Annotated in this window: 68 protein-coding genes, 1 tRNA gene and 1 pseudogene (1 of these 70 only partly in view); 54 read left to right on the top strand and 16 right to left on the bottom strand. The window is 47.7% G+C overall.

The genetic code is table 11. The features are described from left to right. Together EKM92_RS09425 and EKM92_RS09420 are read right to left on the bottom strand one after the other, a co-directional pair. On the bottom strand, window positions 1-738 hold the 5' portion of the coding sequence (locus EKM92_RS09425; RefSeq protein ID WP_125710168.1) for an amino acid kinase family protein. It extends 573 nt beyond the left edge of the window; only the first 738 of its 1,311 coding nucleotides appear in the window; it begins with the start codon at window positions 736-738; the stop codon falls past the left edge of the window. Further along, window positions 722-1,846 (bottom strand): homoserine dehydrogenase, encoded by a 1,125-nt coding sequence (locus tag EKM92_RS09420; protein ID WP_164509960.1) that lies wholly within the window; start codon window positions 1,844-1,846, stop codon window positions 722-724. Before EKM92_RS09420 ends, EKM92_RS09425 begins: the two co-directional genes overlap by 17 nt. A gap of 142 nt (window positions 1,847-1,988) precedes the next feature. Between EKM92_RS09420 and thrC the strand changes: the two genes are divergently transcribed. Next, window positions 1,989-3,437 (top strand): threonine synthase, encoded by a 1,449-nt coding sequence (thrC, locus tag EKM92_RS09415; protein ID WP_125710164.1) that lies wholly within the window; start codon window positions 1,989-1,991, stop codon window positions 3,435-3,437. 4 nt (window positions 3,438-3,441) lie between these two features. Continuing rightward, complete coding sequence (thrB, locus tag EKM92_RS09410; protein ID WP_125710162.1) at window positions 3,442-4,338, top strand: homoserine kinase; 897 nt, start codon at window positions 3,442-3,444, stop codon at window positions 4,336-4,338. Window positions 4,339-4,374: 36 nt separating this feature from the next. Here thrB and EKM92_RS09405 read toward each other — a convergent pair whose 3' ends face one another. The 3 genes from EKM92_RS09405 to EKM92_RS09395 all read right to left on the bottom strand — a co-directional run bounded on the left by EKM92_RS09405 (window position 4,375) and on the right by EKM92_RS09395 (window position 8,110). Beyond that, window positions 4,375-4,944, bottom strand: a complete 570-nt coding sequence (locus EKM92_RS09405; RefSeq protein ID WP_125710160.1) for a hypothetical protein — start codon at window positions 4,942-4,944, stop codon at window positions 4,375-4,377. A 15-nt stretch (window positions 4,945-4,959) separates the two neighbouring features. Beyond that, complete coding sequence (locus EKM92_RS09400) at window positions 4,960-5,718, bottom strand: FtsX-like permease family protein (RefSeq protein ID WP_125710158.1); 759 nt, start codon at window positions 5,716-5,718, stop codon at window positions 4,960-4,962. 133 nt (window positions 5,719-5,851) lie between these two features. Next, window positions 5,852-8,110, bottom strand: coding sequence for an LTA synthase family protein (locus EKM92_RS09395; protein WP_125710156.1), 2,259 nt, complete (start codon window positions 8,108-8,110; stop codon window positions 5,852-5,854). Window positions 8,111-8,234: 124 nt separating this feature from the next. On the opposite strand from EKM92_RS09395, the gene EKM92_RS09390 reads away from it, so the two are divergent. From EKM92_RS09390 to EKM92_RS09380, 3 genes are all read left to right on the top strand, one after another. After that, the gene (locus EKM92_RS09390) at window positions 8,235-8,837 is read left to right on the top strand and encodes a VanZ family protein (protein ID WP_125710154.1); all 603 of its coding nucleotides are present in this window, start codon (window positions 8,235-8,237) and stop codon (window positions 8,835-8,837) included. A gap of 1,042 nt (window positions 8,838-9,879) precedes the next feature. Further along, window positions 9,880-10,731, top strand: a complete 852-nt coding sequence (locus EKM92_RS09385; RefSeq protein WP_125710152.1) for a GRP family sugar transporter — start codon at window positions 9,880-9,882, stop codon at window positions 10,729-10,731. Window positions 10,732-10,858: 127 nt separating this feature from the next. Beyond that, window positions 10,859-12,199 (top strand): glucose-6-phosphate isomerase, encoded by a 1,341-nt coding sequence (locus EKM92_RS09380; RefSeq protein ID WP_125710150.1) that lies wholly within the window; start codon window positions 10,859-10,861, stop codon window positions 12,197-12,199. A 62-nt stretch (window positions 12,200-12,261) separates the two neighbouring features. Here the strand turns inward: EKM92_RS09380 and EKM92_RS09375 are convergent, their stop codons facing one another. From EKM92_RS09375 to EKM92_RS09350, 6 genes are all read right to left on the bottom strand, one after another. Beyond that, window positions 12,262-13,542, bottom strand: a complete 1,281-nt coding sequence (locus tag EKM92_RS09375; RefSeq protein WP_164509959.1) for a tyrosine-type recombinase/integrase — start codon at window positions 13,540-13,542, stop codon at window positions 12,262-12,264. A gap of 93 nt (window positions 13,543-13,635) precedes the next feature. Beyond that, window positions 13,636-14,511 (bottom strand): DUF3037 domain-containing protein, encoded by an 876-nt coding sequence (locus EKM92_RS09370; RefSeq protein ID WP_125710146.1) that lies wholly within the window; start codon window positions 14,509-14,511, stop codon window positions 13,636-13,638. Further along, window positions 14,478-15,536, bottom strand: a complete 1,059-nt coding sequence (locus tag EKM92_RS09365) for a protein kinase family protein (protein WP_125710144.1) — start codon at window positions 15,534-15,536, stop codon at window positions 14,478-14,480. Before EKM92_RS09365 ends, EKM92_RS09370 begins: the two co-directional genes overlap by 34 nt. Window positions 15,537-15,579: 43 nt before the next feature. Further along, window positions 15,580-16,245 (bottom strand): hypothetical protein, encoded by a 666-nt coding sequence (locus tag EKM92_RS09360; protein ID WP_125710143.1) that lies wholly within the window; start codon window positions 16,243-16,245, stop codon window positions 15,580-15,582. A gap of 23 nt (window positions 16,246-16,268) precedes the next feature. Continuing rightward, the gene (locus tag EKM92_RS09355; protein WP_125710141.1) at window positions 16,269-16,682 is read right to left on the bottom strand and encodes an ImmA/IrrE family metallo-endopeptidase; all 414 of its coding nucleotides are present in this window, start codon (window positions 16,680-16,682) and stop codon (window positions 16,269-16,271) included. Next, entirely contained in the window at window positions 16,672-17,061 is a 390-nt protein-coding gene (locus EKM92_RS09350) for a helix-turn-helix domain-containing protein (RefSeq protein WP_225420768.1), read from the bottom strand. Before EKM92_RS09350 ends, EKM92_RS09355 begins: the two co-directional genes overlap by 11 nt. A gap of 160 nt (window positions 17,062-17,221) precedes the next feature. Between EKM92_RS09350 and EKM92_RS09345 the strand changes: the two genes are divergently transcribed. Both EKM92_RS09345 and EKM92_RS09340 read left to right on the top strand, forming a co-directional pair. Further along, the gene (locus tag EKM92_RS09345; protein WP_125710139.1) at window positions 17,222-17,464 is read left to right on the top strand and encodes a helix-turn-helix domain-containing protein; all 243 of its coding nucleotides are present in this window, start codon (window positions 17,222-17,224) and stop codon (window positions 17,462-17,464) included. Continuing rightward, complete coding sequence (locus EKM92_RS09340; protein WP_125710137.1) at window positions 17,461-17,826, top strand: hypothetical protein; 366 nt, start codon at window positions 17,461-17,463, stop codon at window positions 17,824-17,826. The genes EKM92_RS09345 and EKM92_RS09340 overlap by 4 nt, the downstream gene beginning before the upstream one ends. Here EKM92_RS09340 and EKM92_RS09335 read toward each other — a convergent pair. After that, complete coding sequence (locus tag EKM92_RS09335; protein ID WP_125710135.1) at window positions 17,795-18,091, bottom strand: hypothetical protein; 297 nt, start codon at window positions 18,089-18,091, stop codon at window positions 17,795-17,797. The two genes, EKM92_RS09340 and EKM92_RS09335, sit on opposite strands and share 32 nt — an antisense overlap. A gap of 61 nt (window positions 18,092-18,152) precedes the next feature. Here EKM92_RS09335 and EKM92_RS09330 point away from each other — a divergent pair, with 61 nt between their 5' ends. From EKM92_RS09330 to EKM92_RS09110, 45 genes are all read left to right on the top strand, one after another. Further along, window positions 18,153-18,395, top strand: a complete 243-nt coding sequence (locus EKM92_RS09330) for a hypothetical protein (RefSeq protein ID WP_125710134.1) — start codon at window positions 18,153-18,155, stop codon at window positions 18,393-18,395. 48 nt (window positions 18,396-18,443) lie between these two features. Beyond that, entirely contained in the window at window positions 18,444-19,028 is a 585-nt protein-coding gene (locus EKM92_RS09325; protein WP_125710133.1) for a helix-turn-helix domain-containing protein, read from the top strand. Further along, a complete protein-coding gene (locus EKM92_RS09320) occupies window positions 19,007-19,294 on the top strand; it encodes a hypothetical protein (RefSeq protein WP_125710132.1) in 288 nt (95 codons plus the stop codon). The genes EKM92_RS09325 and EKM92_RS09320 overlap by 22 nt, the downstream gene beginning before the upstream one ends. Before the next feature lie 12 nt (window positions 19,295-19,306). Next, window positions 19,307-19,567: a hypothetical protein gene (locus EKM92_RS09315; protein WP_125710131.1), complete on the top strand. Its 261-nt coding sequence runs from the start codon at window positions 19,307-19,309 to the stop codon at window positions 19,565-19,567. Further along, on the top strand, window positions 19,564-19,902 hold the full coding sequence (locus EKM92_RS09310; RefSeq protein WP_125710130.1) for a hypothetical protein: 339 nt from the start codon (window positions 19,564-19,566) through the stop codon (window positions 19,900-19,902). Before EKM92_RS09315 ends, EKM92_RS09310 begins: the two co-directional genes overlap by 4 nt. After that, a complete protein-coding gene (locus EKM92_RS09305) occupies window positions 19,902-20,879 on the top strand; it encodes a DUF1351 domain-containing protein (RefSeq protein WP_125710129.1) in 978 nt (325 codons plus the stop codon). Before EKM92_RS09310 ends, EKM92_RS09305 begins: the two co-directional genes overlap by 1 nt. Before the next feature lie 2 nt (window positions 20,880-20,881). Next, window positions 20,882-21,817 (top strand): hypothetical protein, encoded by a 936-nt coding sequence (locus EKM92_RS09300; protein ID WP_125710128.1) that lies wholly within the window; start codon window positions 20,882-20,884, stop codon window positions 21,815-21,817. A 42-nt stretch (window positions 21,818-21,859) separates the two neighbouring features. Beyond that, a complete protein-coding gene (locus tag EKM92_RS09295) occupies window positions 21,860-22,729 on the top strand; it encodes a conserved phage C-terminal domain-containing protein (protein ID WP_125710127.1) in 870 nt (289 codons plus the stop codon). Beyond that, window positions 22,716-22,952 (top strand): LexA family protein, encoded by a 237-nt coding sequence (locus tag EKM92_RS09290; protein ID WP_125710126.1) that lies wholly within the window; start codon window positions 22,716-22,718, stop codon window positions 22,950-22,952. The genes EKM92_RS09295 and EKM92_RS09290 overlap by 14 nt, the downstream gene beginning before the upstream one ends. 9 nt (window positions 22,953-22,961) lie before the next feature. Further along, window positions 22,962-23,369 (top strand): DUF1064 domain-containing protein, encoded by a 408-nt coding sequence (locus tag EKM92_RS09285; protein ID WP_125710124.1) that lies wholly within the window; start codon window positions 22,962-22,964, stop codon window positions 23,367-23,369. A 17-nt stretch (window positions 23,370-23,386) separates the two neighbouring features. Then, a complete protein-coding gene (locus tag EKM92_RS09280) occupies window positions 23,387-23,650 on the top strand; it encodes a hypothetical protein (protein ID WP_125710122.1) in 264 nt (87 codons plus the stop codon). After that, the gene (locus tag EKM92_RS09275) at window positions 23,647-23,964 is read left to right on the top strand and encodes a hypothetical protein (protein ID WP_125710120.1); all 318 of its coding nucleotides are present in this window, start codon (window positions 23,647-23,649) and stop codon (window positions 23,962-23,964) included. The genes EKM92_RS09280 and EKM92_RS09275 overlap by 4 nt, the downstream gene beginning before the upstream one ends. A 334-nt stretch (window positions 23,965-24,298) precedes the next feature. Next, window positions 24,299-24,553, top strand: coding sequence for a hypothetical protein (locus EKM92_RS09270; RefSeq protein WP_125710118.1), 255 nt, complete (start codon window positions 24,299-24,301; stop codon window positions 24,551-24,553). Beyond that, window positions 24,550-24,813: a hypothetical protein gene (locus EKM92_RS09265; RefSeq protein ID WP_125710116.1), complete on the top strand. Its 264-nt coding sequence runs from the start codon at window positions 24,550-24,552 to the stop codon at window positions 24,811-24,813. The genes EKM92_RS09270 and EKM92_RS09265 overlap by 4 nt, the downstream gene beginning before the upstream one ends. Further along, entirely contained in the window at window positions 24,806-25,348 is a 543-nt protein-coding gene (locus EKM92_RS09260; protein ID WP_125710114.1) for a hypothetical protein, read from the top strand. Before EKM92_RS09265 ends, EKM92_RS09260 begins: the two co-directional genes overlap by 8 nt. Next, entirely contained in the window at window positions 25,345-25,722 is a 378-nt protein-coding gene (locus EKM92_RS09255) for a hypothetical protein (RefSeq protein WP_125710112.1), read from the top strand. Before EKM92_RS09260 ends, EKM92_RS09255 begins: the two co-directional genes overlap by 4 nt. Window positions 25,723-25,737: 15 nt before the next feature. After that, window positions 25,738-26,094, top strand: coding sequence for a hypothetical protein (locus tag EKM92_RS09250; RefSeq protein ID WP_125710110.1), 357 nt, complete (start codon window positions 25,738-25,740; stop codon window positions 26,092-26,094). Window positions 26,095-26,105: 11 nt separating this feature from the next. After that, the gene (locus EKM92_RS09245) at window positions 26,106-26,444 is read left to right on the top strand and encodes a hypothetical protein (RefSeq protein ID WP_125710108.1); all 339 of its coding nucleotides are present in this window, start codon (window positions 26,106-26,108) and stop codon (window positions 26,442-26,444) included. Further along, a complete protein-coding gene (locus EKM92_RS09240) occupies window positions 26,437-26,658 on the top strand; it encodes a hypothetical protein (protein WP_225420767.1) in 222 nt (73 codons plus the stop codon). The genes EKM92_RS09245 and EKM92_RS09240 overlap by 8 nt, the downstream gene beginning before the upstream one ends. A gap of 662 nt (window positions 26,659-27,320) precedes the next feature. Further along, window positions 27,321-27,379, top strand: a tRNA-OTHER gene (locus EKM92_RS09230). A gap of 627 nt (window positions 27,380-28,006) precedes the next feature. Further along, window positions 28,007-28,297, top strand: a complete 291-nt coding sequence (locus tag EKM92_RS09225) for a hypothetical protein (protein ID WP_125710102.1) — start codon at window positions 28,007-28,009, stop codon at window positions 28,295-28,297. Window positions 28,298-28,338: 41 nt separating this feature from the next. After that, window positions 28,339-29,145 carry a phage terminase small subunit gene (gene terS / locus EKM92_RS09220; RefSeq protein WP_125710099.1) on the top strand — a complete coding sequence of 269 codons (807 nt, stop codon included), beginning with the start codon at window positions 28,339-28,341 and terminating at the stop codon, window positions 29,143-29,145. Beyond that, window positions 29,126-30,427, top strand: coding sequence for a PBSX family phage terminase large subunit (locus EKM92_RS09215; RefSeq protein ID WP_125710097.1), 1,302 nt, complete (start codon window positions 29,126-29,128; stop codon window positions 30,425-30,427). The genes terS and EKM92_RS09215 overlap by 20 nt, the downstream gene beginning before the upstream one ends. A gap of 57 nt (window positions 30,428-30,484) precedes the next feature. Further along, entirely contained in the window at window positions 30,485-32,011 is a 1,527-nt protein-coding gene (locus tag EKM92_RS09210) for a phage portal protein (RefSeq protein ID WP_164509958.1), read from the top strand. After that, entirely contained in the window at window positions 31,995-33,125 is a 1,131-nt protein-coding gene (locus EKM92_RS09205; RefSeq protein WP_164509957.1) for a phage minor capsid protein, read from the top strand. The genes EKM92_RS09210 and EKM92_RS09205 overlap by 17 nt, the downstream gene beginning before the upstream one ends. 66 nt (window positions 33,126-33,191) lie before the next feature. Further along, the gene (locus EKM92_RS09200) at window positions 33,192-33,818 is read left to right on the top strand and encodes a hypothetical protein (RefSeq protein WP_125710092.1); all 627 of its coding nucleotides are present in this window, start codon (window positions 33,192-33,194) and stop codon (window positions 33,816-33,818) included. 14 nt (window positions 33,819-33,832) lie between these two features. Next, the gene (locus EKM92_RS09195; RefSeq protein ID WP_125710091.1) at window positions 33,833-34,843 is read left to right on the top strand and encodes a phage major capsid protein; all 1,011 of its coding nucleotides are present in this window, start codon (window positions 33,833-33,835) and stop codon (window positions 34,841-34,843) included. Window positions 34,844-34,918: 75 nt separating this feature from the next. Continuing rightward, a complete protein-coding gene (locus tag EKM92_RS09190; RefSeq protein ID WP_125710089.1) occupies window positions 34,919-35,176 on the top strand; it encodes a hypothetical protein in 258 nt (85 codons plus the stop codon). 10 nt (window positions 35,177-35,186) lie between these two features. Then, window positions 35,187-35,603: a head-tail connector protein gene (locus EKM92_RS09185; RefSeq protein ID WP_125710087.1), complete on the top strand. Its 417-nt coding sequence runs from the start codon at window positions 35,187-35,189 to the stop codon at window positions 35,601-35,603. Then, window positions 35,596-35,958, top strand: a complete 363-nt coding sequence (locus tag EKM92_RS09180) for a putative minor capsid protein (RefSeq protein WP_164509956.1) — start codon at window positions 35,596-35,598, stop codon at window positions 35,956-35,958. The genes EKM92_RS09185 and EKM92_RS09180 overlap by 8 nt, the downstream gene beginning before the upstream one ends. After that, complete coding sequence (locus EKM92_RS09175; RefSeq protein ID WP_125710083.1) at window positions 35,955-36,329, top strand: minor capsid protein; 375 nt, start codon at window positions 35,955-35,957, stop codon at window positions 36,327-36,329. The genes EKM92_RS09180 and EKM92_RS09175 overlap by 4 nt, the downstream gene beginning before the upstream one ends. Next, complete coding sequence (locus EKM92_RS09170) at window positions 36,322-36,738, top strand: hypothetical protein (protein ID WP_125710081.1); 417 nt, start codon at window positions 36,322-36,324, stop codon at window positions 36,736-36,738. The genes EKM92_RS09175 and EKM92_RS09170 overlap by 8 nt, the downstream gene beginning before the upstream one ends. Before the next feature lie 18 nt (window positions 36,739-36,756). After that, window positions 36,757-37,368 (top strand): phage tail tube protein, encoded by a 612-nt coding sequence (locus tag EKM92_RS09165; RefSeq protein WP_125710079.1) that lies wholly within the window; start codon window positions 36,757-36,759, stop codon window positions 37,366-37,368. A 134-nt stretch (window positions 37,369-37,502) separates the two neighbouring features. Beyond that, the gene (locus EKM92_RS09160; RefSeq protein WP_125710077.1) at window positions 37,503-38,039 is read left to right on the top strand and encodes a hypothetical protein; all 537 of its coding nucleotides are present in this window, start codon (window positions 37,503-37,505) and stop codon (window positions 38,037-38,039) included. Further along, a complete protein-coding gene (locus EKM92_RS09155; protein WP_125710075.1) occupies window positions 38,014-38,655 on the top strand; it encodes a Gp15 family bacteriophage protein in 642 nt (213 codons plus the stop codon). Before EKM92_RS09160 ends, EKM92_RS09155 begins: the two co-directional genes overlap by 26 nt. Window positions 38,656-38,659: 4 nt before the next feature. Next, a complete protein-coding gene (locus EKM92_RS09150; protein WP_125710073.1) occupies window positions 38,660-43,396 on the top strand; it encodes a phage tail tape measure protein in 4,737 nt (1,578 codons plus the stop codon). Continuing rightward, on the top strand, window positions 43,393-44,868 hold the full coding sequence (locus tag EKM92_RS09145) for a distal tail protein Dit (protein ID WP_225420766.1): 1,476 nt from the start codon (window positions 43,393-43,395) through the stop codon (window positions 44,866-44,868). The genes EKM92_RS09150 and EKM92_RS09145 overlap by 4 nt, the downstream gene beginning before the upstream one ends. After that, complete coding sequence (locus EKM92_RS09140) at window positions 44,868-46,721, top strand: phage tail spike protein (RefSeq protein WP_125710071.1); 1,854 nt, start codon at window positions 44,868-44,870, stop codon at window positions 46,719-46,721. The genes EKM92_RS09145 and EKM92_RS09140 overlap by 1 nt, the downstream gene beginning before the upstream one ends. Window positions 46,722-46,732: 11 nt before the next feature. Then, window positions 46,733-47,791, top strand: coding sequence for a hypothetical protein (locus EKM92_RS09135; RefSeq protein ID WP_125710069.1), 1,059 nt, complete (start codon window positions 46,733-46,735; stop codon window positions 47,789-47,791). Between the two features lie 3 nt (window positions 47,792-47,794). Then, window positions 47,795-48,955, top strand: a complete 1,161-nt coding sequence (locus tag EKM92_RS09130; RefSeq protein WP_125710067.1) for a hypothetical protein — start codon at window positions 47,795-47,797, stop codon at window positions 48,953-48,955. A 9-nt stretch (window positions 48,956-48,964) separates the two neighbouring features. After that, window positions 48,965-49,294 carry a phage infection protein gene (locus tag EKM92_RS09125; RefSeq protein ID WP_125710065.1) on the top strand — a complete coding sequence of 110 codons (330 nt, stop codon included), beginning with the start codon at window positions 48,965-48,967 and terminating at the stop codon, window positions 49,292-49,294. A 7-nt stretch (window positions 49,295-49,301) separates the two neighbouring features. Next, window positions 49,302-49,415: an XkdX family protein gene (locus EKM92_RS13880; protein WP_420812579.1), complete on the top strand. Its 114-nt coding sequence runs from the start codon at window positions 49,302-49,304 to the stop codon at window positions 49,413-49,415. After that, complete coding sequence (locus tag EKM92_RS09120; protein ID WP_125710063.1) at window positions 49,405-49,656, top strand: hemolysin XhlA family protein; 252 nt, start codon at window positions 49,405-49,407, stop codon at window positions 49,654-49,656. The genes EKM92_RS13880 and EKM92_RS09120 overlap by 11 nt, the downstream gene beginning before the upstream one ends. A 12-nt stretch (window positions 49,657-49,668) precedes the next feature. Next, window positions 49,669-50,055 (top strand): hypothetical protein, encoded by a 387-nt coding sequence (locus EKM92_RS09115; protein ID WP_125710061.1) that lies wholly within the window; start codon window positions 49,669-49,671, stop codon window positions 50,053-50,055. A 166-nt stretch (window positions 50,056-50,221) separates the two neighbouring features. After that, window positions 50,222-51,199 (top strand): peptidoglycan recognition protein family protein, encoded by a 978-nt coding sequence (locus tag EKM92_RS09110; RefSeq protein WP_125710216.1) that lies wholly within the window; start codon window positions 50,222-50,224, stop codon window positions 51,197-51,199. A gap of 45 nt (window positions 51,200-51,244) precedes the next feature. On the opposite strand, the gene EKM92_RS09105 is transcribed toward EKM92_RS09110, so the two are convergent. Next, complete coding sequence (locus EKM92_RS09105) at window positions 51,245-51,763, bottom strand: hypothetical protein (RefSeq protein WP_125710060.1); 519 nt, start codon at window positions 51,761-51,763, stop codon at window positions 51,245-51,247. Between the two features lie 179 nt (window positions 51,764-51,942). Between EKM92_RS09105 and EKM92_RS09100 the strand changes: the two are divergent. After that, window positions 51,943-52,020, top strand: a pseudogene (locus EKM92_RS09100) (glucose-6-phosphate isomerase); the annotation flags it as partial. Between the two features lie 132 nt (window positions 52,021-52,152). Then, window positions 52,153-53,067 (top strand): Gfo/Idh/MocA family protein, encoded by a 915-nt coding sequence (locus EKM92_RS09095; RefSeq protein ID WP_125710058.1) that lies wholly within the window; start codon window positions 52,153-52,155, stop codon window positions 53,065-53,067. A 35-nt stretch (window positions 53,068-53,102) separates the two neighbouring features. On the opposite strand, the gene EKM92_RS13825 is transcribed toward EKM92_RS09095, so the two are convergent. From EKM92_RS13825 to EKM92_RS09085, 3 genes are read right to left on the bottom strand one after another with little or no spacing between them, the layout of a single operon-like run. Continuing rightward, window positions 53,103-53,225 (bottom strand): hypothetical protein, encoded by a 123-nt coding sequence (locus tag EKM92_RS13825; RefSeq protein ID WP_263853893.1) that lies wholly within the window; start codon window positions 53,223-53,225, stop codon window positions 53,103-53,105. 33 nt (window positions 53,226-53,258) lie between these two features. Then, window positions 53,259-53,510: a hypothetical protein gene (locus EKM92_RS09090; RefSeq protein ID WP_125710056.1), complete on the bottom strand. Its 252-nt coding sequence runs from the start codon at window positions 53,508-53,510 to the stop codon at window positions 53,259-53,261. A 41-nt stretch (window positions 53,511-53,551) separates the two neighbouring features. Further along, on the bottom strand, window positions 53,552-54,757 hold the full coding sequence (locus EKM92_RS09085) for a metal-dependent hydrolase family protein (protein ID WP_125710054.1): 1,206 nt from the start codon (window positions 54,755-54,757) through the stop codon (window positions 53,552-53,554). Between the last annotated feature and the right edge of the window lie 689 nt (window positions 54,758-55,446).

Raw genomic sequence — 55,446 nt, 5'->3', positions numbered from 1 at the left:
TTTTGCGCGAACCGGTTGCACGGCATCTGCTTGAAACACTGCTGCTCCCATGAAGGTCAATTCACGCAATTCCGCGTAAGTCAGTTCATCGATAGCTTTTGGTTGATGAACAACCCGCGGATCTGCCATAAGGATCCCTGACACATCTGTCCAGTTCTCATATAAGTCGACATTCAATAAGTTCGCCAACCAAGCACCAGAAATATCAGAGCCACCACGCGGCATCAAATGAACACACCCGGTTTCATCACCGCCATAAAAACCTGGCAACACAAAATGTTCCGGGGCTTGGGCTAAGGCATGTGCAGAAGCGGTGGCATCAAATTGATCGCGATCAAACAACATCACCTTAGTGGCATCAAGCACTGGCCAGTTGAGATATTCGCCCATTAAATGCGCAGTCAGAAATTCTCCGCGACTGACTAAATAATCATGGTCGTGATGTGCATTCCACTCTTGTTGAATCTCAGCGACGGCTTGTTGTAAGTCAAATTGTAAATTTAAGGCGACTTTGATCGGTTCAAGCCGGGCGATGACTTGATCAAACAGCGCTTGATCATCAGAAGCGGCGATGCGCAACAATAAATCAGTGAGCTTCACTGGATGTTCAGGATCTTTCCCTGCGGCAGAAACCACAAGATACCGCCGATTGGGATCAGCATTAAGGATCGCTTTGACTTTTGCAAATTGTTCAGCGTTAGCCATTGAAGACCCACCAAATTTAGAAACTGTCGTCATTCACATTCACCTCCGAAGCCACGCGATAAGCGGCAGCTTGTGGATCTTGGGCTAAGCGCACGCTGATTTCTCCCGCCGTTGCGTGTTCAAGCGTTTGCCAACCATTGGCATCACGGAATAACCAAGTGCCGCGCATCAAGTCAGCGTCGTTGAATAAATCGCGATTAAAATGGCGACTTAAATGCGGGACATGTTGGTCGATATCTAATAAGTCTTGAATGATCGCATGTGCAGTAGGCAACTGTCCGGCACCTTGTCCGAAGAATTGTAATTCGCCAATGGTATTGCCGACTAAGCGGATCAAGTTGAAATTATCTGGGCAGTTGGCTTCTAAACTGTGCTTGGACACTAACGTTGGGGCGATCACTGCTGTAAAGCGGTGGTGATCGCGGCGACTGGAGCCGATCAAGCGAATCGCTAAGCCATGATCATCTGCCCATTGAATGTCCGCTGCAGATACGCGACGAATGCCGATGGTCGGTAATGCAAAATCTGGAGTTGCGTTGTAGGCGATGGCAGTGGAGATCCGTAATTTGTTGGCGACATCGATCCCATCGACATCAGCGGTGGGGTCTTTTTCCGCATAGCCTAATGCTTGTGCTTGGGCCAAAGCATCGGCGAAGTCCGCGCCAGTTTTGCTCATTTGATCGAGAATATAGTTGCTAGTGCCGTTAAAGATTCCGGAAATATGGGACACATCATCGACGCGGGCGGCATTTTCTAAGTTTTTCAACCAAGGAATACCACCGCCAGTCGTCGCTTCATAGTAGAAGTGGACGTGGTTAGCTTCTGCGGCTTCGTTAAATTCTCGCAAGTAGCGCGCCACCACGGCTTTATTGGCAGTAACGACGTGAAGGCCAGCGTTTAAGGCTTGCATGATATAAGTATGCGCCGGTTCGATCCCACCCATGGTTTCAACGACTGCATCTAAATCGGGATCTGCCAATATTGCATCAATATCGCTAGTGGCGCGGAGATCAACGGACACATCGGCAGGCCGAGTGAGCAAACGGGTGACGGTCAGCGTCTTGGTTTGGTTGATTTGTGAGTTGATGATTTTGTCGACGCCTGAGCCGATCGTGCCGTAGCCTAAAATTGCAATTTTCATGGCGATCCTCGATTTCTTGTGTTTTAAATCAATAAACACTTGTATTTGAATACTGAACAGATTATCATAACCAGTATGCCATTGCAAATGAAAACTTGGTTGACCTGAAAATTTTGCGTTCAACCGGAAAACGAGGCCCGACATGTATACCAGCACCCGCAACGCCAAACTTCAACTGAATAGCAAACAAGCACTGACACAAGGTTTTGCCACAGACGGCGGGCTTTTCGTCTTACCACAATTGCCAACCGTTGATTTGACTAAAATGCTGGCCACCAATTATCAAGGCCAAGCAGAAATCGTGTTAAAAGCGTTATTACCAGATTTTGATGAAGCGGTCATCGATCAAGTGGTGACAGAGGCTTACGGTCAACAATGGGATAATGCTCGGATCACCCCAATTCACAAATTAAATGATCAATATATTTTGGAACTTTTTCACGGGCCGACTAGCGCGTTTAAAGATATTGGCTTGCAAGTGTTGCCGCGTTTGTTGGCCAATGCCATCGATGCCCAAACTAAAGTTTTGATTTTAGCAGCCACTAGCGGCGACACTGGTAAAGCAGCATTAGAAGGCTTCAAAGACGTGCCACAAACTGGGATCGCGACGTTTTATCCTGAAGGTGGCGTCAGTCCCATTCAAGAAAAGCAAATGCGCACTACTGGTGGTGAGAATACGCATGTCGCTGCGATCAAAGGGAACTTTGATGACGCGCAAACTGCAGTGAAGCAAATGTTGAACAATGCCGAATTGGCAGCCCAACTTGGTTCTGTAAAGTTATCGGTTGCCAACTCCATCAACATTGGCCGCCTGGCACCACAAGTGGTGTATTACTTCAACGCTTATCAACAATTGGTGCAAGCTGAAGTCATCAAAGCAGGGGATGTGATCAACTTTACGGTCCCAACAGGCAACTTCGGGGATGTGTTGGCAGGGTATTATGCCAAACTCATGGGGTTGCCAGTCAACAAGTTGATCGTCGCCACTAATGCGAATTCTGAAGTCGCTGATTTCTTGAAAACTGGGATTTACGATCGCAACCGCGAATTTATTAAAACCGTTTCGCCTTCAATGGATATTCAAATTTCTAGCAACTTGGAACGATTGCTGTTTTATAAAAGCGGTGGCGATAGCCAGTTAGTCGCGTCATTGATGCAAGAGCTCGCAGAAACCGGCCGTTATCAAGTGACTGCAGACTTGCTTGAAGCCATTCAACAAGACTTTGTCGCTGGATCTGCCAGTGATGATGAGGTCAAAGAGGCGATCGCTTCAGTGGATGCCCAAACAGATTACGTGATGGATCCCCACACCGCCAATGGTTATGTGGTCCAAGAGCAACTCGCAGTGCCAGGCGTGACAGTGTTGTTAAGCACCGCGAGTCCTTTCAAATTCCCGCAAGTGGTTGCCGAAGCGGTGTTGAATGAACGTTTTGACTCAGGTTTTGACGCCATGGCTGCATTGCGTGATCGCAAACATTTGACGATCCCAGCACCATTAGCACAATTGCAACAATTACCTGAACGGTTTGATACGGTTTTAGCACCAGACGCGATGCCAGCATGGGTCGCCAAGCTTGCAAAGGAGATGTGACGCGATGTTTAAAGTAACGGTTCCAGCCACCAGTGCGAATCTCGGTGTCGGCTATGATGTGATGGGCTTAGCAGTTGATTTATATTTAAATGTCGACTTTGAACCGCAACCTCAAGGGCTGACGATCCTCGGTGGTGATCCTAAGTTTCAAAATTCAGATAACTTGATTTATCGCGCCTTTCAAAAAGGCTGTGAAGCGATTGGCAAACCAGTCCCAGGGGTGCAATTGACTGTTGATTGTGATATTCCTGACGCCCGCGGCTTAGGCAGTTCGGCAGCATGCATTGTTGCCGGCTTAGCAGGGGCAAATTATTGGTTTGACTCACCGTTAAATGATACCCAACTATTAGCGTTAGCCACTGAAATGGAAGGCCATCCTGATAATGTTGCACCAGCAATTTTTGGTGAGTTGACCGCGACGATCATGAACAACAAATTGCCAGTCGTTGCGCATTACCAAGTTGCCGACAAGTGGCAATTAGCAGTGGTGATCCCAGATACCCCGTTATCAACGGCAAAGGCCCGATCTGTGTTACCCAAGTCGATGACATACGCGCAAGCCAGCTATCAAATGGGGCATTGCACGCTTGCAGCCACAGCATTAGAACGTGGCGATCGTGAGTTACTGCAAGCAGCAATGCATGATCAAATGCAAGAACCATACCGTGCAAGCTTGATCCATGGCTTCACAGAAATCAAAAGCTTAGGCCAACAACTCGGCTTAAATGTGTTGATTTCAGGGGCAGGTTCAACGATGTTGGCGATCGGGCAAGATGAAAACAAACTGCAACGCTTTTTACAAGTGGCGAAGCGGCAACATCCAACCTGGCGTTGTCAACAAGTCAATATTCAGCAACATGGTGCGATGATCTCAGAAGTTTCAGCCGTTGCCGAAGCATAAAAAGAAGCCTTTCGACCAGTCGTCGAAAGGCTTTTCTTATGCGGTAGCGGCGTCGTCTAAGTTAGGCGCCACTTGCCAGCTAGTACGGGGATTTGCTTGGATCAACCCGTTATCGGTGGTCAGAATAATTAAACTGGCACCAGAAGCCGCGACTGCTTCTTGCGCGCAGTTTAAAAATAGTCGCGTTTCTTGCGGCCCCATATTTTCAGGAAAGTCTTGCATCAAAATGAATTGCCGCCCAGCCATTAAGCCGCGGAACAATTGAATGTACAAACTTTGCGCAGGGGACAACTGGGTGGCATCGCCATCTAAAAACAAGGTATCTTTGCGCAACGCTTCAGGCACTAGTGCAAAGGGACGGTGTTGCCCATTGATCAAAATATTGCTACGAACCGTTAAATAAGGCACGATGCCGGCGTCTTTTTTGGAAATGATCGCCATTTTTTTGCTGGCGCCATTGCTGATGAAGGCTTGGGCGTATGTCTCAAAGCAGTCGTTTAAGGCGTCGACATCAGCAAAGTGAATGTAATACATCCCAGCAGGCGTAAACAAGTTGGTCAATGCCGCTTCAAAGTGTTTGGATTTTTGTGATTGAAAAATGGCCATGTGACCACCTCCTGATCAATGGTGACGTAAGCGTCGGCGCGCGCGCCAAATGCTAATGGCATAAACAAGCGTTTGGGGGATCACCAAAGCGCAGATCCCGCTTAAAAATGTGGTCGATAAACCAGTGAGCACACTCGTTTCCGGACGTGGCCCGATGCCACGATGGGGAATGACTAAGCTATCTTGTGAAAAGTCGGTGATCCGATGGGCGAATAATTTTTTGGTGAGCTTGGCAAAGCTAGTAGCGGACACTTGTCCTGAGAGTTGTTGGTCTAACAAGGTGGCATTGAGTTTCACCAGGACTTGATCAAGCACTTGGGTGAAGCACATTAAGACGATCCAAGCAAAGCCGAAGCCGACGACGAAAACAACTAAACCTTCCAACAAATATTGACTGATGATGTCAGGGGCACTTTTCCCGACTAATAAGTAGGCATTGGTTTCTTGCTGACGTTGCTTAGCCAGGTAGATCGCAAATCCGAAAGTGATCACCGCTAATGCGATAATGCTCGCCCACCACCAATTACCGTATTGGACATTGACACCAGCATATGCGGTTTGGACGGATTTGATCAAATCGTCTGCCGATTTGATCGCTGAGGTATCAAATTGTTGCAAGCGGTTCTTGAACCCAGTTTGCGTGGCGAGATTGAGTTGCGTGGCGGTCAACAAGACCATACTGATGATGGTAAATAACCCGCTGACCAACAATCCGGCGAGATACGGCCGGCGATGGTAACCGAGTGCTTTGATCGCTCTTTCTAAAAACCGCATGTCGTCACCTCACTGAATGATTTCAGTATAGTCGCCAGTTTTGAACAAAATATGAACTTCTGGAGAATTTGCCATGGTTTTGACAGATTTCCCGGGAAATAAAAACGAGCCAGCATTGCTGACTCGCAGGAAATTATTGTTGAAGGCCTTTGGCACTTGAACTTGACTCAGAACTGGAAGTGCTGGAACTGCTATTTTTGAGCACGGTCTTAGGGAACTTCGTTAAAATACTTGGGTCGCTAGCGACTTCTGGGGCATCAGTGTGGAAATCTCCAACGGTGGTTTGATCACCATTTTTGCTATACAGCGAAGTGGACTTATCACCAAGGCTTTTTTCCGTTTGCAAGACGTTGGTTAAGCTATTGGCAAAGTTTGTTTGTTGCGGATCAACTGGGGTAAAGCCTTTAGGCACATAGAAACGCAGCAAATTCTTCGACGCAACGGTATCGGATAAACTCAATTCTTCATTGACTTGATCTTGCTTGGCGGCAAGTTCTGCTTTCAAGCTGGCGTTAGGTTGGATCTGCTTGCCAGTGCGGTTGAGATAAACAGTGTTGCCGATTACCGTGTAGCGCGGGGTGACGAAGTTGTGATTGCGAAAGGCGACAGTTTGATCATGTTGGGCAGATAACAAGTCGGTCCCAAATTGCACATAATTTTGGGTGTTGACCCCGAGCAAATGAAGCAACGTCGGCAAGACATCAATTTCCCCACCATATGTGTGCTTGATACCACCTTTAAGGCCTGGCATGCTAAAGATCAACGGCACCCGTTGCATATAAGCATCATCAAAGCTGGTCCAATCGCTAGCAGACTTGCCTAACAGCGGTGCTAGCGTGGTGTTGCGATCATTAGAAATGCCATAGTGATCACCGTACATCATGACTAACGAGTTCTTGTACAAGCCACTGGATTTCAAGTAAGCGAAGAATTCTTTTAACGCAGCGTCTAAGTAATGCGCAGTGCGGAAGTAGCCGTTGATCGTTGCATCATCGGTACCAGCGTCTGGAAAATCACTATCTTGATCAGAAACATAGAAAGGATAGTGGTTGGTGGTGGTGATGATCTTCCCATAGAAAGGTTGTTGCATCCGTTCCATGTATTTAATGGTTTCACCAAACATCAGCTTATCTTTGATCCCATATTCAGTGGTTTGATCAGTAGCTTGCGCGTAGAAATTCCCATCAAAGAAATTCTGATAACCTAATGACTTGTACACATTATCGCGATTCCAGAAACTCCCAGCGCCACCATGAAACACTGCACTGGAATAGCCTTTGGTTTGATTCAAAATCGCAGGCGCTGCTTCAAAGGTGTTATCCGTGCCCAGCGAAGTAAACAAACTTCCAGATTCCAAGCCAAACATCCCAGTTTCTAGCATGTTTTCAGCGTCTGAAGTTTTCCCACCGCCAACTTGGTTGAAGAAGTTGTCAAAGCTCAGCGTGTCTTTGTCTTTCACTAAAGAATTGAGAAATGGTGTCACTTCTTGGCCATCGATTTTCATGTTGATCAAAAATTGTTGGAAAGACTCCAAGTGAATGATGATCACATTTTTCCCATTGGCGACACCGGCGTATTGGACATTCGGCGCCGCGTAGTGACTTTTGGTGTAATCAAGGACTTTATCCATGTCTGATGCATCAGCACTGGCGCGGACTTGCGAATTCTGTGCAGTTTTGACCCCGTCATAAAGTGTAAATGGCGCGAGGCCTAAGTATTTGACAATGTAGTTATGATCAAACGTCCGGGTCAACAAGTTCGGTCGATTTAACTCAGCAACTGCCATATTCACGGCAAATACTGCGACAGCGACTGCAGACACTGCTTGTGGCAAGTGATAATGCGGCGTGCGGCGATCAAGCGTCAGTCCAAAGTGCGGCCAGCGCAGTGGTTGATTTTGTAAATAGCGGAAGATATTCCACAAGGCGTAAATGAGTAACACGGCGACAACAATGATGATATCAAGGCCATACACAATGTCGCGCAGCGTCATCATGTTCATTGAGCTGGCACCAAGGCCTTGGGCGACTTTAGAGACGCCAAGCATGGTGGTGATAGTCAAGAAATCACTGAATTCACGGTAGTACAACACGTTGGCAAACAGTAATAAATTCAATGCCAAATACACCACGATACCGATCGCATAAGCGCGGCGTGGATGTTTCGGATACATCGCCAAAGACAGCAACAAAGCGCTGGTGCCAAGCGGATTGAGTAATAGTAACACTTGTTGAATAATGCCTGTGGCGCCTAAACTGAAGTCGACATGATAGGCAAAAATCGTCTTCACCCAGATCAAGCCGAGCAAAATTGCTAAAAAGCCTAACCTGGTGGTGCGCAAGCGTGCGAAAATTTTCAAGAGGAACCTCCTCCATAAACCTTGGTCTAACATATTGTACCTGTGCCTGAAGCCTTGGGCAAATTTTGACGGGAGTTTAATAGAAGTCTTAAGTTAATCATTGACGTATCCAACCGCGGCTGTGCTCTGTTACAATATGGTCAACGGAGGGGCGCGGATGCTGTTTTTAGGACCTGTTTATCGCGCGGTCGAAGACAGTCGTTTAGGTGACGTTAATCATTGGCCGTTATTGCGTTTAGTATTTTATTCATTAGATAAAACCATCCTTTATTTGCTGATTATTTTGGCAGTGCGCTATGGGTGGCATATTTTACGGCATCAGCCGATGAAGTTCGGCCATGAAGTGAAAGTTGCACTGTTTGCAGGTTACATTGTGTTGTTGCTGGCATTGACGGTATTTCGCGACGTCTATTATCCTTGGCAGCTGGTATTTCATTGGCATCGCAGTTTGTCAGTAATCAACACCCAGCCGTTAGTCCAAACTATTAAGCTGTGGTACGGCACCACACGCTTTGATTTCTGGTATCAATCCGTGGGCAATGTTTTGTGGTTTCTTCCCTTTGGATGGGGGATGGCCAGCTTAACCAAAAAATTCGGCTTCTTTCGCGTCGGCATCCGCGGGTTGGCGTTAAGCTTATGCATTGAATGTTTACAATTTCTGTTGATCTCTGGAGTCGCCGACATTGATGATGTGATCTTCAATGTCACCGGCGCCTTGTGCGGCTACTGGTTGTATCGCTTGTTTCACCCACATCGCTAGCAGGCTAAGACAATATTTCGTCTTAGCCTATTTTTTTGCCGCCGTTGGCTGCGGTTCAGTGATTTGAAATGGGGACTCCAGCTGGCTCGACTCGACGTGGTGAGGGTCCTCGGGAAAGCTAACTTGATCCGTCGCTACGCTTCGTTCCAAGTGGATCTTTCCCTGCGGCTTCTCGTAAGCGGTAAACCGCTAACGAGAATCTCACCACGTCGAGTCGGCCAGCTTCCATCCCCATTTCAAATCACTGCCACTAAACTATCACAGTGTTACTTGGTGGAGACGAAACATGTGATGATATCATGCTTAGCATTTACGAGCATCGTTGAATCTCACATATTTCATTTGTAAGGTAGCAATATCTACGAAGAAAAGCTGTGGGCGGAGATAAAAAGTGTGGAGGCGGGATAGACATCAGCCGTGGGGCTCTTAGCGATTTATCGCTTAGAGGCCAGCGAGAAGGAGATCCACTCGCGGTCTTTGCGAGTTAGCTCCGACGAGCGTCATAGCGTTCCATGTCTATCCCGCCGGAACGCTTTTTATCGGAGCCCATAGCTTTTCGCGCCTGAGGCAAGTAAGAATCGTTACTGATCATGTTTCAAATTTTTCAACTTGACAATGAGCTGTTATGCTAGATGCGTCATAGGATAATGACGCAACTTTCATGCTTTTAATAACGAATTGGCGAATACTTTAGTTTTTAAGTTTTCTGAAAGTCGAAAGCTTTCATCCAAGTTAGTGAAAACATTCAGTGACACCAGTGAGCAAACGTGCAAAAAACAGCTAATTTGTAACTTTTTTTCAGTACTTAACGGCATATTGAAAATGTCCTTAACGGTTGGCGAGTTTTAGGCGTTTATGCCGGTTATTGCCCGAATTGGTTTATCAACAATAGCGGTTTCAGTATCCGCTTGCATAGGCGAAACGGCGCTATTTCAAGGTTGAAATGAAAACGAAATCACGATAAAATAACTACTTGTGGTTTTTAAATGCAAACATTGAAATCCGTAATTTATAAATTTTCTAATTGGAAAGAGGAGAGGTAATGGCGATCATTATTGCACTGATCCCAGCAATCGCATGGGGGTCTATCGGCTTAGTAAGTGGCAAGCTCGGCGGTAACGCTTATCAACAAACGTTAGGGATGACTGTCGGGGCCTTGTTCTTCGGTATCGGCACTTGGTTATTTGCCCATCCGGTAATGGATACGAAAGTTTGGCTGTTAGGCATTTTGTCCGGGTTGTTCTGGGCGTTAGGACAAAGCCAACAGTTCCAAGCCATGAAATATATCGGCGTTTCCATGACAGTCCCGATGTCGACTGGGATGCAGTTAGTCGCATCAACTTTAGCAGGCGCTTTGTTGTTCGGCGAATGGAAAACTGGCAAAATGGTTGCTTTAGGCCTGTTAGCCTTAGTTTTACTGGTGGTTGGGGCAACGTTGTCCTCCCGTAAAGAAAAAACTGGTGAATCACAAGCCTCTAGTGACTATGTCAAAGGGATCCGCACCTTGTTGATCTCCACTGCCGGTTATGCCGGCTACACCATCGTTGTTAATGCCGGTCATCTCGGTGCGACTGCAGTCGTGATGCCACAAGCTGTTGGGATGTTAGTTGGCGCCTTGTTATTCTCCATCGGCCATGATGCTTTTGCCAAAGCAACCGCTAAAAACATTGTCACCGGGATATTCTGGGGCACTGGGAATGTGTTCATGTTGATGGCAATGAGCTCTGTTGGCTTAGCGATTGCCTATTCCATGTCACAAATGGGGATCGTGATCTCCACTTTCGGCTCCATTTTCTTACTTGGCGAACGCAAGACTCACAAGGAAATGACTTGGGTCACTTGGGGTGCCATTTTGATCATTGCTGGTGGCATTGTCCTCGGCATGATGAAATAATACCTATATAAGGAGCCGTCGATGTGAACATTTACAAAAATGTCGCGTCGGCGGCTTGCTTTTTGAAAGTCTAGTGTTTAAAGTTTAAAATGTAAATGAGTGAAAATTTTAGGAGGAACGCTGAATAATGGCTACTATTTCATTTGACGCATCAAAGCTGACCCCGTTCGTACATGATAACGAACTTGGCCAAATGCAGGCACTGGTTACTGCCGCAGACAAAGAATTGCGGGAAGGCACTGGCGCTGGCGCCGATTTCCGTGGCTTCTTAGACTTACCAGTTAACTATGACAAGGACGAATTCGCCCGCATCAAAGCTGCTGCCAAGAAGATCCAATCTGATTCTGAAGTGTTCGTTGCCATTGGTATCGGTGGTTCATACTTAGGTGCCCGCATGGCGTTTGACTTCTTGTCACACACCTTCCGCAACTATGAACCAGGCCGCAAGTTGCCAGAAGTTTACTTTGCTGGTAACTCTATTTCCGGTAACTACTTAGCTGATTTGATCGAACAAATCGGCGATCGCGACTTCTCTTTGAACGTGATCTCCAAGTCTGGTACTACCACTGAACCTTCCATCGCTTTCCGTGTCTTGAAGGCTAAGTTGATCGAAAAGTATGGTAAAGAAGCAGCTAAAGGCCGTATCTATGCCACTACTGATCGTGCCAAAGGTGCTTTGAAGTCCGAATCCGACGCTGAAGGCTACGAAGAATTCGTTGTGCCTGATGACTTAGGCGGTCGTTACTCCGTACTTTCTGCTGTTGGCTTGTTGCCAATCGCCGTTGCTGGTGGTGACATTGACAAGCTCATGGAAGGCGCTGCTGCCGGCCGTGAAGAATACAAGTCTGACGATTTAGCTGAAAACCAAGCTTATCAATATGCGGCTTACCGCAACATTTTGTACCGCAAGGGCTTCACCACTGAATTGCTTGAAAACTACGAACCAACCTTGCAATACCTTGGCGAATGGTGGAAGCAATTAATGGGCGAATCCGAAGGTAAAGACCAAAAGGGTATCTACCCATCAAGTGCTAACTTCACTACTGACTTGCACTCCTTGGGCCAATACATCCAAGAAGGTTTACGCAACTTGATGGAAACTGTGGTTTGGGTCGAAAACCCAGCCAAGGATGTCACCATCCCAGTTGAAAAAGGCTCCCTTGATGGCCTTGAATTCCTTGAAGGCAAGAAGATGTCTTACGTTAACCGTAAAGCCTACGAAGGTGTTGTCTTAGCCCATACCGATGGTGGTGTGCCAGTCATGACTGTCTCCATCGACAAGCAAGACGAATTCACTTTAGGCTACTTGATCTCCTTCTTCGAATACGCAGTTGCTGTATCTGGTTACTTGAACGGCATCAACCCATTCAACCAACCAGGTGTTGAAGCTTACAAGCGCAACATGTTTGGTTTGCTCGGCAAGCCTGGCTACGAAGATCTCACCAAGGAACTCAACGAACGCCTGTAATGCCAACGGTTTGAGCGTTTTTGGAAGAACACGCTTAGGCTAAAATAAACATCGTTTCTCTCTTAACTGTTAAGAAAACTGTTAAGATGAGTGACTCGGCGTCCCTTTTTAGGGGCGCTTTTTTGTTGTTTTTCGAGATATTCGTTGAGCTTGTGGGTCGCTGACTTTTTGACTTTCGGCGTGATTTCGGCATAGATTTGCGTGGTTGAAATATCCTTGTGTCCCAAAATGTCTTTGATGTCCTCTAGTGGGACGCCAGACTCACGCAAGGTGACGCCAAGTGTATGACGGAGATCGTGAACGGTGATTTTCGGTAGCGCTGGCTTGATTTGATCGGTTGCTCGCTTCATTGCACCATATACACCGCTTTCGCCGACGACTTGGCCAAAGTACCGCCTCGTGCCCATATGCTTCCACACGAACTCACCAGCGGGGATTTGCGGCGCTCCGTCCTCAATAGCAATCACGTCACCGTTTGGATACCACAAGGCACGATATTCGAGGAGGGCGGCCCGCAGCCGTTTAGTCATGTACAGAGCGCGGAATGATGCTGGATATTTTGGGTCATCGAGTATAACTTCTCCTGCGTGTTCGTGGACTTCAGCTCGGTAAAGGCGCGTTTTGTTGATATCCACAGTGTTATCCACAAAATTGATATCGTCCCAAGTGAGTGCCAAAGCTTCGCCTTTGCGCAGTCCGAGGTCCAAAATTGTTAAGAAGAAATAATACCAGACTTTGTTCCGGTCGGCTTTGACCGCCTCAAGGAAGGCGTCGCCCTGTGGCACACTCCAATAGTGTAGCCGCTGAGCTTGGCGTGCTGATCGCGGATATTCAACGCTTATCGTCGGATTTTCGAGGATATAGTGTAACTTCACAGCCTTGGCCAAAGCATTGCTGATGGTCGCGTTGATAATGGATACCGTGTTTCGTTGAAGCGGGGCGCCATCTTTGCCACCGTGATCAAGCATGTCTAGGATGAATTGTTGGTGGACCGTTGGCGTGTATTCTCGCAGCATGTAATTGCCGACGTTGGGGATGAGGTAGTGATCGATGTTATAGCGGTAGATGATCATGCTGCCTTCCTTGACGTTAACTTTGTACTTTGTGACCCATTCAGCGAGCCAGTCCTTAATCAGCATTTTATCCCGCCAACGGCCCGTACGCTTCTGTTTGACGAGGTCTGCGGTCTTTTCCTTAGCCCAGTCGTTGGCTTCCTCCCAGGTGTCGAAACCAGCTTTGTGGACGTTGGCCTGCTTGCCGGTGCCTTTGTTCCAGTGGTCATAGATTTGAACATCGTACCTGACTTTTCCAGATTTGAGCGTGTAGGGTTTAATTGTTGCCATGAAATTACCTCCGAATTGAACTTTTAACATTAAATTTACAAACTGACGTTCGGTATAAAGCCTAAATAAAAACCCCATAACGGGGTCACGGAATTACGCCGATATTGCTTGCTTAGCAAGAAGTACATCAAGTTTCTTCGCATCTGATTCTTGCGAGATCTGATTTGCGATGTTGATAAACTGGTTCTTTCCGTTATGAGCTTTTTCTGACGTTCGCCCGACATCAAAAGTTTTAACACGCGGGTCTTTGCTTGATAAGTCATCAAGCATTTGAGAAATTGTATTATCCGCGAAAATCTTTGAGTCATTGACGAAAATAATTTGACCAGCGCTTTCAAATCGAGAAGTGAGAAGCACCATCTTTGAGTACCAACTATCTGCACTACTCAGAGAAGGAACTGAGTTAATCAAGCCGAGCTTGCCAGAATGTTCAAAAGCAAAGTCCATTTGTAACCTTAGAGGGACGTTTTTGGATGGTTGGAGGCGAATGTCTTTCTTTACCCGGGTGCCAAGTACTGATTTCTTGACGAAAACGTTCTCAGAAAATTGACGGGGGGTTATAATTTGCGATTCGTCAGGAGTAGCGAGGTACTGTTCTCCGATGTAAGTTTTTATTAGTGTATCAAAAAGTCCCTTGGGATTTGAAGTAAGTGCGGTTTGCTCAGGATTTAGGACGACCCCTTCTGGAAGATCATATCTAAGGGTATTGGTTAGCAAGTCTAATTGACGCTTGTGCTCTTCTTGAGAAAAAATGTAGTTCAGATACTTTACGGCACTAGCAAAGACTTTATGCCCGGTATCGCTTGATACGAGACCACGAATCTTAGGAGTATTTTCTTCAAGCAGAAAGTGGGTAAACTCATGAGTAACTTTATTTGCGAATACCAAGCCAATATTAATTTGTTCTGCCCGAATCCTGTCCGGAAAATATGATATTACTGAATATTCGTATTGAGTTCTGCTGGCCATGATAATTCCTCCCTCCCTTGAATTGTAGGGAATTGCTTGGCGTCTGCCAGTTCATTGATAATTGGGCGAACCATGAATCTTTGCCGTAACAGGAATTCCTTGTACTCTTGTTGTTGAGTGCCTGGTGTGATGATCCACTCATCAGGGGTAGCTTGTAGCATCGCCACTAATTCCGGCTCTGAAATTGATTCAATGGCGTCCACAATATCCGTAAAGGGATTACCAGCTGTAAAATCGAGTAGTTTTACTAACGAATCAAAAATCAGTCCTAAATCGATTCGATTGTTTCCCTCGAGAACATTGTACTTGCAAACAATCTGATATGCCAACATTCTAACTTCGATTGGATCAGAAAAATTGATTAAATTTTGGTGGAGTATTTGAAGCTTTGCCGTGTAGTCAGTGGTGGATGCAGGATCAACCCAACATGGACTAGCAAAGCAGTGGCCAAAATCAATTGCAATCAAATATCGATTGTTCCCAGCTTTTTGTAGAAGGATATTACCAATGTTTGAAAAACGGTCGTAATTAAGGGTGAACAGGTCCAAGCCAATAATTTTAGGAACATCATTGATATTGACGATTTTTTTCATTAGCGCGTTCCATTGAGTAGCAGCATATGGAATTCCCGCTTTCAATTGCAATAGAAGTGTATTTGCCAAGCGGGTGACATTCGAGTCATTATCAGAAATCATCTTTGTGGCAAAATAGTACCCCTCGCTGATATGATATGTAAATTGAAGCTCAGACATCAGGCTCAAAGTCTGCTTGTCAATGTGTATGATTGCGGTATCTGGCGTCAAAATTTTTAGTCGCCTTGCAATCTGCGAAACGAGCGATTCTTGGAAAAATACCGCATTCTCATTGATCCAGAAGGCTGTGTTGCTTTTGGGATTTTTAAATCGGACCATTTGGCGTTTTAAAAAGTACTTTTGCTGATCAGACGCTACGATCATTATTGGATGACTTTGGCCTGCTCTTGGATTTAATTCAGGTACTAAACTTTCAATTTGTAGACACTCCATCAAAATCACCTCCCAGCCTCCGCGCGAGGCTTTTTGTTTGCGGTCAGTTGTTGATGCCGACTCGAATTTCAGTTAGTTCACCGTTTGAGTTTAAAGTACGGTCAACTTTATATACGCGATTCAGCGTAGCAGACGAGTAAACTGCAGTTTTTCCATCTGCGCTTTGGCTGTCTTGCTTAGCATCCGACCCCATCCATTGTGTGGTGAGTTCATTAATGTGCGACGCATCTAGCTTCAAATCCATGGGCGAATCGACAAAACTCATTTCAGCTACGTTAATAGTGTCATTTGTAATTCCAAAGGTGATGCGCATTGCACCGGCATGGCCTTGATAGAATCCCGCACTATTTTTCTTCAGGTCCGAGACGTAATCTTTCATTTTTGACTTATCAAAATGGCCATATACAAGATTCGTCTCAGGGGAATCGGATTCATCAGTTGAAGATTCAGAGCTCTCCGAGCTGCTTTCGGAATTGGATTCCGAATCCGAGCTCTCGCTGTCAGATGATTCAGAGCTAGAATCAGATTCATCATCAGCGGTATCGTCGTCGGTGTACCCGTTTAAATCACCAGCATCGACGTCATCGTCATCATTGCTGAACTCGGACTGGCCAGCCTGTTGTGCCTGATAGTCTTGGTAGAAGTAATATCCACCACCAGAAGCAAGAAGGACTACCGCGATCCCAATACCCCAAATATATTTTTTCATCTTACATTCTCCCCATATATCAATTACATTTCTGGGCAACCATAGGCGTGCACCAGATCGCCATAAGTATCAGGAAGACGTCCATAGTCCTCCTGGAAAAGCCAAATCATTAATTCCTTACCAAATGCGTCCGCCTGTGCCTCTGCTCTATCGTCGCCGTGGGGGACCATTTTGTAATACCCGCCAACATCTGCGTGAAGAAGCACATGGCCAAGCTCATGACCCATGACAAAATACTTTTTGAGGCTTTCACGAATGCTAAAGTCTAGCATCACGATTGGCTGTCCAAACAAGTTTCGAGTTCGGCCAAGCACCTCACCGCCTAGGTCAGTCCAGCGAACATCAACATTCAATTGTTCCGCAATCTTGAACGGGTCAGCAGAGCCATAGCGGTGGATGAGATAAGGAATGATATCGTCCCTATCGTTATTTGTCACTCTGCTTTCGCTCCTTCAGTTTGTCCCAAAAGATTTGGGTGAGAGCCAAGTTCAACTTAGCATTTTGATCGTTAGTAAGTTTTTGACCACCAAAGTTGAACGATGTTCCGTCTTTATCATCGAGGACGTCTTGAAGATCAATCACATCCTGCTTTGTTGCCCAGACGGGTGTGTTGTTATTTCCAAGAAGATAATCAGTAGTCACTCCATAGAACTCCGCAAATTTGCCAAGTTCTTCGGCGGAAACTCCACGAGTTCCGCTTTCAATTTTGTTGATGATTGTGTTGTTGATACCGATTCTTCGTCCGAGCTCTACTTGCGAAAGATTTTCGGATTCGCGTAAGTTTATGAGCCGTTTTCTCAGCACTTCGATTGCCATGAGTATTCCTCCGTTTTGCGCTATCCGCAAATATAATATAGCACCCGTTGCGACTATCGCTAACTTTATTTCGAATATCGCTAAATATCTGTTGACTTTGCGAATATCGCTATGTATTATATGTTCATAAGGTTGCTAATATCGCAAAGGAGGTGAGCTAATGAGTTACCAGATTAACCTTGAATTGATTCAAAATACTCGCGAGTCAAAAGGAGTTTCGCTCACACACATGGCCAAGGTTTTAGGATTGCCATCCGCTGAGAAGTATAGCCGTCGTGAAAAAGGAGAATATCGATTTCGTGCGACAGAGATTCCAGCCGTATCTCGAGAACTTGGTATCCCGTATGAAAAAATTTTCGTTTCTTCTTTGCGAAAATCGAAAAATAAGGAGGTAGCAAAATGACCCAACACACACCAATCGTCGAAGCATTTTCCCACATGGTGGATTTGCAGGTGGGCGAGCTTCACGCGGCGACAGCCAATAACCACAGCCGTGCACTCCGCCATGGAGCCGAAGCTGAGAACTGGTTCAAGGCAAGCAACTTGCTCATCGACGTTGCCAGTGAAGACGAAGTCCTGATCATGCAGAAGATTTACCGCGACTCCGAGATTTTACCGCTACGCGAGAAGGTTCGCGAAATGCGACATAGCAAAGACAAAGCGGCTGAGCCTGCACGCCCAGCCGCCACTGAAACATTCATTGCCGAAGATAGTTCTGGCAAGGTTCAAGATACTAGCCTTCCAGGCCAAGAATCTTCGTTTTAACAGACTTCCATTCCTTTTCGTTTAACCAGCCTTGGTAGTTCGAATCCTTGATTTCGAAGATATACATGCGGTCGTCCTTATCTAAGAATGGCTTCAAGGTTTCGACTATTTCTTGGGCAGATAAACTGGTTCGGACTAGGTACGTCGATTCTAAATAATGTGTCCACCAACTGGCTTTAAGGTTATTTTCTAGTGCGGCCTTAAGGCTTGCATATCGTTGACCCGGTTCGTGTAGATCGTAAGAAATAATATAGGGCTTTTCCATTATAATCACCTCCTTTGAGGCGATTATCTCACATGTCAATGAACGAAAGGAGGTGAACCACATGGATAACGTCGTAGAAACAATCAAGTCCGACTATGTCGAAACCAACAAATCACGCCTGTGGAATCTTTTCCGCATGAACTTCCGCGAGAAGAACGCCGCTGGACAGCAAAGCATGAAGCTGGGTTCTAACTTCACTGCTTATCCAGAGTTGATTCAACAAATCAAGGGTTTAGGAATTGATGTCTACGTTGATGACGCCGGAAGCACACATTTTGACTGGCATAACGCATTTGACGATTAGGCCGTACATGTTTGCTACCAGTTAATTATAGGAATAGAGGAATTGAATATGGAACGTAAACTTTCCAATGCCAATCCGATTCGCATCAAGCTTGGACACAAGTTGAGCCAAGTTATTGAACGTCAAGGATTGACACAGAAATATCTTGCACACATGACGGGACGTAGCAACGCCACCATCAACAACTACACAAACGATTATCCAGCTAGTCCCAACGATGCCGTGAATATCGCCAACATCGCTGATGACACACAATTTTCGGAGGACTTGGGGCACATGATGCTTGGCTTGCTCAAGTCATTCTCTGGGCCAAGAATGCCGAGATCGAACTTATCGGCATTGCTCGACGTTGATGAATTCGAAGAACGCCAAGAGAAGCAGGCCCGCGATTCGGGAAACATCAGACTTCTGATTGGCAATCCCGAGGGTTTGACCACTGCTGATCGTGCCGCGTTGAGAGAATATCTCAATCAAAAGCTCGATAGCACGCTGGTTGATATGACGCTTCTGGGTGCTGGTGCTGACAAACTTGGCATCACGCTCATGGAGCTTTTCGATGATCGGATGCCAGCCTATATCAAGAATCACTACATGGAAGCAGGTGAACCCAAATGGCAACGCAAGCGCGGGTGATTGATTTACGCAAGACCAAACAGATGCCGGCACCAACCGCTGTGGAAACTATCACAGCACGAAGCAGACAGCAATCAAAGCCGAAGCTTGAAGTTCGAATGCGTGCTGGCGAGGTTGCCGAGTACTATCGCGTATCACTTTCAACGGTTTCCCGGTGGAAGCACGGCAAAACTAAACGTGGTGAGCCACTCAAGTTTGAAGGACCAGGACAATCACAGACGGTCGAGCTTGGCTACTTACAAGACTGGTATCGACGTAACTCATAGGAGGTAGAACGAATGGTCGGAATTGTAATCGGAGTTGCTACGGCAGTACCGGCATCAGCCGCAGTTATCTTCATCTCATTCGCCAAGCTCAACGACGCAATGCAACAGCGTTCAGCGACTTGGCGCAAGTTCTTCGATGGATTCAACGACGAAGACGACAAAAAAGCCCCAGCGGGCGCAACCGCAGGGACTGAAAACTTCACATCAAATCAAATTTACCCATCCATTGTATCAAATCGGCTGGGAATCCGAAAGGTGGAAAAGCAATCATGATAGACGTATTTACGCAACATGATCTCAACAAGCGACACGAAGCCGAGGGCGAAGATTATATCGCTTATGACTGGGACGAAGGCGAAATTTACCGGGGTGAAGAAATCTACACCTTGGCTGATGGCACGATCGTTCTAGCCGACATCGATGAGATGAAGGCTTATCTCAAGTACCGCATCCGCAAGCTTGGCCTCAAAAATTGGGTTCAGAACGAGCTCGGTGAAGGCCACGTCGATGACTTCATCATCAGCCTAACGATTGATCACCTCTCGCTTGAAGAATTATTTGAAAGTTACTACGACGCTGATCGTTCAAATGCTGGGGAGGCTGTCTAATGGCAAATGATCTCATGTCACCCGAAGACCTGACTTATAAAGTCGACTTCGACCCAGCCAAAATCGAATTTTTGTACTTTGACGAAATGAAAGCCAATGTACTTGGCTACACGGAACGCTTTAGCAACATTGTTGTATCACCAGAAACCGTGGACGACGCCAAGCAAGTAAAAGCAAACCTCAACAAGCTAAAAAAAGAAGTCAATGACCGTCGAATCGCGATCCACAAGACCTACGAACAGCCATACAAAGAGTTCGAAGCCAAGGTTAAAGAGATCACGGGAATCATCGAGTCCGCTATCAAGCCGATTGATGAATCAGTCAAAGAACTGGCTGAGATTGAGCAAGCCAAGCGGGAAGCAAAAGTGATCGAGTATATCCAAGAACTTGCACCAAGTTATGGCCTTACCCTTGATGATTACGAAATTAAACCGGAATGGGCTAACAAAGGCATGTGGACAGATGCTGGCAAGCCTCGAGTTGCCCTGACACGCGCAATTGGTCAAATGGGGCTAGACATCAACAGCCACCGTGAACGAGTCGCCAACGACAAGTCAGCGGTCGAAGCCTGCGCGACAGCTAATGGCTTAGAGGCGTCCGGTTGGGTCGCCCAAATTGATCAGGGCGCGACGTTCGCTCAACTCCGTGGGCAGATTGATGACGAACTCATGCGGCGCAAAAAGGCCGCTGAGGATGCCAAAAAGAAGGCCGAGGCGCAAGCGGCTATCGATGCCATACACCAGCAACAAACGGCTCAAGGTGTCGTAAACACCGAAACTGGTGAGTTAACTGCTCCTGCTACACCGCAACCAACACCAGACGTTAAACAGCCGACGATCGAGCAGGCAAGCCCTAAGCCACAAGTTTACCGCCAAGCGTTTATCGTCGATGGGACTAAAGAACAGCTTTGGTGGCTTGCCAATCAAATGAACTCTGCCGGCATCAAATATCAAGGCATCAAAAAAGGAGAGTACTAATTATGCAAGAACTTCAAAACTACGCGCCTCAAGAACAGCAAACCGCTATCAGCTTGATTATGAGCATTGACCCACAGCGCATGGCCGGCGAGTTAAGCTCCATCGCTAACTTTCAAAAGTTAGTCAACTCCAATCTTACTGAGGGTCACGACTACGGTGTTATTCCCGGAACTGGTAACAAGCCAACACTACTCAAGCCGGGTGCTGAAAAAATCTTGATGCTGATGGGTCTCCAAAGTCAGTACGAAGTCGTTGATAAGGTTGAAAACTGGGACGGCGGGTTCTTTGCTTACACCGTTCGCGCAACATTGGTACACGACGGCCAAGTGATTACGCAAGGCATGGGTGCAGCCAACACCAAAGAAAATCGTTACCAGCTCAAGGAATGGAGCGATTCCGAAAAAAAGAAAGTCTGGGACGGTACAACCTACCAAGACCCATACACCCTGCAAAACACAGTGCTCAAAATGGCTAAGAAGCGTGCTCAAGTCGACGCTACCTTAACCGTTGCATCGTTATCCGACGTCTTTACCCAAGATACCGAGGACATGAAAGACTTTCTCCAGTCTGAACAACAGCATACAGCAACCACCGGTGACGTTAGCGATATCAAGATCACATTTGGTAAGCATAAAGGCGAAACAATCGGCCAAATTGGTAGCACCAAAGATGGTTATGAGTATCTTGAATGGCTCTCTAAAAATGCCCGTCAGGCCGATATGAAAGCCGCTGTTAACAATTATCTTAGCAAATCTACTAATGGCCAGCAGACGGCATCACAGACTCAACGAGGCCAACAACAAGCACCAGCTAGCCAACAGCAGGCACCACAACCGCGTTACCCGCAGCCGCCAGTTGATGATGCCCCAGGCGTTCAACAACAAACAGGAGCGCCGTGGCCAACAGATAACGACGCGCCCGATTTGCCATTCAGTTAGTTAGGTGATCACATGACAAATATTAGAGCAAGTGGATAGGGGGTGTCGATCACGAATTACTTTCGACAGCGAGAAGCGTTTCGACAATTGCTCACAGACGAATTGTATCTCTCAATGGGGCAAAATCTTCTGTATCGCGAGTTACTGGACTACGCGAACGATCACCGCACATTAGACAAACAATTCAGGTTGAAGAATTCATCTTTAGCAAGCCGGGCCTCACAAAGCGAGGCTGCCTTGAAGAAGAACAGAAACACGCTCGTACAACTCGGATTGATCGAGTTCGACAAAGGAATCAAAGATAAACGCTCACCAGGCTACCAAATCATCAAGTTATATCAGGAATATGGCGAAAGTAGCCGTGACCGTGAAAAAAAAGTAGCCGTGACCGTTACCCCAAGCGTAGCGCCAACCGTAGCTCATAGTACTTCACTACTACCTGACAAAGACTTAAAAGATATAAACCATAGTCCGGCTAAAGCCGAACCTGCCGTGGACTACGAAAAGTTGTTTGAGTATCTCAACAAAAGGAGCGGCAAGCATTTTCGCAACACGCCAACTAACCAGAAACTGGTCAAATCCCGACTTGACGAAGGATTCACTCCTCAGGATATCAAGGACGCGATAGATCACGTTTGTGCTGGTTGGCTTGGAACGGACATGGCGCGTTATATCCAGCCCTCTACGATCTTCCGGGCTTCCAAGTTTGAGGGCTACGTCAACAGTGTTCCAGGTGCCGGGTATAACTTCTCTGGGGGCAAACCCACACGGAAAGAAGACAATCCGGAGTGGATGCAACCGGGGTACAAGCCTGAATCTAAGCCTGTGACGCCGGAAGCCAAGGCAACCATCAACGCAGGGCTAGATCGACTAAAAGCGATGAGGGAGGAGAAAGCGAATGGCATTTCGTAGTTATGCACGCGAACGCGAAATTCTGCGCGCTATCGACGATTTCGCGGAGGAGCATAAATATCCGCCCACCATCCGTGAAATTGGCGAGATGGTCGGTTTATCGTCATCATCGACGGTCGCCAGTTATCTGCGCCGTTTGGAAGATGACAAGATGCTTACCAGCAAGGAGATGCAACCGCGCACCCTTGTGGTGACTGAGGCTGGTCGAGATTTTTACGAATGAGGTGACTTGATGAACGAACTGCCAAAACGTCAATTCAAGCGGCGTAACAAGTATGGCGCTCGAAAGTGTGCAGCTATTGATGGCACGCTTTGCGACAGCCGCGTTGAAGCACTTTATTACAACCGCCTGATAGAAGATGGCAGGTATCACGAAACCAAATATCACCAAGCATTCCAGATTCTCCCGAGCTTTACCCTAAATGGCAAGAAGTACTCACATCGCATCTACACGCCTGACTTCACGTTTTATGACCTTTCTGGAACTCTGGAAAAGGTCGTCGATGTCAAAGGGGGCAACGCCACGATGACCGAGGCGGCTAGATTACGGATCATCATGTTTATGCAGCGCTACAAAGTGCCTGTGATCGTTGCCAGATATGACGCGAGAACTGGTTTGTTTATCGAAGAACAGGCCTGAAAAACGGAGGAATACACATGCAACAAAATAGCAAAATTTATATCGAACTTGATCGTGATGAATTGATCACTGAAGCCATCAATCTCACTGCTGAAGCTACTAAGCCAGTTGTTAACCCTGGATTTTGGACTGAGGACAGTAAAGCCGAAGCCAGAGTTCACGTTGAAAACGATTGGCCAAAGGAACGACTCGCCGCCTTGATTGTCGATGGTGCTAGCGAATCGCTTGCCGCAAAGCTTGTGATGGATGTCGTTCGCGGAATCGTGGAGGCGTCGAAATGAGTAACGAACGTAAATACCTGCTTATGACCAGTAAGCACTCCGACAAGAAGCATCCACTATTTTGGGGCTCCTTGACCAAGGATGATGAAGCTCGCTCGTTTTCCGGATATACCAACTGGCCAGATAAAGCGGAGCATTACCCCAGCGAAGAGATTTACAAGCAATTTGCAGATCCAATCGAGCTGACGCCAATGCTTCCGCTGCCTACGATATTTGGTCGAGTTGCACGATTTACGCCAGCAGATTGGTGGCAGCATTCAAATGATGATGACATCTACGTGATTACAGAGGAGGAAATTCATGAAAATCTGTGAAGGAATTTTAATGGCAGCACTGCTAGTAGTGCTGTTCTTTACCACTTTGAACTTTGTATTTTTCAGCGGGTTACTGCTACCGCTGTTCGACATCCTGCTTTGCATTTTCCTAGTTCTGATGATCGTACTCATTGAAATCTGGGAGGGTAAGAAGCCAAGTGAATGAACCGCTTTACTATTTGTTCGTGGATCGCCCGGACATCAAACCGCGGTGGCAGGAGTTTCTGTGTTGGGATGGGGCGGCTAATGCGTTCGTCGAGTTCCCATCTGATATGCTTGCATTCCCGTTCACTGAAGCCGGAGCGATTCATCAGGATCCAGAAGGGAGATATACATGGATAAGATGTTTTTGATTCAAGTCAAAACTCCTGGCAATCCGGTCTACTTTGGCGGGTTCAAGCAAGTACATGGCCACCAATATCCATCACTGACAGAATACCAGTCACACGCAAAACCTTGGAAGACTGCGCGTGGCGCTCACCACGTTCGTAAAGTGCTTGCCAGAGATTTTGCGGACTATCTAAACGTGTTAGCGCCGGACATGCTGGAAATGTCAGTTATTGCCGTACAAGGGAGGAAAACAGCATGAGTGAAATTGCTGAAAACTTTAAGCTGCTACACGAAAAGCAAAAGGAAGCACGTTGGCACCGAAGCCGAATGAATTTGGCAGCGCTGGATCAGGCTGGCATCAAGTACATATACCAAGCTGATTCTGGCACTGTGATCGTTGGCAAGTATCAGTTTTGGACAACTACTGGAAAATGGATGAAGCATGGTACTCGGCTTCGCGGCATCGATGCTGACACATTCATCCGTGCCATTAGAAATGATGAGGCCGTCGATGAGTGAGGCCATGAAAGTTCGCTACATCGGGGATTACTACGAAAAAGGTACTTACGAAGTGCTGAAGCGTTATGAAAATGGCTATTTCAAGCTGAAGGGGAAACTTTTTGAAGGCCATGAGATTCTCGCGGGTCCAGATGAAGTGCGACCAGAGCGAATTTTGACTGACGTTCATCCAATCAGGGGTGGATTTACTGTTGGGTACAATACCCAGCCGAAGGGCGTCGGGGCAAAGCCGGAATTTTTGCTTTATGACATCGGTGCCTATCCGGTCATTCGTCACGGCTATTCATTTGGTGATCCAACGTTTGAACTAATTCGTGACCATGGGTTCATCAAAGACTGCTGGAACGTTTTAGAAAATTACGATGTTCCAGGGCAATGCAGTGAAACCCTTGGCTCAGGTTGGGCAGAGTTGGAAGACGGTACGATTAAGTATTTTCCATGTGAGAAGTACCACAGCTCCGCACTTGATAAGATGCCAAAATTAGCATACGAAGTTAAGCCCAAACACGGGCACGAGGAGATAAGTCTATTTTGAAACACCTCATCACAGCAATTTGCATTGGTGCTTCAGTTATTTTATTAGCTGCGTGTGGCACTACGGACGAAATCGCAAACGGAAAGGTGCCAGCAGTAAAAGCAGATGTCGTTTCGACAAAGCATCATGAAAAAATGTGGTTTACGATGATGCCCATGCCTATTTACAATGGCAAGTCTACAACCATCAGGCTGGTTCCGATGTGGCATGAAGATAAGACCGTTACGATCTACTACCGATTTGATGGCAAGAAATATTCCGTCAAGACTAGTGACTTCCAGGTGAAGCAGCACGCTGGCAACCAATACATCAAGATACGCAGAAAAGACATTGGAAAGCGTGATGTCCCGGTAGTCCTATACACACATGATTGAGGAGATGAGTTTATTTTGACGAAAATTGCGATGTCTGATCAAGAATCCGACTTGGTACATTACGAGCTAGGATCATCGCACGGCGCTATGTATGCTCGAGTGCACGAGCCTGCGTGGATTGCTAATGAGCCATTTTATCTGAATGGCCATGGTTATGAAGTAGGCTCAACATTCACCAAGCTCGGTGGTCATCGAAAAGCTACGGCGTTTGAGCTACAAGAAGGCCACTACATCGAGTATGCTGGCCGGATTGATAACCTGTTGCTATTCAAATCGGATGGCGTGGAGTTGGATGGTTGGTATTACGCGTTCTATCAGGTTGGCGACCGGCTGCTGATTGTCTCAGATAGCGGCGCCCATGATGTTTGGTAGGAGGTTATTCCATGACTAAGGCCACAAAACAAGGCGTATTTGACAGTCTGCTTGCCACGTACGAAGGAACTGATAAAGCGCTGGTTGATGAATTCGGTGGTGCACCTGAAGATATTCAAGAATGGCGGGATGAGTACGCTGCGGCACTGCAAGTTCCACTCCCAGTTATTCCAAGGGCAGTCGGCGAGCGAATCAGGTTTGAAAAGCGTTGGGGTGAAAATTTATATCACCTGTTCGTCACAATCGATTTGAACAATATCCATAGTGCAGTAGAAGATTGGATCGCCCAACACAGTGACACGTTCGCCATTGCGTGGTCGCTGAATGAGTGGGAGGAAATCGATGGCTGATCATAGTCGATTTACGAGTGTGTATGTGAAACGTCCTGGCAATTTGTGGGAGAAACACATTAAGTATGATTTTGGAATCGTGATCCGATATGTTGGACACACACCTGGATTTGATCAGGCACGCTTTGACGTTTGGATTCCTGACACGAACACCATTCGTAGTGCGTTTATTACTGATATTCGTAAATATCCGATTAGACGAAAAAAGGCATAAAAAAAGCGCACCACCACGGGCACGCTATGATCGAATCTGACAAATCTGATTATAGCATAAGGGGTGGCGGGTCGATGGAGCTTTTTCCAGTGAATGAAGAAAAGAGCCGCGCGGCGGCAGAGGACGTGTTTAAAGAATATCGACTGCAGCGTGGCTTGATGTCAGCTCCGGTCAATCCAAGGATCACCAGCTCGTGGGGGGATGGCCAACCAACCGGCTCACAATCCCCACGTCCATACGCTCAGCAGTTGATGGAACGTAAACAGCACGCAGAAGCTTATTGTAAGTGGTGTGATCGGTGTATCGATTCGTTACCGAAACGATCACACCAGCAATTATTGAGGGCACGCTATTGCGATGGCCCGGAATCAATTCACCCAGACACAACCGCTATCGGTGCGCTTGATTGGCCAAGTGCTACATACTTTCGGCGAAAGAATGAGGCGCTGTTGGCCGCGGCGTTTTATTTAGGAGTGGAAACTGCGTGAGAGTAATTTGATAGTAAATTGAGAGTGAATTGATAGTAAATTGAGAGGACTTTGAGAGTTCGGGAGTCTTATGCTTATATCGTGCCAGCAATTAGAACGGCAGGTACAGAAGTTGGGGGCAAGCAATTGCCAAAGGCGGTCGAAGTAACCGTCTCCTCGCTATGATAGGCGAGGGCAACCATAGCTCAGTTGGTAGAGCAATTAGGTCGTGGGTTCGAGTCCCACTGGTTGCGTATCGTCATGATGGATGTGCTTGAGATGAGATGGTATCAAAATCAAGAGTAGTACATTCGGCTGGACCTCATAGCTCAGAGAATGATGACGTCGGAATGGGTTGCGCAGCCTATTCCGGCTATCTCCATCATCTGGATAGAGCGTTGCACTGATAATGTAAAGGTCGCCGGTTCGAATCCGGTTGAGGGCACATTAAGGCTGATGGCGATTATTATGGGGCGTTGGCAGAACGTCAAATGCACACTGCTAGCGTGGTTGTGGACATAGCCCACAAGTAGGTTCAACTCCTTCACGCCCCATTGCTGGGCAGGCATGACCTAGCAAACATTTTGCCATGTGTGTAATTCATCCGGTTAGTGACCTGCCAAAGGGTCACTGATCTTAGCCTCGGCGTGTGGGCACAGAATCAAAAAAATAAAATGTGAAGGAAGTGTTAGCACTCCTTTGGAAACTCATAGCACGCAACAATCGAATAGTCTCAAGTTAGGCGTCTGGTGGTGACCGGGCGTCTATTTGATTGCAATCGAAACGGGGTGGACCCGATGAAAATGAATCGATACAACGGCGGCCTCATGACTGCCAACGAATGGCAGATGATTTGTCATGTGTGTAAGGAGGAGAAACGTTTGGCCAAACCATTAACAGATGAACAGAAGAAACAACAAGCAGAGCGTGAACGATTAGAAGTTATCTATAAGCGGAACAAACGGCTTGGATATCACGCTACCGTGTACGTGGATCCTGACAATAACGCTCGCCGCCGTGCATCTAGCTACATTAGTGAGATCATGCCGACGACAAAATGCGCAGCTCGTGATGGAAACCCAATTGCCAATATCTTCAAGGGTGCACGACAAGTTGAACAGGTCGAAGAATACTCACGTGCTGACTTGGCCAAGAAATATGAAGCTGACTAGAATTACAAAACAACACGAAGCCGGGGAGGTGGTGCAGATGCATGGGACGGGCTAGAAATCCTTATCGAAACACGGCTCGAAAAATATGGGTCAATTCCAATGGCACTGCACTTTTGAAAGACATTGCCGCCCAGTTGAATGTGTCTGCCAGTACTATCCGAAAATGGAAGTCCGAGGATCACTGGGAGCTTGAAACGAAACGGAGCGCTCCGAAAAAAATAAAGGAGCGCTCCGAAAAACTGCGTGGCAATCAGAACGCGGTTGGCAATGATGGCGGCCCTCCTGAAGGCAACAAGAACGCAGTCACACATGGGCTGTTTGCCAACTGGCTACCCGATGAGACGAACCAGATTATTGACAGCATGGCTGACCGATCGCCTGCCGATCTTATCTGGGATCAGATTCAGATTCAGTACGCTGCTATTATCCGAGCACAGAAAATTATGTATGTGTCTAACATCGATGATCATAGCAAGATGCGTTCTGGTTACCAAGATGGAGCCATGAGCCAGGGCGAGACCTATGCCACTGAATTCTCCTGGGATAAGCAAGCGGGGTTTATGTCTGCACAATCTCGAGCAATGGGCACCCTTTTGAATCTCATCAAGCAATTCGTTACGATGTGTCCACCTGAAGATGAGCGCAAGAACAAGGCTGAGTCAATCAAGCAATCGCTCAAGAAGGCCAAGGCTGATGCACGTCAAGCTGATGCTAATGCTGAAATGACAGAAATAGAGCGCGACAAGATGAAGGGCGTCGGGTACAAGAACCCATTGCTTGAAGCTATTGCAAAGGGCGCTAAGGCTTTGCTACCAGAGGAGGCTGACGATGCAAACAAACCTGACTGAAGTTAATTACTCACCAAAGCAGTCGAGTTTCATCTTTTCAAAGTTTGATCACACGTTTGATGTGAATGAAGGCAGTATCCGTGCCGGCAAGACCGCTGCGGATGATGCACGACTGGCACTGTTTTACACGCTGTCAACTGATGAGAACCATCTGGTCAGCGCATATAATCAGGAACTCGCATACAACCTCTTCATTGAAGGCGACGGCATGGGCTTGGCTTACATCTTTGACGGTTGTTCTGAATTGCGACGGGATCGCTCAGGCGACCATCTCGCAATTGACCTGCCAAGTGGGCACAAGAAGGTCTACTTCAAAGGTGGAGCAAAGAGTAACAGTGCCAATGCCATTCGGGGGATGTCCCTGGGATCAGTTGCCTACTCGGAAATCAATCTGTTGAATCTGGAATTCGTCAACGAATCGTTTCGGCGGACTGCAGCGGCTCAATTTCGCTACCATCTTGCTGATTTAAACCCGCCAGCGCCACAAGATCCAATCATCAAAGTCTTTGCCGAGCGTGATGCTCATTGGCTTCATTGGCGAATGAACGACAATCCGGTGATGACACCACGGCGACTTGCTGAGATGGAGGCTGAGCTCAAGAAGAACCCATACCTGTACAAGCGTGACTGGCTCGGCTTGCGCGTGATGCCTGAGGGTGTTATTTACGCTATGTTTGATCCAGATACGATGACAGAAGCAACTTTGATGGGCGATCCTGTCGAAATGTACTTCGAAGCCGATGCTGGTCAAGAAGACGCGACGACTATGAGTTGCAACATCGTGACTCGTCGACGCGTTAACGGACAGTACAAGTTCGTTCTCAATCGTGTTGCTAACTTCTACCACAGCGGACGTGAGACTGGCGATAAGCGAGCCATGTCGACTTATGCGGCTGAGCTCGTTGAGTTTATCCATTGGTGCTGTGATCGTTGGCAAATGCACTACAGCACTGTTGAAGTGGATCCTGCTTCGTTGGCATTACGAATGGAGCTGATCAAGCTTGGTGTTGACGCAAACACCGCAAACAACAACGGTCATGAAGTCGTTGGTGGTCGTAAAGGCATCGAAGTTGGTATCCAACGTCAGCAGAATCTGATGGCGAACGGTCAATTCAGGCTGGTTGAAACACCAGATGATTGCGACTACAGCAATTATCACTACATCAAGGAACTTGGCATGTATGTCCGTGATCCAAACAGCGGACAACCAGTCGACGCGAACAACCACGCGATGGACGAAAGTCGATACGCAGCCAATTACTTCTATGCGAATTACATGTAAGGCGGTGATCCAATGTTCCACAATCTATGGTTACGAATAAAGGGGGTGTTAGCAAGAATGGGAATCATTCAATCGATTAAGCAAGTGGCAGACGTCGCGTCATTGCCGGTAGATGATGCTGAGATGAATCGAATCGCCACGTGGATGAGCCTTTATCAGGGCAATCCTAGCTGGATCAATGAGGAATGGGACGACTTCAAGGATCATCACCACGTGAGTCAAATCATGTCGATGCACATGCCGAAAGTGTCCGCTAAGAAGATGGCCACACTGGTGTTCAACCAAGCCGCCACTATCACAGCGTATGAATCGGGCAAAGAACCACAGCCTGGTAAAACATCGCCAGATGATGATCAAAATGGTCCCAATCAGATGCTCCAACAAATCTTTGAACACAATCATTTCACAGTGAACTTCGAGCGCTGGCTTGAATATGCGTTTGCCACTGGTGGGATTGTCGCCGTTGAGTACGTCAACAATGGCGAGGTTAAGATTCGGTTCGCAACTGCTGATGCAGTTATTCCATTGAGCCAAGATGCTAACGGAATCACCGAGTGTGTGATTGCCTCCACTAAGGTTGTGAATAGCCATCACTACACATTGCTCGAGTGGCACCAAGAAGATGAGACTGCCTATCTGATTAAGAATCAACTCTATAAATCAACGTCAACTGATGGCAGTGATCTCGGTGTCGAAGTTCCGTTGTCCGAGATTTATCCGAACTTGAAGCCGAAGGTGCGCTATCTTAAAGCACAATACACCCGGCCGACCTTCCAATACTTGAAGCCTAACATCGCCAACAACTTTAACCTTGATTCACCGCTCGGCGTGCCTATTTATGCCAACGCGTTGGACACGTTGCAGATGCTTGATGAGACGTACAACTCGCTCATGCAAGAAATTATCATGGGTAAGCGTCGGATTGCTGTACCTGATTACATGTTGCAAGGCGAAATGAATCCAACTACTGGCAAACGCAAGTGGCGAGTCGACTGGCAAGAGCGTGTCTATCTTCCGTTGAAGGTTGATCGCAACGGCCAAGGCAACCAGGATATCAAGGACTTAACACTTCCACTGCGTACTGATCAACTGATTGCGACAATCAACAGCTTGCTCCGAATCTATGCGGCTCAAATTGGCTTCAGTGCCGGCGCATTTTCGTTTGATGGTGAGTCAGTACAAACCGCTACCGAAGTTGTGAGCCAAAACTCAGAAACTTACCAAACCAAAAACAGCCATGAAACGCTCGTAGCGCGGTTTATTCAAGACGTGGCAACATCATGCCTAGAACTTGCTAAGAACGCCACGAGCGTCCCATATTCGGACACAGCAGACGTCACAATCAACGTTAACTTCGACGATAGCATCGCTAAAGACCGCGATGAGAACGCCAAGTACTATCAGACCTTGAACGGTAACAAGGCGCTCATGCCGCACATCGAATCAATCAAACGTGCCAACAGCTTGGACGATAAGACCGCACAGCAATGGCTTGACCAAATCAATGACGAGGAACAGCCAGACGCTGACGTTGATGACCTGATTAGCAAGAATGCAGGTGAAGACGATGCTGACGCCGGATGACCTTGATAATATCTCTCAGCCGCATGAACAAACTGCAGGCGATCTTGAAGACTTGGCTTGGGCCTATGTCGTTAAGGTGCTCGCTGATGCGGAAGCTAACCGTGATCACAGCGACGACGAGAACTTGGATGCTGACGACTGGCGACAAGAGTTGGTTCAACACGCCGATGACGTACTGAAATATGTGCGCAGGCAAGGCAATTCGTCGTTCAATCAAATCATTAAGTCCACTGACAAAGCAGTCCAATCCGTTCCGCTGCTGGCGCAAGCTAGCAATGAAGCTAGGATGCAATCGTTGATTGATAAGGGTCTTGTTCGCACTCCACATTCACTTGCTGAGTCGCAAGCAGTTAACAAGATTGTCCAACGTGGCCAAGCCGAAGCTGATCATTACTTGGGTTTAGCCAAGAAGAACATGCCAAAGCATGCAGCCAAAGTGTTCAAGTCAATCGTTAACGATGCGACGCTTGCAATCAAGAACGGAAGTACACCACGTGAGGCGTTGGCCAAGGCTTCTGAACAATGGGCCAAAGCTGGTGTTCCTGCATTGGTCGATAGTGCTGGCCGTCGTTGGCATCCTGATACATACCTGCGAATGGTAATCCAGACACAGGTGCAGTCAGTTACCAACGATGTCACCATTCAGCGTTCCCGTGACTACACTGGACTGGTCAAGGTCAGCAGTCACGCTGGCTGTAGGCCAACACACTTGCAGTATCAAGGCAACGTGTACAGTGTGTCTGACATCAACCTCAGTGAATATCCTGACCTCAACGAAGCGACGAATTTTGGCAGTGCCGGCGGCTTGTGCGGTATCAATTGTCACCATTACGTGATGACCTATGTGCCTGGTTACGATGTGCCGGATGTTGATACCCTTGACCCCAAAAGCAATAACGAACAGTATCAATTGACCCAGACCCAACGCCGTTATGAGCGTGATGTGCGCGCCGCTAAACGGTCACTGGTGGCTGCCAAAGCTTTCGGAGACCAGAAGGCTATCGACATGGCTAACCGTGCAGTGAGAGCCAGGCAGGCACGCGTGCGCATGTTAGTGCGTGATCACCCAGACGAGCTTGTTCGTCAGTACGACCGTGAAAAGAATATCTTGTAGCTACCCGGTCCTGAGCATGACCAATCAAAAACTGTTCTATTTTTATACCCAAAAGGGGGAGAAAAAATGTTTCGAAAGCGACATCTAATTATGTTTGCGCCTGATGCCGGTGCTGGCCAAGGCAATGGCAGCGGTGCCCCTGCTGGTTCCGCCGGCGTTGATCAGGGCGCAGGACAGGCCGGCGGCACTCCACCAGTAGACCCACCAGCAACACCAACAGCTGATGACGTAAAGGCCGGTTTCTTGAAGGATTTAGGCGTTGGTAGCATGGAAGACCTGCAGGCCATCATCAAGGCCAAAGCAGATGCTGACGCTGCCAACCACACCGACCTCGAGAACGCTCAAGCCAACCTCGAAAAGGCAAACAAGAACGCTACCACACAAGCTACCCGTGCTGACAACGCTGAGGCTCAATTGGCCGCATATAAGCAAGGAGTTTCTGAAGATCATATCGATGATGCTTTGGCCTTGGCTCGTGCTGACTTGGCTTCCAAGCGTGATGGTGCGAAAACCATTGAAGATGCTCTAAAAGGCGTGCTCACTCGCAACCCAGCATTTAAGGGCGGCGAAGCGGCCACCAACCCGGATGGCACAGCCGTCGATGATGACAATGCTACTGGCAGTGGCACCGCCGAAAAGAATGACATTTTGGCACAAGTTAAGGAACTGAATAAGTTCCGAATCATTCACTAAAGGAGACTTAAATAATGACATTTAATCCTGATACAACCACGATGCAGGACGCGATGAACGGGTATATTCCAACCAAGTTAGGAACTGACATCATTACTGATGTTAAAACCGGTTCTGCAATCATGAAGTTGGCCAAGGCCCGCGTGATGACCAAGCCTGTAGAAGAATTTACGTTCATGTCCGGCGTCGGTGCCTACTGGGTCGGTGAAGGCGAAAAAATTCAAACCAGCAAGCCAACTTGGATGAAGGGCACGATCGAAGCACATAAGATGGCTGTGATCATTCCTACTTCTAAGGAAAACTTGAAGCACAGTGTGACGAACTTCTTCGAATTGATGAAGCCAGAAATTGCTGAAGCATTCTACAAGAAGTTTGACCAGGCTGCTATGTTCGGCACGGGTTCACCTTACCCACAATCTCTGATTGGTTCCGCCTTATTAGCAAAGCAATCGGTTGTTGAGACTGCAAACAAGTACGAAGATGTTTCCGGCGCAATGGAATTCTTGGAAGATAACGACCTTGATGCCAACGGGATTGCCGCACCACGTTCTCAACGTCGTAAGTACCGGAGCACCAAGGACGAACAAGGCCTGCCAATCTTTACCAGTGCGCACGATAATACTCCAGCCGATTTGCTTGGATTACCAATTGCGTGGACTCCAAAGGGTTCCTGGGACAAGACGAAAGCTAATGAGTTCGTTGCAAACTGGGATGATGTTTACTACGGCATCTTGGACGCCATCGAATACAGCATCTTGACTGAAGCTACTCTCACGACTGTTGTTGACGAAAACGACAAACCAATCAATCTTGCTGAAAGCGACATGGTTGCAATCAAGGCAACATTCTCCCCAGCCTTCATGGTTCTGCGTGACGAATCTGTTGCTGCTGTTGTGCCATCTGATGGCAAGGGCGTTGCAAACAAGAAGCCTGCACGTCGCAAAGTTGTTAAGCATAGCATCTTGAACCCTGACAGCGACCCAGCCGATGCTGGCACTGGCGACACGGGTACAGCGTCAAAATAGACGCGCCATCAGCGCTTAACGCTGAGCCTACTGCAGATGGTGCGAACGTAACTGTAGGCTGAAAGGAGGCCAACAATGGCTAACAAGCTTGTGATTTTTAAGAAGGGCGAGGACAAGCCCGCTTTTACTGGTGCTGACGATAAAAGCGCCACGATCACCGGACTGGCTGCTGGTACTGCCGTTGCCGCCGGCGATTATCAAGGCGCATTGACTGACGGAACTAACTACTCCGACAAGGTCGACGTTCCGGCGTTTAATGTTCCAGCGGCACAAACTCCACCAGCTTCGACTGAAGCGACGACTCCAACTGGCGACGGCACCACTGCCGGTTAGGAGGTAGAACATGGATCCATTAGTCGATGACGTTTGGTATAAGACCAAGTTCTTTGGACTTGAGGTGCCAGATGGCAAGTGGAATCGGTACGAACACGCCGCAGAAGCCGCAATCAACGACTTGTGTCATGGCTACTTTGATCGCTGGGGACTAGCTGACCTGCAACTGGTGACCGATGTGGCGCGCGTCAAGAACGCTGTGTGTGCTCAAATCGAGTTCTATGTTGATCAAGGTGGATTGACCGCCAATGAACGCGCCGCATCGCATAATGGGGCTAAATCGTTCACTGTTGGCTCATTCTCAGTGACCAAGCCAACCACAAACTCAGATACATCCATCGCCGCTGATGATGCTGTGGACGCCCGTGTCATTCGTTACTTGCGACCAACTGGATTGCTGTATGGAGGTGTTGGTCAATATGTCTGACGTGGATCCAATTCCAATGGAGGCACTCGTTGACACAATCACTGTCAATGAACATCAATCCGCAACGCTCGCCAATGATGCTGATCCACCCAAAGGACACGTCTTTGAGCATGTACTTGTGCAACCAGCCGACAAGCAACAAATCACGGGTGGTGCAGGGTCATCTTCCAAGATGGTAACCACCGGTAATTATCTTGTGTTCATTGATCGTATCAACTCAGTCAATACTGATGGTTATACGATCAAGCTTGGCGATACCGTCGAATGGGATGGTAAGCCTCGACAGGTGACTCAAGTGAACCCAATGAAGGCATTCTTGCCAATCCCACACCACTGGGAAGTGTGGCTCTCATGACGACAACTGTGACATTTGGGCCGTGGTATCAGCGGCTGATTCAACCGCGTGGAGTAGTGCAGGATCTAGCCAGCAAAGTGCGTGAGGACGCTGACCCGTTTGTCCCTTACCGTGACGGCAATCTAGCAGCGGGTGTTGCGTTTTTGACGCAAGGGCTGACTGTGCAGATCGTTTACACTTCGGTATATGCTCATTACGTCTTCAAAGGTGTAGCAATGGCCGGCCACGCACCCAAGCACTACACTGGTAAATCACTCAATTACTTCACCGGCAAGCACTCCCAAGCCGGTGCTGATTGGATTGAACGTGCGAAGTCGGCTAATATGCCAGGCTGGGAGTCGCTCGTGAAAGGAATGTTGCTGGATGGATAAACAAACCCTAGACCTTGACGACTGCGTGATTGCTTACATCTCCTCACATGTCGAGCTTCCTGCTCCATTGGAGATGGGCCGTCAAGATGGTTCTGGCGCTAGCGTCGTGTATGTCATGGAGCCAACCAAAGACGTCAAGCGCTACTTTAATGGTCGAGTGAAACGTGATTTTGCATTTACAATCATGACTAAACTTGAGAAGTGGCGCGATTCCGCTGGCCTTTTAGATCGTATCAATGGGGCCATGGAAGATGCGAAGCGGGCAGACATCAAGTCAAATAATGGCTCGTTTGAGTTTATTTCGGCAAGCATGACAAACAGTCCGGCTTATCGGGACGCAGTCGAAGATGACGGCGTCACTTATTCCATCTACGCGGCAAGTTTTAAAGTTACTGCAGTGATCAATTAAAAATAAGGAGGTAGCTAAATGGCTACTACAACTGCTGATAAGTTGCTTACTCATGGCAATATTGATGAAAACTTCCTAAGTGAATACTTCACCGGTACTGCAAATGCAGACAACACAGTTCCGACTGATGTTATGTACATCGGTGATGGTATCGACTCAGTCGAACCAAAACAAGATGATAAGAAGAACTCAAAGGCTTACTACAACACTGGTGGTCAAGAAAAGACGACGGTTACCGGGTCTACTCGTTCTGTTGACTTTTCTGGTGATCGTTCGTACGGTGATCCGGCCCAAGATATGGTTGCTGGATTGGCGACCAAGACGGGTTCCGCTCGTAACAAGTGGTTGCGTGAAAACCAGTACATCATGGACGAAGACGGTAAGTTACAACTTATCCGTTCTACGACTGGGATTGTTACTTGGTCCGATATTACCGACAAGGGTGGTTCTGCTACTGATCCCGGTAGCTTCAAAGCTACTGCAACGTACACTGCCACTCCTAAGATTCTTGATGCGAACAACACTGAAGATGCGGAAGGCTTGGCAACGGTGCTCACTGAAACTCCAAGTGTTAACGCGGTTATTTTGAGCACGACCGCAACCGTAAAAGGTGCGGCGTCGGGGGAATAACAGCGCCCGCCAGTCTTAAAGCAACGCCTACAGCGGACGGCGCGCAAATTACAGTAGGCTAGTATCACAAGGTCGTCGGTCGGGTCAAACTGCCGGCGATCATTTCACTACACAAAAAGTGAGGAGACTGCACAATGAGTGAACCTATTAAAATCGAAGTACCGAAATCAGAAATTGAGTTCGACCTTGGAGGCAACATCTTCAAGTTGTCGCTGGCAGACAAAAGCCGCGCACGAATCAATGAGAAGTATCGCGTAATCGCACAGGCCGAGCTTTTGAATAACCAGCATATCGCCGCAATGGAACGTGAGTTGGCCGAAAAGCTATCGAACATCAAGACCAATTTGAGTGACTCGGCAGCTAAGAAGCGCGAATCTGCTATCAGTAACGACTATGATCGCAAATTCAAACATGCAGCTGACAAGGCTGAGGAGATTGCAAACGCGCAGTATCTCCCATTCGTTGATGTGCTGTTCGGCGAAGGTGCTGGTGATCGCGTTTATCACATTTGTGGTGAAAACATCATCGCGGTGAACAAGGTGATCGCGATTGTCATGACGAAACTCAACAACGAAAATGACGTGACTGACTACATGGAAGAATACGCAAAATCAATCGAGCGACAAAATGCAATCCTAGAAGGCGGTGACGCCAGTGATTCCGACAAATAGCAACGAAACCATTGACTTCAATGGTTATCGTTACCGTCTAAATCTCAGCTATACTCGCGTCATCACTTTGTTTAAGGTATTACAAGATGACGGCCTTTCGGAAGACGAGCGAGTTCGCTTGGCACTTCTTCTACTTGTCAGAGACGATATGCCTAAGGCACCTGATCAACGGCAGCAACTACTTCAGAAAATTATGACGGAGCGCGTGGATCTAAAAGAGCACGCACTGGCTGCCAAGTTGTTCAAGTCACATGAAAAAGTGTTCGACTTTGATGTCGATGCTGGTCGAATCGCGGCTAGCTTTCTCCAACAATACAATATTGATTTAACGAACGTCCGAGAGCAAAAGAAGCTATCTTGGGCGTTTTTTAATGCACTTCTGGACGGTCTTGGTGAAAATACGCCATTCCGTCAGGCAACCGCATATCGAACGCTCAAGATACCTGATGACGCCGATCCAGAACGCAAAACTTACCTTGAAAAAATGAAGACTCTGTACGCACTGAATGATGATCAGCAGGCTGAAGAACCAACGTTTGAACAGGCAACTGCTGGCATGGATCGCATTCAGCGCATGAAATATCTTGCTCAACAACTCAAAGCTCAGAAGGGGTGATTAGATGGCTGATGGCACTGTCAAAATTGATGTCGAACTTTTACTAAATGGCGCAGATAAAACAGCTAAGGCGCTCAAAGGTGACCTTCAAGGCATCGACATCAAAACTTCTGCGGCCGATCATGCAAAACTGCTCGCTGATGCAATCAAGCGTGCCAGCACTGCCGCCAAACAAGGTGAGACCGCACAGAACGCACTTCGCACATCTTTGGAATCACAGGCCAAGACATGGAATAGGCTCGCTGATGCGCAAGAAAAAGCGGGTCTGAAGACAAGCTCACAAGTATCAAAACTCAGCTCACTTAAAGCTCAACTTGCTTCAACTGGTGTTGCTACTGAGCAGGCTAACCAGAAGTTCAAGGATGCTGTCGCTGCGGAGGGTGAAAATTCTGACGCGGCCAAAGATGCAGCTCGATCGTATGAAGAACTGCGTGGTAAGCAAGCCGCTCTAGGTATTGAAGTATCATCACTTGAAAAACGTTTTGGTGGTCTGACTCCTGCCATGGCCACAGCTGCTGACAAGGCTAACGCTATTGGCGACAAGTTCCAGTCGATTGGATCAAAGATTTCCAGTGTCGGCAACAAGATGACCGTTGGATTAACTGCACCGATTGCGGCAGGATTTGCGCTAGCTGGCAAGGCGGCCATCACTTTTGACAGTGAAATCCAGTCAATGGGTGCTCTGCTTGATGATGGTAGCGTGTCAGCATCAACTTTGAAAGCCGAGTTGAACAAACTGGACAACGCATCAAAATCTTGGTCAACTCAATATGGGGTGTCTACCTCCTCCATCAACTCGGGGATGTCAGAGCTGATTAAGAAAGGTTATTCCTATAACCAAGTTCTTGGGGCTATGCCGTCAATTCTTGATGCCGCACGCGCTTCGGGTGATGACTTCAACAGTGTCATGAGCGTTTCAACTTCAGTACTCGAACAATTCGGACTGAAGTCGAATAATACTGCGACGATGTTGAAGAATACTCAACGGGTCACAGACTCATTGAGTTACGTGGCCAACAAAACCTCTGCCGGCTTTGGCGACATGGGTGAGGCAATGGAATATGTTGGTCCTGTGGCCAATGGCTTGCACATGTCTCTTGAACAGACCGCCGCGGCTATCGGCCTGATGTCTAACCAAGGTATTGAGGGCGAAAAAGCTGGTACTGCATTGCGTGGCGCCTTGTCTCAACTGATGAACCCGTCAAAGCAAAACGAAATTGGGTTCAAACGTTTAGGCATCTCCATCAAAGACTTCAAGAATGGCTCAATTGGACTTCCTGAAATCATTGATAGTATTCAAAAGAGTTCCAAAGGCATGACAGCACAACAACTGCAATCTAACCTTGCCTTAGCATTTGGGACTGAAGCAGTGTCCGGCATGAATATCCTTGTCAACGAAGGCGGCGACGCCTTGCGGAACATGACAAAGGAAACGCAGGGCGCAACTGGTTACACCAAGAAACTTGCCGAAACAATGAACAACACCGCTCAGGCTAACGTCGACAAATTTAAGTCATCACTGAATGTTTTAGCCATCACTGCAGGTCAAGAGCTATTGCCACAGATCACTGAACTGGTAAAGTCTGGTACTGATCTCGTCAAGTGGTTCAACGACCTCGATGATGGCACGCAGAAGACGATTCTGAAGACGTTGGCATTGACTGCTGCAGTCGGCCCATTGCTATCCGGAATTGGTAAGATGAGTACTGGTGTGGGCGCCCTAGTCCACGGCGGCACGAGCGCAGTAACGTTCCTTAGTCGATTTGCTAGCGGTGCCGGCAAGACCAAAACAGAATCGGAATTGCTTGGTGAGATGCTTGATTTACTCAAAGGCAAGACAGGGACGGTTGCCGCAGGACTTGAAACCGCTACTGGTGCAGTAGCTAAGACTGGCACCGGCATGGTGGCTGCGGAAACTGGCAGTGCTGGTTTCCTTGCGTCTCTGGCGCCGATTTCGCCTGCACTTATTGGGGTCGGTGTAGCTGCCGCCGCTGGGATTGCTTGGTGGGAGCTTTACGGTAAGAAAGCACAAGAATCATCTGACCGTACCGCACGCTGGGGCTCTGACGTTGGGGCGGCTGCCGATAAATCTCTAACTTCAATGAAGACCGCAAGTGACGGTGTCACTGTGGCTTTTGATAACATGCGAAGCGGCGCATCTGACTCAACGGATGCAATCCAAAAAGGCTTCGACGGTATGTATAGCCAAATCACCAAAGATGCCGCGAAAGCAAAAAAAGACATTGTCAAGAATCTGAAAATACTACCGGGTGACATGCAAGAAAGTCTGCAGGCATCCGTCCAAGAACACGAGAAACAAATTGATGCCCTTGTAGCAAGTACTAAGAATTATCAGGCACAAGTTACCACCATTAACACAAGAGCCAATACTGAACATCGGAAACTCACTGATGATGAAGCTCAATTTGAATTGAATACTCAGCGTCAAATGCAAGAGACCGACATCAACTTACTGAACATCTCTAATTCCAAGAAGAAGCAAATCTTGGCAGTGATGAATGGTGATGTCTCCAAGCTGACTGCCAAGCAAGCAGATGATCGTGTTCAAACTCTAACTTCACAGTATGGGAAAGAAGTTTCAGCACTAAATAAGCAAGAGTCTGCATTGAAGAAGCTCCGCAACGAAGGCGCAATCAGTGAAACTGAATATGCCAATCAATACGAGACCTTGCAGGAACGGAAGACTGCCGCTTCTGAAGGATTCACTAACGGTGTAGTCGCCGCTGGGAAGAAATCCAACTACACCGAACAGCAAATCATTTTGATGTTGAGGAACATGGGGCTGACTGCCGAAGAAGCCCAGGCCAAATTTGATGGAGCGGCCAAGAAAGCACAAAAATCCAATACCATTTTAGCCGACACGACGAAGAAGGCTTCGAGTGAGTCAAAGAAGGCTAGTGCACAGTGGAATTCTCTTGTCTGGGACGAAAAGAATGCAAAGGTCAAAGATAACCTTCCGCAGGTTCTTAAAGATACAGCAAACACCAAAGACGGTTGGAAACAACTGAACTTTGATTTGAAGTATGCCAAAATCTCAAGTAATGCGAAGCAAACAATTGTGGATGCTTTGGCCGCATCTGATCAATGGAATTCACTGCCTACTTGGGAAAAGAACGCCATCATCAAGACACAGGGACGTGCAGAACTCGCCGACGTGATGAACAAGTTCATGAACTGGGATCAGTTCACGCTCAAGGAACAGCAGGCTATTGTTCACGGCGACTATACAGCGTTGGTCAATGGATTGGCAGATTCTGGTCGGTGGAATGATATGACTCTGAAGGAGCAACAGGCAGTCGTTGCTGACAAAGCGACACCCGTTGTGGTCACCGCTCTCCAACAAACTGGAGAATGGAACAAACTTACGTTGGCTGAAAAGTCTGCCATTGTGAATGCAAAGGGTGCTGTTGAGGTGTCCGAGCTTGCTTACAAGTACAAATACTTCGATGAACTGCCCGAAGCAACCAAGAAGGCAGCTCTCGAAGATGCTGGATTCCGTGACAAGATTGAAGCCGACAACACGAAATTTGAAGACTTTAATGCACTACCGCCAGCGACTCAAAAGGCGATTCTGCAAGACTCTGACTTCCGTCTGAAGCTTGCCGAAACCACAATCCAATATCATAACTTCGATCAGTTACCAGACTCGACAAAACGAGCTCTGATGGATGACAAAGACATTCGTCAAAAACTTATCGATGCTGGTCTTCTGATTGACAAGTACAACCTTGATAAGAATCCGGATACCAAGCACACGAAAGCAAAGGACGACAGTGTGGTTTCAACCATTACCGCCACCAATGCGGCAATTAATCACAGCAATAAGATTCTCCCAGTTACTAAGCACACTAAGGCCACAGATGACAGCGTCAAGTCAACAACATCGAAGACCAACGCGGCGATTGATGATCACAACAAAAACCACAATCCGAAAACTAAGCACACGAAAGCTACCGATGATTCCGTAATCCGGACCACTAGCAAAGCAAACAATGGTCTTGATTCATTTGCTCGGAACAATCCCAAGAGTAAAAAGTTGAATGCAGAGTTCTCGAAGCCGGGTTACGAAGCGACAATGAACGGCATTAATACTTTCAATAGCAAAAAGAGTACCAAGAAATCATTCATCAGTGAGTTTATCTCAATCTTCACTAAGAAGAACCATAAGGCTCACGGTGACACATACTTTGGCGGCGGCTTGGCCACGGTCAATGATCAATATGGTTCTGTGTACCGAGAAGCTATTCGGTTGCCAACTGGCGAGACTTTCAGTTTCAAAGAACGCAATGTCACGGGATACTTCCCTCGCGGTACTGAAATTGTGCCGGCGGCGAAGTCCTTGCAGTCTGGACTTGTTCCGCGGTACGCAAATGGTACTGGCGGTCCTTTAACAGATGCTATCGATGGCGCTTCTATGTCGCCAATCTGGACCATGACTGCTGAATCCGCATCATCGTTTGTGCCACAGTCGATGAATCTATCCATGGATAGTAAAACGACGGCGGCTTTTGGTGCTATCACCGCAGCTCTTGGAAAGGTTCAAGAAGCGTTAGTATCCATGTCTGAACAGTCAATAACTTCAGGCGACGCAGTTATCAGGATTGAGAACGTCACTCAGTTAGATAAGAAAGTGCTCAGTCGTCAAATTGCACCAGATGTTCGAGTTGATTTGAACCGCATTGACCGCATGAACTCGCGGAGAAAGGGGATTACCGGATGAATATTAATCAAGGCATGAAAGTTACTTTCAATGGAATTGACTTGTCAAAGTGGATTGAAGTATCTGATGTTCAACGAAACATCGGTCAAAATCGGAAGGCAACTCTAATCAAAGTTGGGACGTCTAACGGCAAGCGATTCATCAGCACGAGCGCTGATGAAGGCACCATCGTGGTTAAAGGCGATGTTATGTACCAACTTGTCAGCCAGCGGCGTGATTTGGCAGCGGCATTGGCTACCGATGAACCTGTTCAGTTAATCTTTGATGACGAGCCCGACAAGTACTACATGGCAATTTGTGATCAGCAGACAACGATGTCCGAGGAACAGTTTCTCGGCGAGGCGGTGATCACATTTGTTGTACCTGACGACTTAGCCTATGCAGTTGCTACCAGCACTGTAACTGGTTCCTCCGGCACGGATATCACGATAAACAACGCAGGTTCTGCACCGACAGCGCCGGTTCTGACTGCGACGATGGCCGGAGATAACGGGCTAGTCGGTTGGACTAACGACCAGGGTGCAGTGCTCCAGTTTGGCAGTTCTGATGAAATTGATGGGGTTACAAAACAACGCTCGGAGACGGTTTACCACTACACATTCGATACAGAACCAACTGATGTCGTTTTGAATAAGGGGGCTGTTGCTTACGCAACATTTAATGGCAATCCAGCGACACCAAACCTGCAAGATGGTCCGTTTAATTACACTCGAACACCGGGGACGGCGACACCGGCATCGGTACGAACTGCTGACACGAAATGGTCAGGCCCATCTATGAGTCGAATTATCGGCCCCAATTCTGCTGGTACAGCATCGGGAAACTTTCGGTTTGTTAATCGAGTAAAGTTCGGAACATCGGTATCGAGCTATGGACGTACTGAGTATAATCTCACCCATAACGGAAAAGTGGTCATTTCGCTGTTGTTTTATGATAATAGTTCTGGCCTTGATCAATTGGTATTTGAAGGGACGGTCGGTGATCAACACCTATTTGTCGACAGCCTTCCGCGTAACTACTATAAAGATGGCGAGTATGATTTCAGCATCTCTAAACTTGGAGACCAGATTACATTTCGACTTGATCGCGTAAACCTTGGTGGCGGTGGTGTCGAGATGCGGGTTGTTGACGGTCTGTCCGACATTGAAGTTGATGGAATGACCTGTTGGTTCACCGGATTTAGTGATACTCCCGGATGGACGATGAACTGGGAAGATAGCTACTTCGAGTGGATCAACGTTGATTATTGGAATGACATTCCGAATCGGTTCAAAGCTGGCGACGTTGTCGTTGCCGACGTGGGAACCAAGACTGTGTTTGTGAACGGAGTTGAAGAACGCACACTGCCAACGGTCGGCAATATGTGGGATAGCTTTAAATTGCAACCTGGAGAAAATACAATTCACCCTCTTGCGTCGACGTGGGCTAAGCCATTCACCGCAAAAATTGAGTATAGAGAGGCGTGGTACTAGTGGACTTATACTTCACTGATCGTAATTTCAATTACCTAGGTATCGCGTCAACCGAAGACTCACCGATCCAGGTAAGTGCAGACGTAGACGACGAAATCGCACCAAACAGTGTTGGCCGGAGCTACACTGCGACATTAAATTTTGCGAACTCGGATATCCACAAGGTCAAGGAGATGGCAGCACTTGGTAACTTCGTTCTGTACAAGGACTACCGCGAACGCTACACCTTTATGACCATCATGGAGTGGACCGGCTTTGAACCATGGGCTGGGACGCTCACATTCGTGGCAGAAAATGGCGGTATTGACTTGATCAATGAAACTGTCGGTCCTTACACCGCGACCAAAGCCATGCCAATTGCTGATTACATTAATCAGTTCACTGCCGACAGCGGTTTTGAAATTGGGACGAATGAAATCGCCAATCAAACGCGAACTCTCAAATGGGAAGGTGATTCCGATACATCGCTGGCTCGTATTGAGTCGGTGGCCACCCAGTTCGACGCTGAGTTGGACTTCCGATTTGACGTTTCGGGTACTGCAGTCATCAAGCGATACATCGACATCTATAAGCGAGTTGGCGCAGACAAAGGTCAGCGACTAGAGGTCAACACGCACCTCAATAAGATCACCACGACTGGCAACATCTATGATCTGTACACTTCGGTTGTGGCGACTGGTGGTACTCCGGAGGGAAGCGAAACTCCAATTACACTGGCTGGTTATAAGTGGACTGATCCGGATGGACGATACGTCCTTACAAGCACTGGATTACTGTTGGATACTGTCGCAAATCAAAAGTGGTCACGGCTTGGTGTCGGTGGTGCTGTTGCTAATGTCAAAGGCGGGTACATTAACCGCGTGATCACTTACACGGCGACAACTCAAGCAGAGCTTTTTCAGTCGGCGCTCGCGGGTTTAAAGGCAGCTACTGAACCGGCACTGAACTATGATGTCGATATTGTGGATTTACCACGAAGCGTGAACGTTGGTGATACAGTGCATGCAGTCGACGAATTGCAGGATTTAAACCTGTCGACTCGTTTGCTTGAGCTGAAGACCAGTTACGCAGACGATACCCGAACTGCAACGCTCGGGGACTTTTTGATTGAAGCAAATGCCATTGATCCACAACTACAAGAGATGGCCGACACGGTCAAAACGTTGCAGGCGCAGGCGCATTGGTACCCGTGGACCCGTTACGCTGACGATGATCAAGGCACCGGTATTTCTGCGGTACCACTTGGCAAAATCTACATGGCAATCGTATGGGGTAAAGCGGCGACACCAAGTGATGATCCAACCGATTATGCGGGTCACTGGCAAAAGGTCACTGGTGAGGACGGCAGCATCGGTAAACCCGGGCCTCCGGGTGCTGATGGTAAATCTCAATATATTCATACTGCTTATGCGAAAAGTGCAGACGGGGTTGACGGCTTTAGCACGACAAGCAGCGCGGATTCCAGTTACATGGGAAACTGCGTTGACGAGAATAAATTCGACCCTACTGATCCGTCAGCCTATACGTGGGTTCGATTTAAGGGCGATGATGCAATCACGCTTACGGTGACTAGCATCAACGGTAATATGTTCAAAAACAGTGGCATCTCGACGGTGCTCACGGTGACAATCACTTATGGCGGAAATATCATCGACAATAGCTCAAAGCTATCGACAGTAATGGGTGACGATAACTATTTGCAGTGGCAGGTTATGAATATTGGAGAAACAGAATACTCGGATCTATCGCGAGACGATTCACGGCTGCTTGATAAAGGTTTCATGCTAACGGTCAACGTCGACGACGTGCACCAGAAGGCGACATACCGTTGCCAACTATGTGACAACAATTAAGGAGAATAAAAATGGGAGTTAAAGCATCAAGTCAAACAGATTTAATTGATTTGACCGACGGGTATAGCGTGATTCTATCGAACGAATCACACGTGTTTAATGGTGACACAGATAGCGTGGATTCAACACAAACAGTCACAACGACGGTCATGGCACTTTGTGGTAGTGAACAAAAACCGGCAACTGTTGGCACGATTACCGGAGCAACTGGGATCACTGCTGTATCAGACGGTAAAACTCCAGCACCCGTTATTACGATCACTGCTACTTCAGCACTCAAGACTGCCGGTACTTTGACCATTCCAGTAACAATTGATGATATCACCATCAACAAGCAATTCAGCTACTCCATTGCTTTTAAGGGCCAAGCTGGGAGCGACGGGTCAAATGGTAAGGACGGTACATCGGTAACCGTATCAAGCACCGCAGTAACATATCAGTCAGCAGCAGATGGCACCATAACGCCAACGGGGACCTGGTCGGCGACTATGCCAACTGTCGCCGCTGGTAGCTATTTATGGTCTAAAACCGTCGTTTCGTACTCCGATGGCAAGAGCACGACCACTTATGGTGTAACTTATTACCCTAAGAATGGCGCAAATGGCTCAAGCGTGACGGTGTCTTCAAACGTGACTGAATACGTAGTCGGTGCTGATGGGACAACAACGCCAACGACAGGGTGGGCAACTGCGATTCCAACTGTGCCAGCCGGTAAGTATCTGTGGACACGCGTTACTGTTAAATATTCCGATGGAAAGTCCACGGTATCGTATAGTGTCGCACGTCAAGCGGCGGACGGAAAAAACGGTGCCGACGGTGCAGATGCCCTGAATATGGTCGTGTTATCTAGCAGTGGCACAATCTTCAAAAATACTGCTGTAGCGACGACACTCACTGCCCATGTGTATAAAGGCGGCACAGAAGTTACTGGTACTGCGTTGACGGCACTGGGAACCATCAACTGGTACAAAGATGGCGGCACGACTGCCGTTGGTACTGGCGCATCGCTCACTGTGTCTGCTGGCGACGTGACTAGCAGGGCAACGTATACGGCAGAATTGGAGGCATAGTTTATGGCAATCAAGGCGCAGTTCTCTATCACTTTGTCACGAGTTGACGATGGTCAAACAGGTAAGCAAGGGGCTGCGGGCGTTGGAGTGAAGTCATCGGTGGTCACTTATCAGGGATCATCGAGCGGAACTTCTGCTCCGACAGGTACTTGGTTGACAAGCATTCCAGCCGTTGCAGCAGGAAGCTATCTTTGGACGCGAACAGTCACAACCATGACTGATGGGTCAAGTTCGACGGCCTATTCAGTAGCATTGCAAGGTAAGACTGGTGGCACAGGGCCAAAAGGCAACGACATCACTAGTTACGCTAGTGGGACGACTTTGCCAGCGTCCGTGGCGGTGGCGAATAGCCAGTTTTGGCTACTGAACAACAGCGGCATCGTTCAAAAGGTATACAAGTCTGACGGATCGAAATGGATTGAGCTTCCGATTTCGGCATCGATGATCAACGCTGCAACATTCAACGGGTTCACGTATATCGGTGTCAATTTCATCGGCTCAAAGTTCACATCAACATTCTCAAATGTTCAGCCAACAGGTTTCGCACAAACTGTTTCAGGCACGTCAACCTTGGCAGATGGGTCACTGGTTACAGACGTATATCAAGATGGCACATCAACCAAAATCTCTCACAATGAGTTAAACCAATTGGGTATGGTGACTCAGCAATATGTTGGAGACAAAGTCGGAATGCAGGCATTGCTTGGTCAGGGACAATTGGATCTTGGCGGTTATTTTTCGCCCTTGGCTGGTGGTGATCCGGTTTGGAATGAGTCGACACTTTCTGCCCGAACTTTATACTTGCTAAACAATACCGGTAAGGCAATTTGGAACGGTGTGTCTCTGATGGGAAGTGATCAAGCCATTAACGCCAAAGTCTTACTTGAGAACACTCTTATCGGATGGGTTTTTCAGTGGTCGCAATATGATACAGTTGCAAACAAGTCGATTGATAGAAACTGGACATATTGCCTAGTTCCTAAAGCTCACAATATAGGGCACGATCCTAATCAAGGCTGGAGCGTTGAAATGCCAATTGTTATTCCTAACAAGGGCAGCTTTACTAAGATCGTTTGGATTGCGAATAGTCAGCTCGGTGGTGATAAGTCTGGGACGACTGGCTTACAGATTAATGCTTGTCTGCGCGCAATTTACGCAGTCTAGGAGGCCGAAATGGAAACAAAAGAAACAATCAAGGTACTGCTTGAGTTCGATGCTGATGGCTGGATCATCAGCTATCAAAATGAATTCTGGGATGGTCATGATTGGGGTGTAACGTTTGATCTGAATGATCCCAACGTAATCGATATGACGCAAACCGAACTTGATGGTATTGCGCTTCGTGCTTCGAAATTGGTCGATGGCAAGGTTGTAGTCAATCAAGAAAAACTCGCAGAACTGCAAGCCGCGGCAGCGCCTCAACCGACTGCAGAACAGCAGATGATTGCGGCGCTTTCGCTGAAAATAATGGCATTGGAAAAAGGAGGCGCTACAGGTGAGTAATTATGACATGTGTAAACAAATGCATGAGTGGGGCTGTGATATTCGTCCCGCGGTAGAGCAAGGCTCAATTACGCAAGCTGAGTATGACGAAATTGTTGGGGGCGACGCTATTGCCCGATAAAGAAGAAGTAAACGTTATGCAGACGTTGATGACCATGGGGGAACGACTTGCACGTATTGAGGCGAATACGGCAGGCTTGCATCACACTGATCGCACTGCTGTTGAAGCCCTCAACCAATCTCAACAGAACACTGAAGACATCAAACAAATCAAATCTCAATCGCAATGGTCATTCCGCACAGCAATTACTGCAGTGCTAATTCCTATTGCGATTTATTTGTTTCAGACGTTTGTCAAATAGGAGGATTCAATAATGGACGCAACACTTGTAACGGCAACCGAAGTCGGCATCATCGCAGCAGTGGTCGCCGCCGGCACGCAACTAGTAAAGCAAATCAAACTACCAAATGAGTATCTCCCACTAGTGGCTGCCGTTATCGGCATCATTGCTGGACTAGTTGCAACTGCAGTGACACACGATACCAATTATCTGGCCGGTGCTACACAAGGCTTGATCACCGCCGCCGGTACGTCTTGGGTAGTCGATGCATCAAAGCCAGCAACTAAGGCAGTTGCTGATAGGCTCGCGGCGAGCAAACAAGCTCAAAACGACGCAAACAAAGCCGCCATCACTGCTTCTGTAAAGGCTGAGATGGAAAAACAAGCTAAGGAAATGGAGGACACGAATGCACAAGCTTAGTAAGATCAAGGCCGTGGCGATTGCCGGGGCTTTTTTAATGGGCACGTTCATTGGATTGACTCTGCCGCAAAACCTACCTCAGGTTCAGTCAGAGCCACAAGTCGTGTATGCCGCCACGGAGCCAACGACACCGGCAATCGACAAGACGTATGCCTTTGGTTCTGGCATGGGATCAAATGCTCAAACTGCGAATAAATTTATTGTTCTACACGATGTCGGGACTGAAAGCGGCGCGTGGGAAAACGCGCACTACTTTTACAACAATTGGGCAAGCTCGCAGACGTATGTCCAATTCGTGGTTGGTGACGGTGGCCATATCTATCAGCTTGGCGCACCTGGTTACCAATCATGGGGTGCTGGATCATACGCGAATGCGAATGCGCCTGTTCAGATTGAGTTAGCGCACACGAGTGATCCAGCGACATTTGCCAAAGATTATGCGGCGTATGTCAACCTTACACGTTTTTATGCTCGCCAGTATGGTATTCCGTTAACTCTCGACGGTGTCGGTAATGGCATCAAAACGCACCTGTGGATCACTCAGAATTATTGGGGTGATCATACTGATCCATATGATTACCTGGCACGCTTTGGTGTTACAAAGACGAAGCTCGCTGCAGACCTTGCTAATGGCATCGGGGGCGCTCCGGTATCAACGCCAGCAACTACTCACAATTCAACGACTCCCGCGGTAAAGCCTGCCAAAGCAGTCAACGTGACGTATGCATTGCACGTCATGGGTGGCTACTGGTTAGATAGCGTGACTAACGCCGGCGTTGGATCCAATGGCTTTGCTGGTATTCCAAATACTCGCCACGACTACCTGACTGTCAGTGTTGACCACGGTAGCGTTCGCTATCGTGTCCACACTCAAGCGTCCGGTTGGCTTGGCTGGGTGTATAAGAGCAACAAGCGAGACTTAGTCAACGGTGCGGCAGGTGTTACCGGTCAACCGATTGATGGTGTGCAGGTGTGCTATATGACTCCGAAGGGCGAGGCATACAAGCAAGCGTATTATCGTAGCCAAACTACGCAACGCACTGGCTGGTTGCCGTCCGTTCAAGATGACTCTGATTACGCCGGTTGGTACGGTGAACCACTTGATCGGCTTCAATTGCAGGTAAACTCGGCAAACCCGTTCTAATAAAATGGCCACTCATCCGTAGGGTGAGTGGCTTATTTGTGTGTCCTAGAAATTTCTGTCAGAAACAAAGTGATTCTTTATGGTGTTTATGGCAAACTGCGTTGATTCATTTACCGTCATTGGTGCACTTTTACCAGTTAGACTGAATTCGAAGCAAAAACGTGTTTCTTCAATGCCGTCCTTTATGGTGACAACCATTCTGCCGCCACTGTTGTTAGACGTTGACGGGTAAGCGCAAAACTTGCCGACAGCGTCTTTTCCGACCTCGTTTTCAATTGCAGTATACGCATCAGTGATGAAGTGAGACTTAAAATCGTTTATCTCAACGTGAAAGAGATTTGGCTCTGGATCTTCTCCTGATATGTAACGCATTTCCTGATCCTGATCTTTGATGAATGGTTCGAAATCCGCAATCATTTTTTCCATTTGCTCTGGTGATTCGATGCGGTATGCATCTGGATCAATTACGCAAATGTGCATGTGCTTTCCATAGCGTTCGAAGATAGCATCTTGTTCTGCGTATTGAGCAGCGTAACCAACCAACGGGTATTCTAGTTTCTTCATGTATGTCACCTCGAACCCATAGTACAAACAAACGTTCGATAAATCAAGCATGAAAAACGCTGTTAAGAAAACTGTTAAGAGAAGCGCGAAATTATGCTAGAAATGGCACCACTGAAAATAATAGAATGCCGTCAAATCAACATTCTGCGAAGTGCTAAACAGTCCAAAACCTGCCTATCTATATGCGCAACATGTTTGGTTTGCTTGGCAAGCCTGGCTACGAAGATTTGACGAAAGAATTAAACGCTCGTCTGTAATTTAAAGGCCAGCAAAGCCTCGACTGATTTTTCAGTCGAGGCTTTTTCTTTTGTTAAGGAAAGTGCCATGCACCTTGTGTCCGTCCACGGCTTGTGCTAGCGTGAAAGTAATAAATCAGAATGGGTGATCGTATGTTAAATATTGGGGTCGTCGGCTTAGGCAACATCGCACAAAAAGCATATTTGCCAGTTTATGCTGAATTACAAGACCAAGCACAGTTTTATTTGATCAGCCGCGACTTGCAAAAAGTGACGCGCATCGCCAACAAATATCACATGGTGGCTGCAGGTACTGACCTTGACGCATTGGATCAGCTGCAACTTGACGCGGTGATGATCCATGCCGCGACTAGTGTGCATTATGAAATGGTGAAACATTTTCTCGCGCGGAATGTGAATGTCTTCGTCGACAAACCATTGGCGACGAATATGGATCAAGTGACGGAGTTGTATTTGCTTGCCGCCCAACATCAAAAGCTTTTGACCGTCGGCTTCAACCGCCGCTTTGCGCCTGCAGTGAAGACGTTGATCGACATGCCAGAGAAGAATTTGATCACCGTGACTAAAAATCGCGTGGCCAGTCCGCAACCACCTAAAGAAGCGATTTTTGATTTGTTGATCCATCCTTTGGATACTGCCTTAGCCCTCGCAGGTTTCCCGAGTGAACCGACTGCCCGCTACACGATGCACGCTGATAAAGATGGCGCCTTAGAACAAGCTTCAGTGACCTTCATGGGTAGTGGCATGCGTGGGGAAGCGGCGATCAACATGGTGGCTGGCACCAATTTAGAAGAAGCGACTGTCGGCACACCAAATGGGTTGTTCCGCGTGGAAGACCTTGCAACTAGCCACACTTATCACGGCACCAGCCACACCGTGATCGCCAGTCCTGATTGGCAACCGATGCTTGAGACTCGTGGCTTTGCCCCACTGGTTCGCGCATTCTTTGATGCCGTCGCCAACTCTGGTGAAAATCCAGTCGCCCCAGCTTCTAGTCGTTTAACGCATCAACTGCTGTGCGACATGGTCGATCAACTGCAAGCCTAAGCATTAAAAAATCGACGTTCGAAGACGTCGATTTTTTAATGCTTTTTGCTTTTGATGATGACTAAGATCCCGCTGGCCATCGCAATGGCGCTTGTGACTAAGGATACGGCGCCAGCAGCGGTCGCGACGATGCCCCAAGGTTTGGTGTTGTGCTTCATAGTATGCCTCCAAGCGTTTTCCTTATTGTAGAATTATTCTTGGTAAGGTTCAAGGAGGCGCTGCCAAGTGCTGGCATCTTCAAGGGGACACGCATCTGTGATCGCTGAATCTAAAGTGACATTGCCATCTGCAGAAACGGCGTAAGCGATGAAAACTGCCGGCATCGCCCCATCATCGAGGCTGTGGATCTGGCCGATATGGCCAGGTTTCAGGTGACTTTGAAAATGATCAACGGCTTGTGACAACGACATGGGTTTGACGACATCAGAACATTGATAATTCATGACCAACACCTCCTAGTTTAAGCATAGCAAATTGCCGCTGGTTAATGCACGCGGGAGCCATTTTGGAAAACTTGTTTATCAGGTTGCATCAAAGCGTGAATATCTTGTAAAGGATCTTTGGCCAACACCAAAAAGTCTGCGGCCAGTCCTGGTTGTAAAGTCCCACGTTGGTGATCGACTTTCAATAATTTGGCAGCTATAGTGGTGGCGCCTTGCATGGCTTGCAACGTCGTGGCGCCGCATTCATCGACCCATAGTGCCAATTCTTCTTGCGTTCCACGATCAAAGCGGTTGAATGGGGTGCCGGCATCAGTGCCGCACACTACGTTTAATTCAGTTTTGAAAACCATTTTGAGATGTTCGAAGAAATCGTCGCGCACGGCATCGTTTTTCCGCGTCATGTAAGCTGGCAAAGATTCACGGCCATAGCGACTGATGGCCACTGGGGCATTAAGCGTTGGCACGAGATATTGGCGATGCGCGATCATGGACTGCACTTGTTGTGGATCGATGTAAATGCCATGTTCGATCGAGTCAACGCCAGCGTCTAAGGCATTTTGAATGCCAGCGTGACCTTGGGCATGAGCGGCGACAGTGCGATGTTTGTTGTGCGCTTCTTCAACGGCAACAGCCATTTCAGCAACTGTGAGGGCGGTGTCGTCAATTGAATCATTCGGTGACATCACGCCGCCAGTTGCCATCACTTTGATGTTATCGGCGCCGAGCTTGATTGCAGTGCGGACGGCTTTGCGCATTTCGTCAGGCGAGTCGACCAGATAAGACATATTTGATTCCCCGTCGACACCTTCAACAAAATCACCGTGACCGCCAGTCATCGACATTGGCCGACCACTGGGAACAATCGTCGGGATCGGTTCGCCGAGCAGGTCTTTGAGCTGCTTGAGTTTGATGTCGACGTTAAACGCACAACCACAATCTCGAACTGTGGTGACGCCGGCAGCGAGTAATTGCCGCGCCGCTTTGATCGCGTTGACTGCGACTTCAGTTTCACTGCGATGATCTAAATTGTTGCGTTCAGGATCCATCGATAAATGCACATGTGCGTTGATCAAGCCCGGGGTGACGAATTGACCGTTGAGATCAACGAGTTCATCGTTTGGTTGTGAAGGGGCATCACCGGTACCAGTCGCCGTGATTTTGCCAGCGTCTACACCAAACCAAGCATTTGGAATAGGTTGTGATTCAGCGCCAGTCCATAAGTTGCAATTTGTATAATAAGTTGTCATTTCATCATCTCCAACGTCACCGTACGCCAAGCGACATGGCGTGTCAACGAAAATTCTGAAGGTGAAATTAGACCGGTTAACGGTTAATTATGAATTAATATACCAATTTATCGTTAACGCGGATCAACACAGCAACGTCAGATTCAATATTGGTGTCACGATACGAAACATTTACAAAAAAGTCCTTGTGTTACCGATTTCATCAGTGTATAGTCACAGTCAGGAGGAGTAGACGGCTTAGGCCAAGTCGCCTGTACCACTTCATGGCGAAGCGGAAGAGCTTCGTTAAACCGAATGAGACAGACCCGCAGCGTCACAGCGACTTTTACGTTTGGTTGTTGTGCAACGTTGGATCTCTCGTATCAGAGTACCGGTACTGAAGGGCCCCTGTGGGGTTCAAACCAGTGACACCGGGTCGAGTTCCCTATGGCGACATAGGAAGCAAGTGTGCCTGTGGACCAAAGGCAGTGCAAAGCTGATTAGTCCCGAACGTGGTCGAGGTCCAATAAGCCAAGGCGACGCAGATCCGCACTTGTATTGTTATCACGCTAAAACGTAATTGAATCGGCGTCAAAGCCAGAAGTCCACGAAATTTACCTTGGTTTCGTGGACTTTTCTACCACTAGTCAAGAGAAAGTTGCTGTATCAAGCTTTCTCTTTTTGGTTTGGCTAGTTTTTTCGTTATCATC

This window comes from Lacticaseibacillus porcinae, from assembly GCF_003946305.1.
In the GTDB taxonomy this organism is placed as follows: domain Bacteria; phylum Bacillota; class Bacilli; order Lactobacillales; family Lactobacillaceae; genus Lacticaseibacillus; species Lacticaseibacillus porcinae.
This window is presented reverse-complemented; position numbering and strand designations above follow the sequence as displayed.

What these genes read in the sequence shown, in the direction of transcription:
- EKM92_RS09125 (WP_125710065.1), top strand. Translation starts at nt 48,965, where the DNA reads ATGGAAACAAAAGAAACAATCAAGGTACTGCTTGAGTTCGATGCTGAT.
- EKM92_RS09085 (WP_125710054.1), bottom strand. Translation starts at nt 54,757, where the DNA reads ATGACAACTTATTATACAAATTGCAACTTATGGACTGGCGCTGAATCA.
- EKM92_RS09270 (WP_125710118.1), top strand. Translation starts at nt 24,299, where the DNA reads ATGGATAAGATGTTTTTGATTCAAGTCAAAACTCCTGGCAATCCGGTC.
- EKM92_RS09095 (WP_125710058.1), top strand. Translation starts at nt 52,153, where the DNA reads ATGTTAAATATTGGGGTCGTCGGCTTAGGCAACATCGCACAAAAAGCA.
- EKM92_RS09320 (WP_125710132.1), top strand. Translation starts at nt 19,007, where the DNA reads ATGGCAACGCAAGCGCGGGTGATTGATTTACGCAAGACCAAACAGATG.
- EKM92_RS09115 (WP_125710061.1), top strand. Translation starts at nt 49,669, where the DNA reads ATGGACGCAACACTTGTAACGGCAACCGAAGTCGGCATCATCGCAGCA.
- EKM92_RS09090 (WP_125710056.1), bottom strand. Translation starts at nt 53,510, where the DNA reads ATGAATTATCAATGTTCTGATGTCGTCAAACCCATGTCGTTGTCACAA.
- EKM92_RS09145 (WP_225420766.1), top strand. Translation starts at nt 43,393, where the DNA reads ATGAATATTAATCAAGGCATGAAAGTTACTTTCAATGGAATTGACTTG.
- EKM92_RS09280 (WP_125710122.1), top strand. Translation starts at nt 23,387, where the DNA reads ATGCAACAAAATAGCAAAATTTATATCGAACTTGATCGTGATGAATTG.
- EKM92_RS09340 (WP_125710137.1), top strand. Translation starts at nt 17,461, where the DNA reads ATGACCCAACACACACCAATCGTCGAAGCATTTTCCCACATGGTGGAT.
- EKM92_RS09420 (WP_164509960.1), bottom strand. Translation starts at nt 1,846, where the DNA reads ATGAAAATTGCAATTTTAGGCTACGGCACGATCGGCTCAGGCGTCGAC.
- EKM92_RS09240 (WP_225420767.1), top strand. Translation starts at nt 26,437, where the DNA reads ATGGCTGATCATAGTCGATTTACGAGTGTGTATGTGAAACGTCCTGGC.
- EKM92_RS09350 (WP_225420768.1), bottom strand. Translation starts at nt 17,061, where the DNA reads ATGGCAATCGAAGTGCTGAGAAAACGGCTCATAAACTTACGCGAATCC.
- EKM92_RS09110 (WP_125710216.1), top strand. Translation starts at nt 50,222, where the DNA reads ATGGGATCAAATGCTCAAACTGCGAATAAATTTATTGTTCTACACGAT.
- EKM92_RS09375 (WP_164509959.1), bottom strand. Translation starts at nt 13,542, where the DNA reads ATGGCAACAATTAAACCCTACACGCTCAAATCTGGAAAAGTCAGGTAC.
- EKM92_RS09370 (WP_125710146.1), bottom strand. Translation starts at nt 14,511, where the DNA reads ATGGCCAGCAGAACTCAATACGAATATTCAGTAATATCATATTTTCCG.
- EKM92_RS09215 (WP_125710097.1), top strand. Translation starts at nt 29,126, where the DNA reads ATGCAAACAAACCTGACTGAAGTTAATTACTCACCAAAGCAGTCGAGT.
- thrB (WP_125710162.1), top strand. Translation starts at nt 3,442, where the DNA reads ATGTTTAAAGTAACGGTTCCAGCCACCAGTGCGAATCTCGGTGTCGGC.
- EKM92_RS09135 (WP_125710069.1), top strand. Translation starts at nt 46,733, where the DNA reads ATGGGAGTTAAAGCATCAAGTCAAACAGATTTAATTGATTTGACCGAC.
- EKM92_RS09180 (WP_164509956.1), top strand. Translation starts at nt 35,596, where the DNA reads ATGTCTGACGTGGATCCAATTCCAATGGAGGCACTCGTTGACACAATC.
- EKM92_RS09330 (WP_125710134.1), top strand. Translation starts at nt 18,153, where the DNA reads ATGGATAACGTCGTAGAAACAATCAAGTCCGACTATGTCGAAACCAAC.
- terS (WP_125710099.1), top strand. Translation starts at nt 28,339, where the DNA reads ATGGGACGGGCTAGAAATCCTTATCGAAACACGGCTCGAAAAATATGG.
- EKM92_RS09395 (WP_125710156.1), bottom strand. Translation starts at nt 8,110, where the DNA reads ATGTTAGACCAAGGTTTATGGAGGAGGTTCCTCTTGAAAATTTTCGCA.
- EKM92_RS09315 (WP_125710131.1), top strand. Translation starts at nt 19,307, where the DNA reads ATGGTCGGAATTGTAATCGGAGTTGCTACGGCAGTACCGGCATCAGCC.
- EKM92_RS09390 (WP_125710154.1), top strand. Translation starts at nt 8,235, where the DNA reads ATGCTGTTTTTAGGACCTGTTTATCGCGCGGTCGAAGACAGTCGTTTA.
- EKM92_RS09130 (WP_125710067.1), top strand. Translation starts at nt 47,795, where the DNA reads ATGGCAATCAAGGCGCAGTTCTCTATCACTTTGTCACGAGTTGACGAT.
- EKM92_RS09195 (WP_125710091.1), top strand. Translation starts at nt 33,833, where the DNA reads ATGACATTTAATCCTGATACAACCACGATGCAGGACGCGATGAACGGG.
- EKM92_RS09150 (WP_125710073.1), top strand. Translation starts at nt 38,660, where the DNA reads ATGGCTGATGGCACTGTCAAAATTGATGTCGAACTTTTACTAAATGGC.
- EKM92_RS09310 (WP_125710130.1), top strand. Translation starts at nt 19,564, where the DNA reads ATGATAGACGTATTTACGCAACATGATCTCAACAAGCGACACGAAGCC.
- EKM92_RS09175 (WP_125710083.1), top strand. Translation starts at nt 35,955, where the DNA reads ATGACGACAACTGTGACATTTGGGCCGTGGTATCAGCGGCTGATTCAA.
- EKM92_RS09400 (WP_125710158.1), bottom strand. Translation starts at nt 5,718, where the DNA reads ATGCGGTTTTTAGAAAGAGCGATCAAAGCACTCGGTTACCATCGCCGG.
- EKM92_RS09160 (WP_125710077.1), top strand. Translation starts at nt 37,503, where the DNA reads ATGAGTGAACCTATTAAAATCGAAGTACCGAAATCAGAAATTGAGTTC.
- EKM92_RS09245 (WP_125710108.1), top strand. Translation starts at nt 26,106, where the DNA reads ATGACTAAGGCCACAAAACAAGGCGTATTTGACAGTCTGCTTGCCACG.
- EKM92_RS09385 (WP_125710152.1), top strand. Translation starts at nt 9,880, where the DNA reads ATGGCGATCATTATTGCACTGATCCCAGCAATCGCATGGGGGTCTATC.
- thrC (WP_125710164.1), top strand. Translation starts at nt 1,989, where the DNA reads ATGTATACCAGCACCCGCAACGCCAAACTTCAACTGAATAGCAAACAA.
- EKM92_RS09360 (WP_125710143.1), bottom strand. Translation starts at nt 16,245, where the DNA reads ATGAAAAAATATATTTGGGGTATTGGGATCGCGGTAGTCCTTCTTGCT.
- EKM92_RS09335 (WP_125710135.1), bottom strand. Translation starts at nt 18,091, where the DNA reads ATGGAAAAGCCCTATATTATTTCTTACGATCTACACGAACCGGGTCAA.
- EKM92_RS09405 (WP_125710160.1), bottom strand. Translation starts at nt 4,944, where the DNA reads ATGGCCATTTTTCAATCACAAAAATCCAAACACTTTGAAGCGGCATTG.
- EKM92_RS09205 (WP_164509957.1), top strand. Translation starts at nt 31,995, where the DNA reads ATGCTGACGCCGGATGACCTTGATAATATCTCTCAGCCGCATGAACAA.
- EKM92_RS09285 (WP_125710124.1), top strand. Translation starts at nt 22,962, where the DNA reads ATGAACGAACTGCCAAAACGTCAATTCAAGCGGCGTAACAAGTATGGC.
- EKM92_RS09305 (WP_125710129.1), top strand. Translation starts at nt 19,902, where the DNA reads ATGGCAAATGATCTCATGTCACCCGAAGACCTGACTTATAAAGTCGAC.
- EKM92_RS09380 (WP_125710150.1), top strand. Translation starts at nt 10,859, where the DNA reads ATGGCTACTATTTCATTTGACGCATCAAAGCTGACCCCGTTCGTACAT.
- EKM92_RS09275 (WP_125710120.1), top strand. Translation starts at nt 23,647, where the DNA reads ATGAGTAACGAACGTAAATACCTGCTTATGACCAGTAAGCACTCCGAC.
- EKM92_RS09345 (WP_125710139.1), top strand. Translation starts at nt 17,222, where the DNA reads ATGAGTTACCAGATTAACCTTGAATTGATTCAAAATACTCGCGAGTCA.
- EKM92_RS13825 (WP_263853893.1), bottom strand. Translation starts at nt 53,225, where the DNA reads ATGAAGCACAACACCAAACCTTGGGGCATCGTCGCGACCGCTGCTGGC.
- EKM92_RS09185 (WP_125710087.1), top strand. Translation starts at nt 35,187, where the DNA reads ATGGATCCATTAGTCGATGACGTTTGGTATAAGACCAAGTTCTTTGGA.
- EKM92_RS09210 (WP_164509958.1), top strand. Translation starts at nt 30,485, where the DNA reads ATGGGAATCATTCAATCGATTAAGCAAGTGGCAGACGTCGCGTCATTG.
- EKM92_RS09190 (WP_125710089.1), top strand. Translation starts at nt 34,919, where the DNA reads ATGGCTAACAAGCTTGTGATTTTTAAGAAGGGCGAGGACAAGCCCGCT.
- EKM92_RS09165 (WP_125710079.1), top strand. Translation starts at nt 36,757, where the DNA reads ATGGCTACTACAACTGCTGATAAGTTGCTTACTCATGGCAATATTGAT.
- EKM92_RS09325 (WP_125710133.1), top strand. Translation starts at nt 18,444, where the DNA reads ATGGAACGTAAACTTTCCAATGCCAATCCGATTCGCATCAAGCTTGGA.
- EKM92_RS09265 (WP_125710116.1), top strand. Translation starts at nt 24,550, where the DNA reads ATGAGTGAAATTGCTGAAAACTTTAAGCTGCTACACGAAAAGCAAAAG.
- EKM92_RS09170 (WP_125710081.1), top strand. Translation starts at nt 36,322, where the DNA reads ATGGATAAACAAACCCTAGACCTTGACGACTGCGTGATTGCTTACATC.
- EKM92_RS09290 (WP_125710126.1), top strand. Translation starts at nt 22,716, where the DNA reads ATGGCATTTCGTAGTTATGCACGCGAACGCGAAATTCTGCGCGCTATC.
- EKM92_RS09365 (WP_125710144.1), bottom strand. Translation starts at nt 15,536, where the DNA reads ATGGAGTGTCTACAAATTGAAAGTTTAGTACCTGAATTAAATCCAAGA.
- EKM92_RS09300 (WP_125710128.1), top strand. Translation starts at nt 20,882, where the DNA reads ATGCAAGAACTTCAAAACTACGCGCCTCAAGAACAGCAAACCGCTATC.
- EKM92_RS09105 (WP_125710060.1), bottom strand. Translation starts at nt 51,763, where the DNA reads ATGAAGAAACTAGAATACCCGTTGGTTGGTTACGCTGCTCAATACGCA.
- EKM92_RS09200 (WP_125710092.1), top strand. Translation starts at nt 33,192, where the DNA reads ATGTTTCGAAAGCGACATCTAATTATGTTTGCGCCTGATGCCGGTGCT.
- EKM92_RS09260 (WP_125710114.1), top strand. Translation starts at nt 24,806, where the DNA reads ATGAGTGAGGCCATGAAAGTTCGCTACATCGGGGATTACTACGAAAAA.
- EKM92_RS13880 (WP_420812579.1), top strand. Translation starts at nt 49,302, where the DNA reads ATGTGTAAACAAATGCATGAGTGGGGCTGTGATATTCGTCCCGCGGTA.